Origin of the sequence: Pseudobdellovibrio exovorus JSS (assembly GCF_000348725.1) — a bacterium.
GTDB classification, from domain to species: Bacteria; Bdellovibrionota; Bdellovibrionia; order Bdellovibrionales; family Bdellovibrionaceae; genus Pseudobdellovibrio; species Pseudobdellovibrio exovorus.
In genome coordinates this window covers 1,840,858-1,897,024 of the sequence record NC_020813.1, presented here as the reverse complement: position 1 = coordinate 1,897,024, position 56,167 = coordinate 1,840,858, and the positions used below count along the sequence as shown (strand labels likewise).

The window sequence follows — 56,167 nt, the reverse complement described above, 5'->3', positions numbered from 1 at the left end:
AAAAAAACCAACAGGGCGACGACTGTGACCACCGGAGTGTAAATACGAGAAAAGCGATCGACGAAAACCTGTGAAGGAGCTTTTTGCGCTTGAGCCTCTTCGATAAGGCGAATGACCTGAGCAATTTTAGTATCTTGAAACTCGTGGGAAACCTCTATCACTAATGAACCTGACTCATTGATCGTCCCTGCTAAAACAAGGTCTCCTTTTTTGCGAACGATAGGCTGAGATTCTCCGGTTAAAGGAGCCTGATTCACATAGGATTCTCCTTCAACAACTCGTCCATCCAGAGGAATGTTGTCTCCGGCACGGACTAAAATCAAACTGCCCACTTTAACTTGTTCGATAGGTACGGCAGAGGTCTGTTCGCCGTTTTTCACCAACGCAGTTTTCGGAGTAATTGATAATACTTCACGAATGGCTTTGCGCGCACGCGATACGCTGAAAGCTTCGAGCATTTCTGCTAAAGAAAATAAGAATACGACAGTGGCTCCTTCGGAGTACTCTTGAATTAAGAATGCACCTACAGTGGCAATGGTCATCAGCACATTCATATCGAAGTTTTTATTTCTTAAGGACCGCCATGCTTTTGGGAATACCAAAGCACCACCGCTGAGTGTGGCTAATAAAAATAAGGTAAAGACAATGGGCTCGCTCAAATTTAAGATCAAATTCGCGATAAGCCCTATGCTGACAAATAATCCAGAGACAGTGACTAAAGTAAGGCGCATTTTATTTTCTTGAAAGAAACTGCGAGTTAGTTGAGAGCTGCTGACAACGCGTACACCGGCTTTTTCAATTAATCCCTTAAGATCAGCGGTATTCATTTCAGGTGAATGAGTGATGCTGACTTCTGACGTCATCAAGTTCGCACTGACACCTGATACCAGCGGATGATTTAATGATTTTTGAATTGCGGAAATTTCATCGGCACAATCCATTCCACTGACAGAAAATTTACTGGTCTGTGAACTTGTCAAATTGCGATCATATTGGAAGGAGCTTTCCGTTTTTGGGGAATCAGTGTGGTCATGGTCGTGGTGACTCTGATCGTGGCTGTGATCATGACCATGTTGATGGCTGTGTTGATCGGATGTAGGTGAAGACTTTTTGTGGGAAGAGCAGCAATTGTTGTCGTCGTCGTGTTTCATGGGGTCTCCAAATGTCTACCTCTATTTTAATAGTGGTAGAGCGTATATGCAAGACCCCTGAGGTCCTATCACACCTTACATAGGGTGTGATAGGAGGGAGATGGTATGAAATAGAACGTATTATGGAAGCGGGCGGTTTTGGCGAACTAACGAGCTATTATAGCGAGCGTTCGGATTCGAAGATTCTAACAACACGATTTTATAGCCGTTTCTATAAAGCTCACGTAGAAGCTGTGGCATAACTTCCGCAGTTTTTCTTTGAATATCGTGGAATAAAAGAACACCGCGCCCACGAGCGTTCAATCTTTGCATTGTATTACGCACCAGAGTTTCGTTGCTTTGAGCTTTCCAGTCTTCAGTGTCTACAGCCCAGAAAAATTCAGCAACTTGATTCTGACGTAAAAAGCTTTTCAAAGCCGGAGTCGCTGAGCCATAAGGAAAGCGGAAGAAAGGATCAACCCAACCTAAAGTATCATAAATGGCTTGATGGCCTCCTCTGATCTCGGCAAGGGCACTTTCGTGGCTCACTTTACCACAGCCCATGCACGGGTGATTCACACTGTGTGATCCAATAGCGTGACCATCGGCGGCTACTTTTTTAAGGATGTTGGGATTAGCTCGAACCGCTTTTCCCAATGCGAAGAAAATAGCTTTCGCTTCAACTTCGCGCAAAGCACTTAAAATAGTCTCAGTATAAGCTCCAGATGGACCGTCATCAAAAGTCAAAATAACTTCTTTCGGACCGACATCCGCAGTTACTGCATAGTAGCCGTTAGAAAGATCTCGCTTTAGAACTGTGGGTTCAAAGCGGAAGTTATTTGTACCAGCTCCTGAACGTTGGCTAGTGTAGTAGTTCTCTAGATTATTTTGTAGAAGCTCCTGACACTCAGCTAAAAGGTCCCGATTTTCGGGGTTGGCAATTTCATGCTCGAAAACCGTTAAAGATTGCCCATCTAGCTGAGGTAAATGTTCACAGATCTCATCAGCTATTTTTTCTTTTTGGGCAGCGCCTTCAGCGGCCTCGGCTCTCCAGTTACTAAAGACATTTTCAGGGTGGGCTTCTGATGTTTCCCACGCCATTAAGTTGCTGGCCATCTGATTGGCTTTAACAGAGTTCTTAAGGTCTTGGCTGACTTTGTTATTACCGCAGCCGACAAGCCCTAGAAGTAAGGCGGACATCAAACCTATTTTTAAACCATAGGTCACAACGACACTGTGTTTATTGTTGTGTTTTTTACTGTGTTTGCTCTTTATATTCATGAACGTACCTCTTTATCTACGCTGGCTCATGTATCAGAAGTCGTGCCAAAAGCAGCTCTATTTAAGGGGAGGCTCATATCCAAGAAACTGACAAAGAGTTAAACAGAGGGCTGCAATAAGTCACTATCTGAGGTCTGATGAATATCAAAATTTCAAATGTTTGTTAGTTTTGTGTGAGTATATAGAAAATAATCGATTTAAAATGTAAAGTGAAAGGCGTAAGACAATTAGTATTAATAGGTGTTTCGATAATATGAACTCGATTCTAAAAAACAAGCAGCCAATAGCACTTGTGACCCAATGGGTTTTGCTATGGCTATTTTTAGGAGCCATCCATAGCTATCTTTTGAAACCCTTGTGGGGGTTGGATGGTACAAACTATCTGACGACATTGTACTACATACTGAGTGCGGCATTAGTTCTTTGCCTATATCGCGTGAAGTCTTTGCTGCCTCACCATGAAGATGGATTGCGCCAATTAGTTTATATGGGGTTATTCACGGCCGTGGTTATTTTTTTGGGGCATATAGCGAACGAACTGAGACCGATTAGTATTGAGCAGGCTAACTATATTAAAAGTGAGTTATTTTCTTTTCCTTTATTTAAGCTCAACACATGGGCTGTGAAATGGTCAGATGTGGCCTATCAACAGGTGATGTTGTTGGTCATTTTGTATCGTCTTAGCAGTCTTGAAATTTCAAAAAAAGAGATGGTTTGGTTGACCAGCATTGGATTCGCGCTCTTACATTTTCCACTTTTGATGTTGTTCGGTTGGAAAGGATTTTATTTTATTATTCCCAGTATATTTGCAGGATTTATTTTTACATATTTCATTTTGTATATGAAGCGTGGACTATTTTACTCTTACGCCGTGCATATCTCATTCTATTTGATTCTAGGAATGTGGATCCGAGAAGCGTGGACTGTATAGGTGAATTAGCTCTTTTTTATCTTTTGGCGAAAGGACACAGGGGTTTGTCCTGTGGCCTTCTTAAAAAATCTAGAAAAATAATTTGGATCTTCAAAGCCCAGTGCATAGCTGATCTGATTGATGGACTTATTGGAATATCCAAGAAGTCTTTTGGCCTCTAAAAGACAGCGGTTTTGAATAATGGTTCTGGCTGGTAAATTTAACGAGCGACTTAGACGCATAGATAATGCTTTCGCCGTGACTCCCAGTTTTTGAGCATAAAACTCAATCTGATGATGTGAAGTGAAGTTGTCTTCTACAAGTCTTAAAAACTGTTGAGCGTAGTCATCTTGTTTGAAACGTTGTCGAATAGTTTTTGGAATTCTACGATAAATCAAAAAAAGCAACTCAGCGACTTTAAAACAAGCCAGAGCTTCGTAGCCTTCTTCCTGTTTGTGAAGCTCTAGACGAGCACTTTCTACGAGAGTGAGTAGTTCTTTCCAATCGTCGTAACGATAGCGAAGATGATCAGGCAGGGTGAGCAAAATATTTTCTAAAACATTGAACTGTTGTAAAGAGTTCTGAATGGCTGGAAGTTCAAACTCGACAACATAACCTGTCGTATTGGGGTCTAAAGTCCACGAATGGATTTGCCCTGGTTTTAGAATAAAAATGGTGTGGGGTAAAACAGGATATTTTGTAAAGTCGACTTCGTGTGATCCTTTGCCTTTAGTGATAATGAGAATGTGATAGAAGTCATGTTTATGCGGAAAAGGAACTTTCGGTGTGAGGCGATGTTCAAGCTGATTCACACGAATTTTTTCAATATGTCCCAGCAGATTGCCAAAGGCCTGCATAGGATAGCGAATGTCAGATGATTTTGGCTTATTATGAGTTTTCTGTGCCATTAGGATTACTACTATGGGCACGCTCTACAGTTTTGGCAACGTCTCCTGTGATGCCAACCCATTCCGGAAAGAAAATCATTAAAACAATATAGGCGATAGTGGAAAAGAACATGAGTCCACCCACTAGAAACGCGACGATGACTTCCATATTTTCCATGCGGCCTCCTGAATCTAGCTTCTAAATCTAGTATATCAAAAAGAGCAAATGAAGACAGAGCTAAAGGTCCCAAAAGATAGCACAAACTCCACAGAAATGACATTTTGCTGATAGGTGGTTATTTGAAAGGGTTCTTAGAAAAAGAAATGGTGATACCGGAAGGATTCGAACCTTCGACCTATTGCTTAGAAGGTCTCTGCGTTATCCACCCGAACCAATTTCTAGTGTAATTTCGATGGATTGTCAATGCGGAAATGGTCCAGACGAAGGGACCGCATAGAAAATTGTGGCTGAGGCTTTGGGCTATTTTTGAAAGTCCAACAGTTGGGAGGAGTGGCCGAATTGTCCGAGTCAGTGGAGAATTAGAGGGGTATGTCGTGCACCTTAGTCGTCACCCCAAACGAACCCAAAGAAACCACCTTGAAGCGGTGGACGGAAATCTATGACCTTGTTCTTCGAGAAAAAGAACTGACGCAAAAACGCCGAGGGCTTCGGGGTTTTCAAAAACAGACGAAGGAAAATGTAAGGGGCGAAATCAAAAACGCCCGCAGTGGCGAGAGCGATGTTTTGATGATGGCTCGGCGGAAGAAATACACGGCGCTTGACCGCTTCCTTGTGTATCTCACCGACAAATGGGAAATGAGTTTTGAGACGTATCAGGTGATGGAGTTTATTTTCAGGGCTTCACTTCAAAGCCATGAACGAAACCTTTTTGATTACGGCGATAAGAATTACGCCGACGCCTTAAAGAAAGTAAAAGGAACTCCGCAAAGCAGATACGCAGAGATTTTGGAATTGACCCGACAGTTTTCGAAAAAATCCTTCTTCGGACTTGAAGACATCAGGCCGACAAAATTGGACCGGGTGAATGAGATAAACAAAAAACTCACCGCCCAAGTCTCACAAATCCAGTCGATACGGGAGCAACTGAGCGGCATCAACGGCGAGATTTCACTTCACCAGTTGAAAACGGCGTTAGAAAAGACGGCGAAGGATTTAGAGTCATGGGCGATGAAAAGTATTTTGGGCGAAGAGCAGAACTGGAAATTTCTTTCGTTTCAAAACGGGCAACTGGTGATGAATCACAGGGGCTTTTTGTATTTTAAGATTTATATTTTGGCTTTCATGGGAACTTACGGCGAGTATATCCAACGAAATTTTCGGGGACGAGGAACACGGATTTATCAACTGGCCGAAAAGAAATTGAACTTTGAATCTAAAAGACATTTTGATTTTCCAATCACGTCGGGCTTTCTTGACGGACGTGAACGCAGAGCCAACGACGACCGAGCGATGATGGAGTCCATTCCTCTTGATAAAGGATTTATGGACGACGCTTTGATGGACTATATAGTGGAACGCAATAGCGAAATGATTTCGGCGGGAGAACTGCCTTTTTATCTTTTAGGTCCTTCTAAAAGAAAAACGACGGCTTAAAACGGTCCGTCTTTCTTTTATTTCTCGTAAACAATTCAGCGATTTAAGTAAGAACTCGGACAGTTGGGGAAGCCCCCCAACTGTTGGCGTTTTTTAGACTGGTGCCCTCCTGATTTAGTCTCAAAATCAAGGAGGCGATATGAAATTATCAGCCAAGGGCAAACGCCCCGTCAGCAAAAAGACGCTAAAAGCCGTCAGTGGAACGAACTCTGCAAAGTTAAAAGTGGTCCTTTCCAAAACCGCTTATTCACCCCTCATCACCACGGCGGTGTTAAAGGCGGTCTCAAAAACCGTCTCCGCTATTGATAGGGCGTTCCTCAATGAAAGACGGATTGCCGTGAACCTTGGGGGCTTACTTGCGAAACTGCAAGGTGAGATAATTTCTCATCTGACGGTTTCAGGTCAGGCAAGTTCTTATCAAGCGAAAACGGCTTTCCGCCAATTCGTTCAAGTCCGGTTCAAGTGCGGGGAAACCTACACCAATGAATTGATTAGACTTGCGGAACGGCAAGACCTGCATCGTTTGGGCTTGCCTACTACGGTGCTGATTGAGTTGTCCCGTTTGGATGCCGTGAGCTTGAAAAAGTTCATGACCAAGCACCCAACGGCGGCACTTAAAAAGTTGCCGTTCAAGGAAATCAAGAAACTTGTTCGGGCAGACAACCCGAATAAGCGGGTTAAGATTTCCAAGTCAGATTCAAGTGATTCAACAGTGAATGTTAAGGTGATTGCCGAAAAAATTAAATCCAACTTTGATAAAGTTCGGGTTGAGTTTGACGGTGATTCGTCCTTGGACAAGAGCCTTGATTCGGTCCTTGGTGAAATATCCAAATGGTATTTAGATAAAAAAGTGGCCTAATCTTTGGCCCTTTTGAGCCCCCTGAGTCATCTCAGGGGGTTTATTTTTTCTTATGACGACTTTTTGAAAAAGTCCTCGTCCACATCATCAAGATTTTTGTAAATGTTGATGACCTTTTCGGGTTGGTCTTCGTAGTTGGAATACGAAGCCGATTTCCCTTCACGGGTGAACTTGATTTCACTCTTTTTGGCCACAGTGATTTTGTAGAGAAAATACTGAGTCAAAAAGATTTTTAGAACTCCAACGACCGAAATCAAAATGGCTGAGTGCCAGATGACGTCGGACAATTTTCCGACAATAAATTGATAGTCCATAACTTTAAGCTCCTTCCCATGTGTATTCGCCATTCGTGAAAATGGTGAGCACATGAAGTTTTGTTTGCCGTCTAACCTTCGAGTAAAAGAAATACTGCGATTTGATTGTTCGTTTCATAACCACCTCCAAAAAAAGGGCGGGGGCCCTTTTAGGCTCCCCGCTTTTGGTATTTACGACTGATGACGGCGTCCAAGAATTTTTTCGAGAACATCATCACCGTTTTTTGATTCAGGAAAACCATGACGGTATTCCCTTTCTTCGAGAGACGCACTTTCATCGGTTCAATGATGATAAGTTCGTCTTTGTATTGACCCGCTTGGGGTTGAGTTGCCTTCTTTTTCATAAAAACCTCCTCTGGTTTTCGTTTGTTGAGCCACTACGTTCACAAGCCCCTTGTGTAGTGGCGATAATTAAAACGCCCTGATGTCTGGAAATAAAAAAAATCAAACGAACGACGGTGGACAAAACCATGCCAAAAAATTTTTGGTCATGAGTTTTCGTAGAGCCGGAAGAACAAAATATTTCAAGAACAGAAGGGGTATTCAGGAGGATTTTTAAAAATAAGAAGGCGGTCCCCATTTAAGGAGGCATGAAAAAGAAGAACACAAAATCAAAGGCCCGAATGGAAATGACTCACGCTGATTGGATTACCGTCTATGGTTCGGGTTCGGAAAAACGGGGTGCGGAACTTTTAAAAATTCTCAGAGATAAAATCGGAGTGAAGCAAAACGAAAAGACCTACGCTGGTTTTGGTGGTGGTTGGTTCTTTGAACAATTCATTGACCGAGGATTCAGGCTTTCAACGAACGACGAGGGGTCGGCAAAGGTTGAACTGCAAGGGCTTTACTGGACGGGAGCGGTGGCAAAGCCTTTTGATGAATTTTTAAGAATAGCGGAAAAAATCAGGACGATTGAGGGCATGAGTTGGAAGCTCACACGGGTTGATGTGGCGGTTGATATTTTCGGCCTTGGATTATCTGACGCCTTCCCGAATCCGAAATCAAAACGCTATAAATGGGGTTTTGCCTTCAATTACCACGAACACCAAACGAAAGACCGCAACGGTGAAATGCTTTTCACGGGCTACACGATCCACCGCCAACGGTGGAGCCTGACGGTCTACGACAAACGGGTGGAAATCACGGACGGCAATCCCCACCCCATTAAGCAATCTTATTTTGAAACGCTGGCAAACGATGCCGAACCCATCACACGGGTTGAGCTTCGGGTGAAGAGTGCCGAAGCCCTGGTTGCCGTTCAAGGAGCCTTACAGACCGTCTGTAAGGAATCCGAGTTCTGCGAGGCCATTCTCAAGCACTGGGGCGATTATCACCGTATAAAGACCAAGAGCGGTCAAGACGAGTCCCGTTTCAAGAGGCTGTTCCGTGATTTTGACCCCCAGACCTTTGACCGAGTGAAGAAAGAAAAAATTGAGCGTCTTTACGACGATTTCAAGGAAGTCAAAATCAGGGACATGGTTCGTGATTTTATCAGATACGGAATCAATGAAAACAAAACCGCCGACGGCATTGCTCAGATATTCCAAGAACAAATGGAATGGTTGAAAGAAAACGGGGAAATCCCCGAAAGCCAAACCCTGCCCCCAAGCCAGAAGCCCAAGGCCGGCCCGTAAGGGCAAGGCCGCAGGGCTTCTGGCGGTGGTCGCACCTGTTCTATCAGGTGCGAGTGCGTAGCACGGGGGGCTCATCTTTTTTTTCAATAACCCGTCTCCCATTTATTTTTGTGACTCAATGGTGAGTCCAAAAAAATGCCAAAGGAGGCAGTTATGAAAATGTTCATGTTAGTTGAGGTGATTCTCTCTAAAAAATCAGTGAACCCAGAGAGCGGAAAGGTTGTTTACCAATCCTTTTTTAACAACGCTAAAAAAGTGATGGGTGAAGATGGGAAGGAAGGATTTTTGCCCGACACAGGCAAGGTGAAGTTCGACCATCCCTTGTCAAAAGGGTGGCACTTGTTGATGGTGAAGATTTCAACCTATCAGGGACAAGTGTTCTACACGGGTCTTAAAGAAATCAAAGATTCAAAAATCATTCAAGCATTGAGCGAGGGGGAATAAATGAAACGCCTTCGTCCAATGTTCAAAAAGTTGGAGGGGATTTTCTTAAAAGAAATCCCAGCCGCTGATGTTCAAGAAATCAGATACATGACCGAATATCAGGTCAATTACTACGAAAAGGTCGTGATTGAAAGACGTTGGCCTCTTTCAATTAGAGAGGCCCTTGATTGTGTGGACTTCGTGGTTCTTCACGAGCGAGACCCACGCTGTTATGAATACTGGCCCCGTATGGCTGAACTCTGTAAGCGAGCGATGGATTTTCTCAAAGCCAACACGGGAATTTGGGAAGACCCGATTTACGGTCGGGGATATTACGAAAAAGAAAAAACAGAATCCCGCTATGAATTCAAACACCGAATCCTGCGTCGGCACGCCGAGAGTTTAGGATTTGTAGTCGTTTAACTTTATCAGCCGAGGTTGAAGCCAATGGCCCATGTTTGTCGTAAAGACATTCATGGGCTTTGGTGTTTTAAATAGAAGATGTTTACTTTTCTTTAACAATCGAGCCATCGACAGGATTAAAGTAAATCTCAACTTTTTTGCCGTCTTTGTTTGTCCCGTAGATTTCGTAACAGGTGCCAGGTTGTTTGAATTTTGTAATTTTGTATCCTTCAGCCTCCACCTTTTTCTTAAATTCGGCCTCCTGCATCCACTTTTCTTTAGGTTCGTTTGTGCAGTCTTTTTTAGCGTAGGCCGAAGACGCTACGCCCAAGAGAGCCAGTCCAATTACGAGTTGTTTCATTTCGTTCTCCTTTTCAGTGGGGTCATTCCCATTGACTGACCCCAGTATCTTCATTTCTCTTCATTTTGGAAATAGGCCAAATGCCCTAAATATTTGAATTTGCTCCGGATAGACTGTTTGTCCAATGGACGAAACCCTCAATCCGAGTGAACTTTAAAGTATATGGGAGGCTGAAATGAAATCGAGTTTAGTTTATGACGTACCTACAAGACTTTTTCACTGGCTCTTCGCCGGACTGTTCCTATTTTCTTTTGTCGTTGCAAAAACGGTGGACGACGAATCGTTGATCTTCACCTATCACATGCTCTCGGGACTATTATTGGGATTCATCGTGTTATGGCGCATATTGTGGGGAATCATCGGGTCAAAATACGCACGGTTTTCAAACTTCAGTCTTAGGCCATCGGAACTTAAAGATTACTTTCTTGGGATTTTGTCGAATTCAAAAAAACGTTGGACGGGTCATAACCCGGCCTCAAGTTGGGCCGCATTATTCATGTTTGCACTGGGATTGGGTTTGGCTGTAACTGGATATTTAATGACAACAGGACACAAAGAGACCTATGAGGACCTGCATGAATTTTTGGCCAATGCTTTTTTGGTTGTGGCTATTCTCCATGTCGCTGGGGTCGTTCTTCATTCTGTTCGGCATCATGATTGGATTGCGCTCAGCATGGTGAACGGAAGGAAGTTAACTCTTGAAGGCATGGAAACCATAACCTCTTCTCGCCGCTTGGCGGGTTTGGTTTCAGCTATACTCGTATTGTCAGTAACATTGTTTCTCTATAATCGTTTTGATACGCAAAGCAGGACTCTTCTGTTGTTCGGTCAAAAACTCCAGCTTGGTGAGAGCGAAAAAGGGAGAAGCGAAGGAAATGACTTCGGCCTCCATAGCCAAAGTGGAAAATTAATCGAGATGAAGCACGATGACGATGATGACGATTAATTTTATGTGGTGTATTCTCGAAACGTGAGTAGAAAAGAGCGTTCAGTTATCATTGTGATTCTGGCCCTGGTGGCTTTGATGGTCGCTGCGGATATAATTACGGACACCAAAGAAGGGGTCGCAATTTGGCATGTCTTAGTTGAAGGCGGGACTGGCCTTGCGGCTTTATTTGGAATCTTCTATTTTCTCAAAGGGTCTTACGATCTTCGGCACAAACTTTCAGACTCAATCAGCGAAAATATCAAACTCAAAAAAGAGTCCGAGGATTGGAAAAGAGAAAGTGAAAAATACATTGAAGGACTATCTAAGTCCATTGACCTGCAACTTACAAAATGGGCCTTATCGGAAGCGGAAAAGGAAGTCGCACTTCTTTTATTGAAAGGTCTTTCGCTGAAAGAAATTGCAGAGGTGAGGCATACGTCTGAAAAGACCGCAAGAGTTCAGGCGGCTTCAATTTATTCTAAATCGGGTCTGGCTGGTAGGTCTGAACTTGCCGCATTTTTTCTCGAAGATTTATTACAACCTCAGAGCTTTGAATCTTCAAAGCCCCATGTGTAATACGTCGTTTGCAGACCGCTGACATTCGTTCACGCCAATTATAACTTCGTAAGTTCTTTTGCCCAATGAGCGATGTTTCGAGCCACTTTCAAAGAGGCTTCGATCTCTTCTTTCGTGAGCGGAATGTCCCCTTCTTGATAACGGCGAACCGTGGCGAACGGATTTAATTCCATGAGTTCAAAGCCTTCTGCGGGCATCTTATCGTCTGGCAAAAGGGCGACTAAAACGCCTAAGTCGTGAAGGAGAGGGAACGCAATTTGAAGATGAACCAACACCGACTTGATGTATTTTTCGACGGCCTGTTGAGCGATGAAAACAATGTTTTCAGGCCGTCCCGTGGTGACCTTAGAAAGTGCCAACGCTGAAGCCAAATCCCCTTCGGCAATTCTCAAAAGTTCTTGGGCGTATTCTTTGGGGAAAAGTTGTTTTTTTAGATTTTTCGTCATCGCAATTTCATTCCATTATGAAAAGCAACGAAGCAAACACCGCCAAAGTTTTTTCGTTCATCGAACGACTCTTTGGTTTTAAAAATCCAATCAATCGCAATGTCGGTGAAGCGAGCGGTGTAGACTTCCTTTTGAAGTTGTTTGATAGAGGCTTGGTCTTTGGTGACGATAATAAAATCCAAATCAGAATCGGCGGTGAAATTGCCGTAAACAGCGGAGCCGAACAGATAAGCCTCTAAAATCAAATCTTGAGAAGGGATGGAGTTCAAAACTTCCACGGCTTTTTGTTGAGCCCACTTGTTCATCTCTGGGTCGTGGAGCATTTTTAGTAAACCCATTTTGTCCACCTTTTCCTTTTCTTACAGACGGTCTGTAAGAAAAAAACTGGTGACCCCGCCAGGGCTCGAACCTGGGACCCTGGTCTTAGAAGGACCATGCTCTAATCCAACTGAGCTACGGGGCCACAAAAAGAGCAATAATATAACCTGAAATGGCAAGCGATAGAACTGCCTCGGCAAGAGTAGCATCTGGACGCCTCAGAAGTCACGCTAAATTGGCGTGACCACTCAAAAAAATGAAATCAAAGCAGATTGATGACGCTCCTTAGTCATCCAAGTCGGCCAACAATGGCGACAGGTTGCGGTCGTCTTGGTCGTATTTCATCGTCATTTGGTGCGTGGTGTGACCAGCCGCCCGTTGGACATCCTTCCAGTGGTGACTGCGGTGAGCCTCAGTGATGAAAGTTCTACGGAAGTCATGGGAGGAATGGCCAAACTTCGCCAGCACTTTGTTGACCTTCTTGGTTAGCGTGTTTGGGTGCATGGGAATAATCTGTTTGACCAGCGTCCACGCATCAACGGCGGTCATATTCCAGTAAGGGACCATGCGTTCGTTCGTCTTCACTTTCTTGCGCACGATTTGACCGCCCTTGACGCCTTTGCCCTGTTCATCGACCAAGACCGCATCCTTCAAAAATTTTGGTTTATCAAAACCCAGAGATTCACTGATACGAAGTCCAAAAGCCTTGCAGAGTTTCACGTTTGGGAGGACTTCGGGTTCCTCTTCTTCAAAGGCTTTTACGATTTTTTTGTAAGTCTCGGGTTGAATATATTTGGACTCGTCGTCTTCGCCTTTTTTCTTTCGGAGATAATTTATTTCTGCGTATTTCGCTCGTCCGATGGGTTCCAATTTTCGGGCGTTCGGCATTTCCGGATAAATTTTTTGATTCAAAAATTTCGTAAAGCGATTTGTTGTTGAGACAATACGCTTGAGAAGAGCCACCGACAAATCTTGTTCGAGAAGCCATTCACCCCAGTCATCCTCTTTGATATGCCATTTTGCGGGGTCGGGAATACCTTGCTTGATAATGAAATATTCCAGTGAATAACGTTGGAGCATCGACATCGGATTGCTGACCGAAGAATCTACGGTCGTTTGTTTTTTAAGGTATTTTTCAAAGGCAGTAAGAGACCTAACATTCACATAAGCATGGTCAAAGTTGTAGCGTTCTTCCGCCAGTTTTTTCTCAGTTTCAAAAGTCGCATTCAGTCGTCGCAGGAGTGCCGTCAATTCTTCGGGACTCATGTGTTTATAATGTTTTGCGGGGTAGCGGTTCCATGTGGTTTTGCCGTTCACCTTGCGGCTTCTTTTGATAGATGGATGACCACCTTCCTGAACAAGATACCATCGTGACCATTCGCTGACTTTTTGCGGTTCCGCCACTGGTGCGGGTTTGACGAGTTTCAATTCTCCCATCCTTCCATCGTAAAAGCCCTCAGACGGAAGATGGAGGCCAGTTGGATATTTGTTATCCAACTTTGGCCTTTGGTTTTATCCAGCCAAAAGAGCTAACTATTTGATTTTATGATGGATTGACAGGACTAAAGTCGGGAAAATTCAGACTTAGAAGGCAATTGCTCTATCCAACTGAGCTACGGTACCACGGATTGAAATCAAAACTTAAACTAACAAAACTCGGCCTGACAGTTAAGAACTTTTTTGTGCACTGTATCCGTAAACAGGGCCTGGCACCCTAACGGAAGACCTTTTGCTGCAAAAAGGCGCAGAAAGCAACTCCGGTCAGGACTACATACCAGACTGTCAGGAGCCAGATCAGGAAGATGGGGAACGAGGCCAAGGAGCCGTAGATCGTATTGTTCTTGAAGACTTTGACAGAAATCCAAAGAAACGAGCTTTGCACCAAGGCCAGCATAATACCAGCTAGGGCGGCCGAAATTAAGGCCGGCCACGTGTGAACTTTGGTGTCGGGCATAATTTTATACAGAGCAAACAGCAGAAGGCAGATCCAAAATAAAAACAAAAACTGATGATCCCAGTTCTGAGGAGCTTGGCTAAAGAAACTAGTGGATTTTAAACCAGTAAAAATCGCCAGTGTCAGTGGAGCCGCCAGAAGGACCATCCAATGAAGCCACATGCGCTTGTAAACAGGTTTATTAATTTTCAGTTTCCAAAGCTTGTTGAAGGCAAAGTCCATATTACGGATGAGCCCTAAAGAGGCGAACATTAAAAACAATCCCCCAGAAATCCCCAGCGTTGAAGGCTTCACATTTTGTAGAGATTTTCTGATAAAGCGAGTGACAGTTGGGCCTGTTGCTTCTTTCATATAATTCAGAAGCACACCTTCCATCTTAGGATAAAGCTGATCTAAACCACCCACATATTGAAAGACCGCAAGCACGATGACCATAAAGGGGATGATCGATAGCAGGGTAGAAAAGGCCAAGCTCGAAGCCGCAAAACGGATATCATTCATTTCGTCATGCAAGCGAGCTAAAAACTTGAAGATCAAAGAATAAACCTTTCCTTCACTTGGTATTCAGGGCTGTCCGCTTTCTTTTCAACACTGGCTAGATCACAGTAAGGGTCGTGTTCGAAGTACAAATAACTAGTTTTCGTATCCGTCATTTGCAAGACTTTGGCTTTTTCTTCTATCAGAACAAGAGGGTTGATGTCGTACCCCATAATCCATGCAGAGCGCACGTGTGTGCTCGTTGGAATGACATCACCACAGTAGATCAGTTGTGTTTGCTCATCTTCTATTACGACAACTTGTTGTCCAACAGTGTGGCCATCTGACACAACCAATGAAATATTCGGAAGATAGTTTTTTTGCGAGCCTTCAACCAGCCTAAGAACTCCAGCTTCCATTAGTGGGACGAAGTTAGGTTTAAGGTAGCTGGCTTTTTCACGAACATTGGGTTTCAGCGCATTTTCATAATTACTTTTTTGTACGTGATAAGTGGCTTTGGGAAAGGTCGGGACGATTTTGCCATCAGTTTTTCCGTCTTTGGCACAGGTGGCTCCGCCCGCGTGATCAAAGTGTAAATGGGTGAGGATGACATCCGTGATATCATCCGGTGTTAATCCCAAAGCGTTCAGTGAAGAGAGTAAAGAAACTCCATCGCCTTGCACTCCGTACATTTCACCGAATTTAGTTCCCATTTTTTCGCCGTACTTAGCAATAAAATCAGAGCCATTGCCCGTATCAATGAGAATATTGCGACCATTAGATTTTAACAGCAGCGCGCGCGCTTCCATCGCAATACGATTTTCACTATCGGCAGGATTTGTTTTTTGCCACAAAACTTTAGGGACAGTCCCGAACATAGCGCCTCCATCTAAGGCGAACAGGCCTGTAGGAACGGCTCCCACAGCATAGGGACCAATTTGAAGTTTCAATTTCGTTAAGGCTTCAGTTGTTTTCATCTTCACCTTCCAGATCCTGTAAGGTTACTGGCGCTTCGGCCACTTCATTTTCTTCCGTCATATCGTCTGGTAAAACAGACGGGTCAATGGTGCGAACCCACGAGATATAACTTTTGTAAATTTGCTCAATCGGTCCCGGCTGATGAACGGGGCCGATATGAATGGTCAACTTACCCGGTTTTGCAAAGATCGCCCCTTTAGGCCACAACCGAGAATTTCCTTCGATGAATAAAAACAAAATTGGCGTATTCGTTTTTTCGGCGAAAATACTGATACCGCGTTTGAATTCTTGTAGCTTTCCATCTTTGGTGCGCGTCCCTTCAGGAAAGATAATTAACCACATACGCTCGAGTTGTGTTAGCAATGTTAGAATCAACTGAACGGCTTCGCCTTTTCTATCTTTGCGATCTATGGGAATGGCTCCCAAACAGTGCTGCGAGAAAAAAGTAAAAAGCGCATTTGAAAAAAAGTAATCCTTCGCCGCAGCCATATAGAGGTCCATCCAGCGATTACGTGGAATCGAAGCTGCAATGGATGTGGCATCTAAGTGGGACGCGTGGTTCGAGATAATGATTAACTTTTTGTGCTTTTGGTAAAGCTCTTGGAAGTCTCCACCTTTTACATCTAAGCGAATATAAAAAGTATAGAACCAATTTTTAAGAACCAAAGACCACAAGAAGCGGATAACGCGGCTACTGAGGTCATAGTGGTGTGTGAACAGAGGTAAATGCTTCAGGTAACCGGGAAGCTTAGTCCACTGTTCGTTTTGGTAATTCCACTCTCGCATTAGTTAAGTCCTAACATAATGAAGTAGTAGATTGGAGCAACGAAGATCAGGCGATCCATACGCTGTAAGAAGTCTCCACGGCCAAGGATGAAACCACTGACGATTTTAACTCCGGCATCACGGCGAACCACATTCATGACCATGTCGCCAATCACACCACCGAAAGAGGCGATCAGACCAGCCGCCAGCCAATACTTATCACTGCTGTTCGGAAGAAGATGGCGCATACCATAGGCAAGTAGGATCGTTAGCATGATGGAAACAATCGTACTGAGCCATGTTCTTTTCGCACTGATAGCACTGATGATTTTAGGGCCTTTGAAGTAACGACCGATAGCTAAATTGGTATTGTCGCAGAACTCAGTCAGAATAACTAAGTACATGACCTGATAGATTCCGTTTTCAAAATTTAAGATCAGTCCTAGATGCATAAACGACCAACCTAGGAAGATAAACCCAAGTAGTGTTAGTGAAATATACTGAATCATATTGCGGTAATCGCGTTTCGCTAGTGGAACAAGACACGATAAACCCAATACGCCCATTGGCAGCGCATTGTAGACAGCGAGATTGTTGAACTGACTGAAAATTCCTAAACCAAAAATCCCAGCATAACAGATGTAAACGAAATAGCTTTGGTGAAACATCCCTAAGATTTGAAAGTAAACTTTTGCACCATAGATGGCGAGCAACGTCAGAAATAGAATAGGAATAGGAGCATTCAATCCCAACATCCCAAACATCAATGGCGCCCAGATCAGCCAGCTTTTGACTGATGCCCATGCCATCGTGAAGTAAGAAGTTCTTTTTTTAAGTAAAAAACTGATAGCGGCTCCAACGAAAATTGTCAGTAGCACGATCAGAACAGTTTGGCGGTAGATTGGACTTTCCCAAGCCGCCGGTTTTGTAAAGGCGTTCATCCAGTTATTCATAATTGATATCCAGTTCCTTAATCTTTTTGTAAAGACTTGATCTGGATATTTTAAGAAGATCACAGCATTTATCAATATCTTTAGTTTGAGATAGGCAATAATCTATGAACTTCTTTTCTTGGGCCTTTAAAAAGGCATCTAGACTCTGATCTAATTGCATGCGTGTAGTCGAAGCTGAATAAGAATCGCGCAGTAACAGTTTTTGTACATCGCTATCACGGATAACTGGCAATGGAGACGTCAAAATCAGCTGCTCACAGACGCGCTTTAACTCACGTACATTTCCGGGCCATGTATAACTTTGCAGCTCTTTTAGCGCGGACTCATCAAATGATTTATTTCGCTTAGGTCTTTCTGCTTGCAAAAATGCCTGAGCAATATCGGGGATGTCTTGCGGTCGTTGATTCAGTGGTAAGATTTCGATTCTGTGGGCAGCAAGACGAAAATAAAGGTCCTCACGGAATTTTTTCTCAGCAAGTAATTGGGACAATGGAATATTACTGGCGGCGATCACACGAACGTCGACGTGCTGAACATCTTTGGCTCCGACTTTGCGAATCTCACCTGATTCTAAGAACCGCAAAAGCTTCGCCTGTTGTGTAAGTGGCAGAGCTTCGATTTCGTCTAGAAATAAATCTCCGCCGTGAGCAGCTTCGGCGAAACCAATTTTATTACTGTCGGCTCCGGTGAACGAGCCTTTTAGATGTCCGAAAAACTCACTTTCGAAAAGATTTTCAGTCAGAGCTGAACAATTGACAGAGATATAGGGGCGAGATCCCTCTTGTTGATTTAACAGGCGCGAGACCACGTCTTTACCTGTACCGGTTTCACCTTCAATCAACACATGGGCCTTTTCACCCTTAAGCTCAGCTACTTTTTTGCGAAGAGCTTCAGACGCCGTAGACGAACCAATCAACTGAGCACGTGATAGGTTATTTTCGTACGTAGCGAAACGCAGCCACCAGTAGGCTTCGATTTTTTCAAGGACGGCATTGAGTTCGTCGGCAGAAAGAGGCTTGGCTAAAAAGCGTTGGGCTCCAGATTGGATGGCTTTTTCCATCAAGGCGCGGTCCAAGTTTCCGGACATGGCGACAACTTCCACCTGCGGGTTTTTCTTCACCAGTTTTTGTACAACACTAAGTCCATCTGCTGGGGTAGGAGGCTCCACCTCTAAATGCATATCCACTAAAGCGGCATGAAAGAAGACATGGTCTGGAATCAGGTGCGGAGATTTGGCCACATAGACCTTGTAGGAATCTGGAGCAACAAGGCGTAATGAGCTAGCTAAATGAGGATCATCTTCGACAATCAAAAGGTTGAGTTTCTGAGGTTCTGACATGATTCAATATCGTAAACATTTTTTGGATTAAAAGGCACTTAATATCTTGTCGGTTTTGGACTAACATTGATACTATATATTGCGATGCGCATATTACTTGCTGAAAATATTCATAGTGTAGCTAAAGAAAAACTGATTGAAGAAGGGTTCAAAGTTGATCTGTTGACCCATGCTCCATCGGAAGACGAGTACAATCAAATTTTGCAGAATTACGATGTTCTGGGAATTCGTTCAAAGTCAGATATCAATGAACGCATTTTACAAAATAATCAGCATCTGCTGGCGATAGGTGCTTTTTGTATTGGTACAAATCAAATCGATTTGACCTGTGCAAATAATTTTGGAATTCCGGTCTTTAATGCTCCTCATAGTAACACACGCTCTGTGGCTGAATTGGTCATGGCTGAAATGATCGCGCTATCGCGTCAACTCGGTGATAGAAACACATTGGCTCATCAAGGTGAGTGGGTGAAATCGGCTGAAGGTTCACGTGAAGTGCGTGGCAAGACTTTAGGAATTGTGGGTTACGGACATATTGGAAGTCAGGTCAGTATTTTGGCGGAAGCTTTTGGTATGAAAGTTATTTTCTACGATATCGTGAAGAAACTTCCTTTAGGTAATGCGCGTGCCACAACACATTTACATGAGCTTTTGAAAGAAGCTGATTTTATCAGTTTACATGTACCTGAAACTCCCGAGACGATGAATATGATCAGCTCTGCAGAGCTAACGACGATGAAAAAAGGAAGCTACGTGATCAATGCGTCCCGCGGTACAGTGATTGTGATCGAGGATTTAGTGAATGCACTGAAATCGAATCATATTGCAGGCTGTGCCTTAGACGTGTTTCCGCAAGAGCCCGCGTCGAATAAAGAAAAATTCAAATCTCCGCTACAAGGGTTGAAGAATGTTATTTTGACTCCTCATATCGGGGGCAGTACGGAAGAAGCGCAGTACGCGATTGGTCTTGAAGTGGCTGAAAGTTTCCGTAAATTTATTCGCTATGGAACGACAGCGGGGGCTGTAAATTTTCCGAACGTAGACTTAGGGGCCAAAGACAAAGTCACTCGTATTATGAACGTGCATCGTAACGAGCCGGGTGTCTTGGGTGAACTCAACGGGTTTATCTCGGAAGCGAAAGCCAATATCCAAGGACAATATCTTTCTACAGATCAAAAAATCGGTTACTTAGTCACAGATCTCGAGCTGGATTGGGCGACGACAACAGCCGAGCAATTGGCTGCTAAATTTGAATCTTCAAAACGTAATATTAAAACTCGAATTGTATTTTAGGTGTTAGGCCGTATTATCGGCCTAGATCACTTTTCCTGGATTCATGATGTTATCAGGATCGAAAACTTTTTTGATCCCTTTCATAATTTCGATTTCTTCTGGTGAACGCGTGTAGGTTAAGAATGAACGTTTCGTAACGCCGACGCCGTGTTCTGCTGAAATACTACCAGCTTGTTTCTGCACAGCTTTGAAAACCATTTCATCCACTTTACGGCATTCGGCGACGAATTGTTCTTTCGTCATGCCTTCAGGTCTCAGAATGTTGATATGCAAGTTGCCATCACCAATGTGTCCGAACCAAACCACTTCCCAGTTCGGATAAGCTTGCGACAGCACTAAGTCCAAATCGACGATGAAGTCAGGAACTTTTGAAATAGCAACAGCTACGTCGTTTTTATAAGGGGAGTGAACGGAAAGAGCTTCGCTGATATCTTCACGATAGCGCCAGAAAGTTTTCGCTTGCACCTCTGACTGCGAGATCACTCCGTCCAATAACCAACCATTCTCTAGGCAGCCTTCAAAGACAGACATGATATTTTCTTCGGCCTTTTCTGAAGCGCATTCCACTTCGCAAACAACGTAGAAATCGGCCACAGTCTCAAGTGGGCGAGGTAAACCTGTCGAGTGTAAAACGTGTTTCAAAGCTTTTTCAGAAAACATTTCGTAGGCTTGTAGGGCACAGCGATTTTTAAATTCCGAGTAAACTTTCATAACACTTGAAAGTTGGTCTAAGGCAAAGACTAAAACTTTTAGTTCAGGAGGCTTTGGCGCTAACTTGATTGTCGCTTGGGTGATAAAACCTAAGATACCTTCACTGCCGACAAATAGATGGCGAAGATCTAAGCCCGTGGCATTTTTAATAAGACCATTATTCAAGTTTAAAACTTCTCCGCTGCCAGTGACCACCTCTAGGCCTACAACCCAATCACGCGTTAGACCATAGCGAACAACCTTAATACCACCAGCGTTTGTGGCGATATTACCACCTAGCTGTGATGAGCCGCGAGCGGCAAAATCAACGGGGTAGTAAAGGTTTTTAGAGCGAGCAAACTCTTGCAGACTTTCTGTGATAACTCCGGGTTCAATTTGAACAGTAGAGTCCGTTTCATTGAAGCTTAAAATGCGATGCATTTTTTCAAATGAAACCACCACTTCTCCGTTAAGAGCGCAAGCGGCTCCACTTAATCCTGTGCGTCCACCAGAGGGAACTAAGGCGATCTTGTTGGCACGAGCCCACTTTACAATGTTGACGACATCTTCTGTGGATTCAGGAAAGACGATGGCTGAGGCTTTAATGTCAAAGTAAGTTGTCCAGTCTTTACCGTAGTACTTCAAAGAGTCGGTATCGGTTTTGATCTGCTCGGCTTTAAGTGGTAACGATGACAGCTCCTGCATCGGGATGTCCTTTCGGATTACTTCAGAGTTCTGATTTTAAAAAATGCGTACAGAGGACATAAGCCCCATGCTGACGTCAGCAAGAGGTAAAGCCCAACAGGCCAAAACCACATAGGTCCACCAGCGATGGCATAACTGAGTAGTCCTACCGCTAGAAGAAATCGAATGGCACGGTCCCATAGGGCTGTATTGCAAAGCATGGCTTAATTAGTTTTTAAGAAGGCTTTGTAATTCGCCGGCTTGGTACATTTCCATCATAATGTCGCTGCCACCGATAAGTTTTTTATCAATGTACAATTGTGGAATTGTGGGCCAGTTGCCGTAGTCTTTAATGCCTTGGCGAATTTCTTCGTCATCCAAAACATTAACATCTTTAAACTCAACGCCCATATCTTGTAAGATAGCCGTTGCACGTGCAGAGAATCCACACATTGGAAATTGTTGAGTGCCTTTCATGAAAAGGACAACTTTGTTGCTGTTAAGTAGCGCTTCGATTTTTGTTTTAGCATCTGACATGTAGAACTCCTTAAAATATTTTTTAAAACTTAAAATTTATTGTTTAATTGCGGTTCTGATCGATAACGCATGAACTTCGCCTGTTTTTAATTCAGCGGCGAAAGCTTTCATGACATGCTGGTGTTGTTCGATACGAGTCAGACCTTGGAAGGCCGAACTCTTCACGCTGACTTCCCAGTGGTCAGCAGTACCAGTCAAATCAATGACTTCAATTTCAGTGTTAGCATCAGCATCGGGGTAAGCCTGAATAAGGCGTTGTTTCATTTCTTCAATTTTCATACTAATGTAGTAGCAAAAATTAACTTTTTGAGCAACTCTTGTAAGGTCAACTATGTGGTTTTTAGCGTACTTTATACTTCATTTAATCGTTTATAGCGTGGTTCGCCTTGAGTTCCTGATATGGAATTGGGCGTCTTTAAAGACTTTAAGCCTATCTGAAATTCTATGGGCCTTTTTAAATGGCATTCGATTTGACCTGTCAGTACTGGCTATTTCCGTGGGACTTTGTTTTTTAGGCCTATTGGTTTTACCGCGTATTTTGCGTTCCGTCTGGATATGGTTCTTTATTCTTTTAAACGCTACGTTTTACTTATTGAATCTTGCCGATGCTGAGCTCTTCAATTTCACAGCGAAACGCTTTTCGGCCTCTTCCTTTTTCTTAGTGGGTGAGGGCAGTGTGGGAAATTTAATATTCCCTTATATTCCACTGGCGACTTTTTCTATCTTGATTGTTGCCGTCTACATTTACCTCGCTTACCGCATCAGTTCACGTTTTACCTATGGATGGGACTGGAAACGCCGTGGAATAGGAATTTTTGGTGTGTTGGTTTGCGGGGTGTTGTTTTCACGCGGAGGACTTCAGCACAAGCCACTGACCTTTGTGGACGCGAAGCTTTTTAATAGTTCCTATGCGAATAATCTGGTGTTGAATTCCACTTTTACTGTGGTGAAAAGTTTGGGTAAAAAATCGTTAGTGCAAGAGCGCTTTTATGAACAGGATGAAATGCTGGCACTATTAAATCCTCAAAACTTAAAGCCAAGCCCGATTAAAACAGAGCGATTAAATGTTGTATTAGTTATACTCGAGAGCTTTTCCAAAGAATATCTGGCGTTAAAAGATCCAGAGGTGGCGCCGTATTTCAATCAGCTCCGTTCGCAGTCGGTGGATTTCCCTAGAGCCTACGCGAATGGGCGTCGTTCGATAGAGGGCATGGCTGCAATCCTGTCAGGAATTCCGGCGCTAATGGAAGAGCCCTTTATTAACTCTGAATTTTCGGCGAATGAAATTATTGGTTTGGGCACTCTTTTAGGCGCGCAGGGATATCATACCAGTTTCTTTCATGGTGCAGCCAATGGCAGTATGCATTTTGATCGGTTTTCCAAAAGTGTCGGTATTGAAAACTACTTTGGTAAGAACGAGTACCCTCATCAACAAGATAATGATGGAACATGGGGAATTTATGATGAGCCATTTTTGCAATGGACCTGTGGGAAGTTAACTGAGTTCTCTGCACCATTTTTTACGACGATCTTCACCCTATCATCACATCAGCCCTATAACTTGCCAGAGGCTTATCGTGGCGTTTATCAGGATGACCGCCATCCGATACTTAAAACAATTCGTTACACGGATACAGCCCTACAGAAATTTATGGCGTGTGCGGCTCAGCAGCCATGGTATCAAAATACGCTCTTTGTCTTTACAGCCGACCATACGGGGCCAGAGTTAGGATCCAACCCATCATTTTCAGATCGTTACTCAGTGCCATTGGTTTTCTTTAGCCCTGCGGATTTGAATTTGAAGTCCATAAACACAGATCAGTGGGCTCAACACATTGATATTTTGCCAAGCCTTTTAGAGATTCTGAATGTCCCTTATAAAAATAAAAACTATTTGGCTCGTAGTTTAGTGCAGAGTGGTTCTAAGTTCATTGCTCTCTACTCGGATGGTCACTATGAACTGTTGGGGGATGTAAAAGATTCCGAGCAGCAGCTAAAAGCCGTGAAGCAATACTTCAGCGAGGGACTTTACGACAATCGACTTTACTATCCTGCTAAATAGGATTACATAGCATCTATGTCGGATATCTATTTTGCTCCAGCCAGTGAAGCACATAAAAAGAAAGAAAAGGCCAAGGCGCGTGAGTTGCGCCAAGGAAGCTGGTGGAAGCAGGTTTTAGGAAAAGGTATCTGCTATCACTGCGAACAAAAGTTTAAGCCTGATGAGCTAACCATGGATCACCTGATTCCGATTGCTCGTGGTGGAAAGTCAGATAAAAAAAATTGTGTTCCTAGTTGCAAAGACTGCAACACGAAAAAGGGCTATAAAACCCGCGCTGAAATGGCCATGGAAGAGTTGGCTTCTCAGCAAAATACGGACGACGATTTTGAATCCTAATTAATTTGTATGACGGCGTGAAAGCTGAATCCCAATAGAGGACGCAGTTAAAACAATGGCTCCAGCAATTTGAATCGGCAAAAGGGCTTTGCCTAAGAAAATCCAGTTAATCATCACAGCACTTAAAGGAAAGAACATTTCCGCAATCGCACTGATATGAGCTGGTAAACGGCTTAATCCACGATAGTAAAGCGACATTCCCAAAAGCCCTGAAAGTAAAACCATTGCCGCAACCTTAAGATAAACATCATAAGAAATCTCTGTTGTCGGAAGACTAGATTGGCTGAGGCAGAACACTAGTAAAAATAGAAACCCTAAGCTGAAACGGCCAGCCATGATTTCATTTTCGTTAAAGCCCTCTGTTGAAAGTTTTTTCCCGAACACAGTCGAGGCTCCCCAGCCAATAACAGCCAGCAAAGTTAAGCCGTATCCCAGCAGAGCGTGCGAGCCCGTTTGAAAGATGGGGGAGTTTGTCGTCATCCACAGCGGTGATATATCAGGATAAGAAATAAGGAATACGCCTATAAGGGCCAGTGCGCTCAGAGCAAAAAAACGTCGACTGAACTTTTCCTTTAAAATAAACACCGACAATAAAATAACGACGATAGGTTGCAGTTTTTGTAAAAGGATAACGAGCGAAGGGTTGATAAGAGCAAAGGCCTGAGTAAAAGCCAGTGTGCTGACGGCAGAACCCATGACACCGATAACAAGGAACGAGGTCAAGTGGCGTACATTCATCTGACGGAAGAATGACTTTGTTTTAAAAAGCAGAGGTACAAAAATAATGGTCAGTAGCGCATGTTCTAGAAACACCATGGTGTCTGGTCGTAATGAGGCCAGCAGGGGATAGCGAATCAGTGTGTCGAAGGACCACATTAATGTTCCCAAAATAATAAAGATAAAACCCATGGCACTGAACTCCGTTAGTGGCCTGTCACTGTACTGGTGGGGTTTTGTATTGCAAGGTGGAGTTTTTAAAAAGCGAATATTTTTGGCTAGAAATAAAACTCTTTGGTTTAATATTTCTTAAAATCTGTGCATTTCAGGTGGTTAACGCGGCGCAAATACCCTGAGGGCTTGATTTTAAGGGGATGTTGCCCCTTGAATGAAATGTAATTAACTGAATTAGACCTCAAAACATCCATGCTCTTTTGTTGTAAAACAGGGGAAAAACAGCGTTTTTTGAGGCTCTTTTTGACCTAAAAAGGGGTTCAAGTGAGCAAAATCACCAAAAGTAGTACAGCTGAGTATTTTGCAAAAAACCTGCAACAAGTAGGATTTTCTTCGCCGTTGAAGGCGGTACTCACGACTTTAAAGGAAGCGGTAGATAACTCTTTAGATGCCTGTGAACAACATGCAATTTTACCTGAGTTACAAATTGAAGTGACTAAAGTGGGAACGGGTTCCACTAAGAATACAGATCTTATTAGAATCGTTGTTGAAGATAATGGTCCGGGTATCGAAGCGGACGATTTAACAAAAGTATTCGGTGAATACTTAGCTTCTTCTAAATTTGGTCGTGGACAGTGTTCCCGTGGACAACAAGGTATTGGTATTTCTGCAGCAACAACATGGGCGCAGATGACGAATGCTAAAGGTGTTCAAGTTATTTCTAAAACTAAAAATATGCGCAAAGCCATTTCGGCTCAGATCGATGTCGATATTAAAACAAATACAGGCATCATGCGTAATAAAGAAACTTTAGACTGGAAGAAAAACAACGGAACTCGCGTTGAGTTTTTAATGGATGGACGTATCCAGCTAAATGGTGATGGCGGTCTTTTGACTTATATCGAAGGAACTGTCCTATTGAATCCTCACGTTTCTGTAGAATATAAACTTGGGGATGGTGATTGGATTAAGACAGAGCGAGTCAGCACACAGACTCCAGATATTCCACAGGCCACCTTGCCACATCCTCATACGTTTAAACTAGGTGAGTTTATCACTCACTCTCATCTGTATGGAAAAATCACATTATCGAAGTTCTTACGCACGGGGTTTTCTCGTATTTCGGACCAAGCGTTAACTGATTTTGTCAAAGCGGGTATGCCGAAGTCTCTATTAGAAAAACCGCTGACATCTTTAAGTGAAGAAGACTTTAAGAAGGTTTTCCAAGCGGTTCAGGCAACCAATTTGATGGCTCCTTCAACTAAATCTGTTTTGACTGTGGGTGAAGAGGCGCTATCAAAGTCTATCAATCGCTTAGGACAAGTGGACTTTTTCTCGGTGGTGACTCGTAAGCCAACGATCTGTGACTTTAAGCCAGTGGTTGTTGAAGTTTCATTAGCTCGCTTTATTAATCGTGGTTCTGATGACCAACCGGTTCAATTATTGCGTTTCGCGAACCGTGTTCCCTTACAGTTTGATAAATCTGGCTGTGCGATCACATGGGCTATTGAAAGCGTAAACTGGAAATCTTACGGCTTAGCACAACCAAAAGAGTCATTGCCATTGGGTCCGTATGTATTTGCGGTGTCGGTGGTGTCTCCGTTTATTAAGTTTAAGAATGCGTCTAAAGAGACGATTGATGCTTCGGATGAGTTGGTAGAAGAAATTCGTCGTGCGTTGATGCAAGCGGGACAAAAACTTTCCCGTCACATCAAACACGAAATGAAAGAAGCGGATCTGGAAAGAAAATTAGCTCATATCGAGCAATTTGGTCCGATCTTAGTTGAAAAGTTAGTGGCGATTGCGGGAGCTAATGAATCTCGTCGTAAACGTGCGGAAGAGGGCTTGAAGAAAATCTTAGGCCGTGATTCAGATGCGGCGATGAGTGATTTAGAACAAGCGCAGAGCAAGCTGGAAGAGCAAAAACGTAAAGAAGCTAAAAAGTTGGGAACAGAAGAAGATTTGGAAGCTTTAGAAGATGTTCAACCGAAAAAATCCACTAAGAAGAATAAAAAGTAGGTAGCAATGGCTTTACTAAAAGTACGTGATTTAAATTTAAATATTCCAAAAGAAGCGAAGAACCTAGCTGAAAAAATGTTGAAGGACTTGGAAAGCTCAAAACGTCCTTACCTAGAAGCTGTAAAAACATCGCTAGATAATTCTAACTACAACGCTAAAGTGGGGTTCTTAACTCCGGGTGAGAAAGTTGTTCGAACCGAGTTGAATGTATCTTCAGTACAAAAATTAGCCCGTGTGGTTTTCATGCTCGAGATTTTGTTGCGCAATTTAGATATTGGCGCAGTCAATACGAAGCGTGAATTGTACTATATCTGTAAAGGTCTCATCAAAGGCGACTCTCGTTACAAGCCTTTGGACTTTGATGACCAAGGTGAATCAGACAGCATCATCGACTTTATCGGTGATATGTTAGAAGTTTATCGTGAAGAACTAAACTGTTTCGCCAATGATCGTGGTGGTCAAACATACTCGCAACAACTTATAGTAACAGAAGCTCTGCCAGACGGAGATAAAGCTGTTGTGGATCTATCGACATTGGGAACGTCACCGTTCCAGCCGAAAAATAAACCTCAGTCTTTAAAGCTTAAGGCGAAAAAGAAAATTGATTTTTGCCTTGTGGTTGAATCAGAAGGTACGGCGGGTACTTTGCAAGCGATGGGGTTCACAAAACGTAATAATTGTATCTTGATGGGTGCTCAAGGGGTTCCATCTAATGGTGTGCGTGGCTGGTGTAAGTTGATTGAAAATCAATTAGATGTACCGATGTACTTTTTCGGCGATCTGGATGCGTACACATTGCAAAATATCTTCCGTACATTAAAAGCCGGCTCTGCCGCTTCATTGATTCGTAATAGTGATTTCAGTGCGCCGAATGTACGTTTCTTGGGTGTATTGCCTGGGGATGTGAAGAAATACGATTTACCTCACTACAAAGTGAAAGAATCTGATCCAGCAGAAGCGCGAGCTTTGAAAAAAGCGAAAGATGCTTTAGAAAACGATCCGTTCTTCCGTGACAAAAAGAATAGAGAATTGGCGGATATTTTAAAATGGTTAATCAAAGAGAAAGTCCGTTGCGAGCAACAAAGTTACTTCTCGGTTGACCCAAAAGATCCGATCAAAACAGAAAAGATCATCTTAGAGAAAATCAGAAAAGGCGATTACGTCTAAAAGATCTGGGGCTGCAAAAGCCCCATTTTTTATGTACTCTAGCTACAATTCGGAAGCGAGTGCCTGCATTTGCTTCTGGAACTCTTCAATCACAGGTAGCTGAGAAATATTCTTTCTAGAAATCAGTTTGATATGACGACGAATATTGGGACTTAGAATTAAGATATTCTTTTTCGGCATTTGCATTGTTTGGGCAATACCCAAGGGAACCAGTCCATGACCGAATCCTTCCCTAACCATTTGCACGATAGCCGCGAACGATTCTACATGCAGCAATTCATAGTTTTTTAATTTGGGATGCTTTAGGATTTTCTCTTCGAGGTCACGCCAAGAGCCTGAGTTTTTTTCAATAGTAATAAGCTTTGGCTTTTCCAATTCTGTGTCGTGTGGACTAGTTAGAAGCACTAGCGGCTCTTCTAGGATAGTGGTCGAGACCATCTGAGGATCGTGAGAGGTGGTGATACAAAGACCCAGATGATATTTTCCAAGCTTGACGTTTTCTTCAACCAGCGTGCTGCGGTGAACGTGAATTTCAAATTCGGCATTTTTGAGTTTTCGCGCAGCTAGGCGAATGAGCTTTGGCCCCCAAGAAGCCGCTACTGAGTCCGAAACCCCAATCGAGAACTTGCGGCTTTCGTTATCTGTTTCGAGCTGTTTCAGGTTTTTGAGTTCTGACATCAACCAACGGGCTTTATTCAAAAAGGAAAGTCCTTTGGAGGTCAGCTTCACACGGCGACCATGGGGTTCAATCAGTTTAAACTTCAGCTCATTTTCTAAGGATTGGATGCGCTTACTGACAGCAGATTGGGTCAAGCGCAGTTGGGCTGCAGCTTCGCTGATTGTTCCCGTTCTTTCTAAGGCTAATAGGGCTTCTATTCCATCTAACACGACAAAGGTCCTTTAATATATTCCTTATAATACTACATTATATTCCTATTATTCAATTTTTTCTGGAATAAATATAGCCGATTCTACCTGCGTAATTGAAAACTAAATAAGAAAGCAGGCACATGGCAAAAATCGAAACTAGTCCAGAAATGGTTAAAAAAGTCTACGAAACAACTCGCGCGAAAACAGAGGTGATCCGCAAGCGTTTAGGCCGCTCATTAACTTTAGCGGAAAAAATCATTTATGGTCACTTAGATGACCCGCAAAACCAAGATTTAGAGCGTGGAAAAAGTTTCTTGTTGTTAAGACCAGATCGCGTGGCGATGCAGGATGCGACAGCTCAAATGGCGATTTTGCAGTTCATGTTAGCTGGAAAATCTGAAGCGGCTGTTCCTTCAACTGTTCACTGTGATCACTTGATTCAAGCTTATCAAGGTAAAGAAAAAGATATGGCGGCCTCGAATATGTCGAACAAAGAAGTATTTAACTTCTTAGCGACAGCTTCATCTAAGTACAATATCGGCTTCTGGAAACCAGGCGCAGGGATCATTCACCAAGTTATCTTAGAAAACTACGCTTTCCCAGGTGGTTTGATGATTGGTACAGATTCTCATACACCGAATGCCGGTGGTTTGGGTATGTGCGCTGTGGGTGTTGGTGGTTCTGATGCCAGCGACGTTATGGTGGGATTACCTTGGGAAGTTAAAAATCCGAAACTGATCGGTGTTCACTTAAAAGGTAAATTAAATGGCTGGACGGCCGCAAAAGATGTGATTTTGAAACTTTGCGGAATGTTAACGGTTAAAGGTGGAACAGATAAAATCGTAGAGTACTTCGGTGAAGGGGCAAACTCATTGTCATGTACTGGTAAAGCGACCATCACTAATATGGGCGCTGAATTAGGTGCGACGTGTTCGGTATTCCCATATGATGCGAAGATGGCAGCGTACTTGGCGTCTACAGGACGTAAAGAGTTAGCAGCTATCGCAGATCAAAATACAGATATCTTAACTGCGGATGCAGATGTTGTAGCGAATCCAGCAAAATACTTCGACGAAGTTTACGAAATCGATTTATCAGCTTTAGAACCACACTTAGTTGGTCCTCATACTCCGGATTTAGCTCGCCCAATTTCGAAAATTGCAGAAGAGGCAAAAGCTAATGGTTGGACATTGAATCTTTCAAGTGCCTTGATCGGTTCATGTACGAATTCATCATACGAAGACATTGGTCGTTCAGCGATGATTGCAGAGCAAGCGATGGAAATCGGTGTGAAAATGAATCAACCATTCCTAGTTTCCCCAGGATCGACTCAAATCCAAAACACGATCACTCGTGATGGCCAGATGAAAACATTCGAAGCTGTAGGAGCTACCGTTTTAGCGAATGCCTGTGGACCTTGCATTGGACAATGGAAACGTGATGACGTGAAACATGGTGAAAAGAACACGATTGTGACGTCATTCAATCGTAACTTCCGTGGTCGTAATGATGCAAATATGGAAACACTGGCTTTCATTGGTTCACCTGAAATGGTGATGGCATTGGGCTTAGCCGGTCGCTTAGACTTCAACCCGATCACTGACGAGTTAGAAGGTCCAAAAGGCAAAATCAAATTGAAAGCACCTCAAGCTCCAGAGCTTCCTGAAAAAGGTTTCGTGCCTGATACAGAAGGTTATCAAAAACCTGAAGGGGCTTCTGCTGTTGTGGATGTAAATCCAACATCAGACCGCTTGCAGTTGTTGTCTCCGTTTTCTAAATGGGATGGCGGTGACTTTGTAGATCATTTAGTTTTAGCGAAAGCTAAAGGTAAATGTACAACAGATCATATCAGCCCAGGTGGTAAATGGTTAAACTACCGTGGTCACTTAGACAATATCTCGAACAACATGCTATTGGGTGCAGACAATGCCTTTATCGCAGGTGAAATCGGTAAAGGTGTAAATCAATTAACTGGCGAGAAAAAAGAATTCGCACAAGTTGCTCGTGAATATCAAAAAGCGGGTAAACCTTGGATGATCATCGGTGATGAAAACTATGGTGAAGGTTCTTCACGTGAGCATGCTGCTATGTCGCCAAGATTCTTAGGTTGTACTGCGGTGATTACAAAATCATTTGCGCGTATCCATGAAACGAATTTGAAAAAACAAGGCGTATTGGCTCTGACTTTCGTAGACGTTAAAGACTACGATAAAATCCAAGAACAAGATCTTTTAACAATTCGTGGATTAAACGACCTTGCACCAGGTAAAAATCTGGTCTTGGAGGCAAAACACGCGGATGGTACAGTTGACCAGATTCCGGTTAAACACACTTACAATGCTGAGCAGATCAAATGGTTCAAGGCCGGATCAGCTCTGAATTTGATCCGCGGGGCATAAGCAAAAGGAAAGATATGAAATCTTTTATCGCTCTTATGGTTTTGTTTTCAAGTTTGGTGACGTTTGCTGATAGCGATCGTCATCTTATCATGGTGAATGGTTCTGCAGAAAAAACTGTAGAGCCCAACATGGTGATTGTTCGTATTGAGTCTTGGGCTAAAGCGAGTACAGCGAAGAAAGCACAAGATCAGCAGGCAACTCAGTACACTCAGTTTAAGAACTCTTTAGATCGTTATAAGATCAAAAAAGAAGATGTGAAAACTGAAGGTTACTCTGTAAATCCTGAGTACACTTACGATCAAAAAACACAAACCAACCGCATTACAGGATATCGTGTTAGCCATAATGTCTCTGTGATCTATCGTAAAACAGATGATGTGGGTCAGTTCCTTGATGCAGTGGTTGTGAGTAAAAATGAAAGCAGCGGTATTGGAATTCAAAGCGTGGCTTGGGATTACGATAAGAAGGCAGAAGTTGAAAGTTCAGCGTTAGGGGATGCGGTAAAAAATGCGCGTTCAAAAGCGGAAGAGCTAGCAAAGGCAGCCGGAGTCAAAATAAAAGCAGTGCATAAAATCCAGCATACGTCTTACGCACCGCCGACACCTCAGCCTATGTTTGAAAAGGCCATGATGATGCGTGCAGCATCAGATTCAGCGGTTTCAACTGAATTGTCGTCAGGTCAAATTAAAGTAAGAGTCGATGTTCAAATGGAGTTCGAAATCTAGTTTTCAGGTTGAGTCGAGGTTGTGTCATTTAACATAACTAAGGCTTAACCGAATCTTAACCAGAGTTCCTCTAGACAGTTTTCTAACGTAGTGGCATGTTTTTTAGCGGGCATTTCGCCCATAACAAAGGAAAAAACATGTCACTGACTAAATCAGTTATTACAAAAACACTAACATTAATCACCGCTATCACTTTGAATGCAGTTGTTGCTCACGCAGCGGTTGTGCCTCATACAGATGCGGCAAAACACTACGGTCAAAAAGTAACAATCGAAGGAACTGTTGTGGCGACGTCTTGCGATGGTAAACGTTGTTACATCAATTTTCATGAGGACTTCCGTAAAGCTGTATCGGCTATTATTGAAACGGCTGATATTGCTAAGTTCTCTAAAGCGGCTGAAGCAACAGCTCAGCAAGCAGATTTAGATAAAGCTTACAAAGGTAAAAAAGTTCACTTAACGGGAACTGTGACTGAGTACAAAAGTAAAGATGCAAGTAAGCCAAGCCGCCCACAAATGAGCTTGACGTCTCCGGCTGATATCAAAGTTGTTAAATAATTAGATCATGTTCATTCTAAGGCTGAATCTATTCTGGTGGATTTAGCCTTTTTATTTCTAATGCACTGGCCAGATGTAGGTTGTCTGCATCGATTTCTTATCAAAGATTTCGTAGATCTCAATCACCGAAGATTTCTTCTGCAAGCGATGTTCTTTTATATAGTCTTCAGCTTTTGGATAAACTTTTAGTGGACCGATACCTGCCGCACCAGAAAAAATAGCCACAACGGCTTTTGTCTGTGGGATCTCATCGGCTTGAAAGCCTTCTGGTAAATTCGTTTTTAATTTTTCAAAGGTTACGTTTTCTTCTTCGACTAATGGATCAATCAAGCAACCACCACGAGAGTTCAAGCGACCTTCCTCTACGATAGAGGGATCATCAAAATATTCCCCAAAGCTCAGGCGACATTTAAGACCATTTTCTTGCGCCCATTTTTCAACTTCTTGAATGTTCGCGACAATTTTATGATAGGGACCTACATGGGATTTATAAATAATGGTGTAGGGACCGCGTTCATCTTGTTGAATGGTGACTGACTTAAAAGCACCTGTGTATTGCATCAGATAAAGTAAAAATAATGCGACCCCTAATCCGACAGCATAGAAGATATGTTTTAACATAGACTATTTAACCCACTTGATAGAACAGCCCATAGATGGAGTCTGTGGGCGAGAGATTGGTTTTTCTTGAGCCAGCTCTAAAACCGCTTCGTAAAGCTCGCGGGTTTTAACTTGCGATGCATCTTTCCATGAGTCATCTAGGCGTCCGCGATAAGCGAGCTTTGCATTGTTATCATAAACAAAGTAGTCCGGAGTGCAAACCGCTCCAAATGTCTTAGCTACTTCTTGAGTTTCATCGTGTAGATAAACAAAAGGATAGGCTTTTTCTTCAGCGCGTTTTTTTAGATTTTCAAAACTATCATCTGGATAGCTAATCGCATCGTTTGCACAAATCGCGACAACATGGATATCTAATTTTTTCAGATCATGTCCTAAAGTAATCAGGCGATCTTCAATAGCTTGTACGTAGGGGCAGTGGTTACAGATAAACATCACCACCAATGGTTTTCCATTTATAAACTGAGATTGCGAATAAGTCTTTCCATCCGTTGCTGGTAAAGAGAAGTTAGGAATATCTTGGCCAAACTCATTTACTTCCGGTGTGTAGATAGGCATGAAAGCTCCTTATTATAACTCCATCCAAGAGATCTGTTTTGATGGGGTACTTAAGTTTCCATTCTGATCTAAGGCTGTGTACTGTTCTTTTAAAAGAGGGTGTTTATTGAGGGCGTGTAGCAGCGCTTGCGTGCTAGTACTATTCATCGCTTCATGTGCCAGCTGTAAAGAAAATGACATCTCGAAAACAAGTCTTTCTAAGAATGCAATCCAGTCTTCAGCGAGTAAAGGTACCGATTCTGGCAGCTCGTGAACTAATGAAGTTGCAGTAGAGACATTCTCAGGTGAAGAAATCACATTAAGCCCAAGTCCCACAAGTAATCGGTGGTCTGACCCTTGAGAAAGGCTTTCTAAAAGCAAGCCAGCTACTTTTTTGTTGCCGATATATAAATCATTCGGAGCTTTTAAATTCCATTCTAAGAAGGGCCATGTCGCCACAGCCGCGCGATACAGAGCCAGTCCCATCATTGGAGCCGCTGTCGGATGTAGAGCTTGCTCTAACATAAACGACCATGTGGAAAGAAGTTGTGATCCGCTTCCGGCATCACTCCATGTATTCTGTCCACGCCCGCGTCCTGCGGTTTGGTGATCAGTTACATACAGAATTAAATGTTCATTAAAAGCTTCTTCCGAGAAAGCTTCTGTTTTAGCTTTTAAATTCGTACTGTCAATTTTAGGAAAGTACTGTGACGAAATTTTTTGAGCTTTAGCCCATTGAGCGGTAACTTGACCGATACGGATATCACTTAAAGGTGAGTCTTGCATTATGTTCCCCAGTCAAAGAGCAGGCTGACATCCGCAGTTGGAGCCGAGTGAGTCAATGCGCCAACCGAGATAAAATCCACACCTAATTGCGCCACAGATTTGACTCGAGTTAAGGACATATTGCCACTGGCCTCTGTGCGAATTGTTTTAGGAATAAGTTCTAAGGCCATAGTTAAAGTGGCATTGTCCATATTGTCTAATAAAATACGCTCGACATTTAATGAAACACATTCACGTACCTGTTCAAGGTTAGACGCTTCTACCTCTAAAGGGAGCTTGCTGTATTGACGAATACGCTCAACAGCTTTTGAAATTCCGCCCATTAAGGTGATGTGGTTGTCTTTGACTAGAATAGCATCGGACAAATTAAAGCGATGATTTAAACCACCACCATGTTGAACGGCACGTTTTTCTAGTTCACGTAGTAGCGGAGTTGTCTTGCGAGTATCTAAAATTTTAGTTTGTGTGCCTTCAACTTCTTTTACAAATTTTCGAGTCAAAGTGGCGATACCAGATAGGCGGCCCAAGAAGTTCAAAGCCACACGTTCCGCTTTCAGCACTTGTAAAAGATCACCTTCGATAGAGCAGATGTTTTGTCCTTTGTAGACAAGGTCACCCTCATTGAATTGCCACTTAACGCGGGCTTGGGGCTCCATAAATAGAATGGTCTCTTCAAAAGCATTGGCTCCCGAAAGAACTAGGTCTTCCTTGGCTTTAAGAAGGGCTTCCCCCATCTTCGGTTTCATTGCTAAAGATTCGGTCGTGACATCACCTGAGGGCATGTCCTCTTTCAACGCGGCTTTAATAAGATCTAAAGTTGTCATGTGTTCTTTTCAATTCCCTGCATAAGCTTGGCTAGTTCTTCACGGACTATTTTTTCCGTGATTTCAGGAATAACCTGCCAGCAGATTCTTTCGGCGATATGGCGAATTTCTTCGCGCATTAATTGTTCGTCAAAACTAGAGTGGTTTTTTTGCTGTAATGTACTTTGGGCTTTATGACTGGCAACAGGGGAGTCTTGTAAATAAGTGCGCACCTGATCATTCAGCTTTTGCTGTAAATCCGTAGAGTCATCACCTTTTGAGTTGATCACTTTAACTTCTTCAAAGTCTCCGAAGTTTTCAGTCTCGATGACGAATTGATTTGTCGGAGCCGCACTCCACTCATCCGTTTCAGGGACTGGCTTCACTGGATTTAGATTCACTTTAGCAAACTGATCGGCATCGTCCACATCAGTATTTGTAGTGGTACCATCAATTTGATAAGTGGGAGTTTTACTAACCTCTGCACTTTCTGCGAAACTTGTTCTTTGGCGTACAAAAGTATCGGACTCTTCAAAATCAGGAAGATTGGGGTGATTTAAAAAACCCTTTAAAGGGAAAGTTTGAAGCTTAGGAACTAATCGCTCAACCAAGTTACGGATTGTTTCGGCTTCGAATGGCTTTTCGATAGAGCCATCAGCTTCGGACTTCGCATATTGATTGGGATCCAGTTGCATGAAACTGCTCCACATCAAAATCACAGGGATATCTTTAGTCTCATTGTGCTTTTTGATTTCGGCGCAGACTTCGTAACCATTCTTTTTGTTTAAAAGGATGTCGGCTAAGATAATGTCCGGTTGAAAGGTCTGGGTGACAGACAACACATCGATTCCAGTAGGAACCGATTTCACCTCGACGCCATAGTCAGACAACACCATTTGGATCGCCTTTTTAATGGTCGAGCTTTCATCTGCCAGTAAGACACGCAAAGCCATACTTAAGTACATATCACAATAGCAAATGAGTCAAGATCAAGGCATGATAAATCGATGTTTGCTCGAATTGATCGTTATCTTCTAGGAATCTTTTGGTCAGCCTTTATGGCGGCCCTTTTGATCTTTTTAACCTTATTCTTAGCGACCGATGCGATGACGACGCTGGTGAAGTACAAAGAGATCAACACGGCAGTTATTCTGCAATACTACGCTGTTTATGCTCCCGAGATCATTTACAGGATGCTTCCTATTGCCTGTGTGGTAGGCACGGTTATGACGATTTCATCGCTGAACAAGGGCAGTGAGTTGGTGGCCTTATTCGCGTCGGGGATGAGTTTGTTCCGTATCTCGCGCGTGATCTTTCTTTCAATTTTTGTATTGAGCATCTTTTCATATTATTTAAGTGATCAACTGATGCCGGCGTTCAGTCGTCAGAAAAATTTCATTTATTACAATGACATGGAGCGAACTCCGGGCCGCTTCCAAACGATTAAGACGAATAAAATTTGGTATCGATCAAAGAACTCTATTTTCAACATTAAAACACTCAATACAGATGGAAATAAAGCGCAAGGTCTGACGCTTTATTTCTTCAATGACAAGTGGGATTTAGTGCAAATGCTCACGGCAGATTCGGTTTTAATGAATGGACGCCAATGGATTTTAAAGCATGGAACAGTGACCGTTTTTGATCAGTCTTCGAGCTTCCCTTTAAATGATCGCTTTGTCGAAAAAACGATTGTGATGACGGAAGATGCTCAGGATTTGCGAAGCACAGGACAGACTTCAGATCTACTCACGCAAGCAGAACTGTCACGTTTTATTGCAAAAAATAAGGAAGCGGGTTTGGACACCATTCGTTATGAGGTGGACTTCCATACCAAGTTCAGTTTTGCCCTTGCGGGTCTGGTGATGAGTCTTCTAGCACTTCCATTCTGTGTAGGGCAGGCGCGCGGTGGTGGCGGCATGGTGAAGAATGTCGGTATCAGTATTGGCCTTGTGGTGGTGTATTGGATTACCTACAGTACATCGCAGACGATGGGACAACATGGGCAATTAGCTCCTGTGCTTGCTGCATGGATGCCCAATGTGGCTATGATGGCTTTAGGGATATTCTTGTTGTTGCGCTCAAATCGTTAATCGTCTAAAAATAAGCTATGAAATTAGAGATTTTGACCTACCCCAATCCCATACTGCGCGAGGTTTCTCAGCCTGTTACTGAATTTGGCCCTAAACTTAAAAAGTTAGTGGAAGATATGTTGGAAACAATGTACGACGCTAGCGGTATTGGTTTAGCTGCACCTCAAGTGGGGGAATTACTTCAGGTATTGGTCATCGATACACGTCCGCGTGATCCCGAAAGTTCACGTTATGAAAATGACGATCAAACAGAACTAGAAAAGAAAATCAAACAGCCCTTGATTCTGATTAATCCAGAGATCATCAAAGGTGAAGGTAAGACTACTTTTGATGAAGGCTGTCTTTCTGTCCCCAGTTTTTATGAAACAGTAGAACGCTACGAAAAAATCGAAGTGAAAGCTTACGATGTTGATGGCAAAGAGTTTCACTTGGTGACCGATGGTCTATTGGCCATTTGTATTCAACACGAAATGGATCATTTAGCGGGAACGCTTTTTATTGATCACATCAGCTTTACAAAAAGTAATCGTATTAAAAATCAAATCAAAAAGAGCGGCTATCCAACACGTGAAGAGCTAGCGGCTAAAAGATCTGAGCGAAAGAAAGATCCTGTTAAGGCATGAGCCCCGTTCGCGTCTGTTTTTTAGGGACACCTGACTTTGCGGCGACACATTTAAAAGCGTTGCTAGCTGATAAAAATTATCACGTTGTTGGTGTGGTGACTCAACCGGATCGTCCTGCTGGACGAAAAATGCAACTCACACCATCTGCGGTGAAAGTGCTGGCGACAGAGCATCAATTGCCTGTATTAACTCCAGAAAATTTACGTAAAGAGCCTGAGGTTTTCGAGCAGATCAAAGCATGGAAGGCTGATGTTGCCGTCGTTGTGGCTTTTGGACAGATTTTATCACAGGAGTTTTTAGATAGTTTCCCCCATGGCGCCGTGAATGTTCATGGAAGCTTATTGCCGTTATGGCGTGGGGCGGCTCCCATTCAAAGATCTATCGAGGCCGGAGATACAGAAACAGGTGTCTGCTTGCAGAAAATGGTGAAGAAGTTAGATGCGGGAGCTGTCATTGGTGAACGCAAAGTCGATCTAGATGACGCCATCACCGCGACACAGTTGTATGACCGCTTAGCCATTTTAGGGTGCGAGTTATTAGCTGAAGACTTAATTCGCTATGTGCGCGGGGAAATTGCCTTGACGGAACAAGATGAGTCCAAAGTGACTTATGCTGCCAAAATTGAAAAAGAAGAAAGTTTATTAAGCTGGAATCTAGCGGCAAAGACAATCCATGACCGCGTCCGTGCCTTCACTATGGGGCCGGGGACTTATATCATGTTTCAAGGTAAAAGGCTGAAAATTCATCGCACTCGTGTAGTGGATTTGAATACGACAGGAGTTGCAGGCCATATCGTGAATTTATTAGACCATGAAGTCCATATACAAACCGCTTCGGGAGTCTTAGCACTGCTCGAAGTACAGCCGGAATCGAAATCACGCTTGGCTGTTTCGGATTTTTTAAAAGCGAACACTCTTAAAAAGGGGGACATGTTTGTCTAACGATACAAGCGTGCGCTCAAATGTTAAAATAGCTCCGAGCCTTTTATCTTCTGACTTTGCCGATTTAAAAAATGAAATTGAAAAGGTCACTCACGCCGGTGCTGATTGGTTACATGTAGATGTGATGGACGGCAACTTTGTGCCTAACTTGACGTTGGGAATGCCAATTGTCAAAGCGATGAAGCCCCATGCGAAAATTCCATTGGATGTTCATTTGATGATTGAAAAACCAGAGCGTTACATCGAGCAATTTATTGCGGCTGGTAGTGACTATCTGACTTTACATGTAGAATCTACGGATGTTTTGGAAGAGTCTTTGAAAAAAATCAAAAGTCTTGGAGCCAAGGCCGGAATTACATTAAGACCTAAAACCTCTTTAGAAAGTATTAAGCCTTACTTGCACTTAGTGGATCTTGTCTTAGTGATGACAGTCGAGCCGGGTTTTGGCGGGCAGAGCTTTATGTCAGAGCAAGTGCAAAAAATTAAAGACCTTAAAAACTGGCGCGAAGAAAATTCGGCAAATTACCTCATTGAAGTCGATGGCGGTATAGCTGCAGGAACAGCGCAAACATGTATTGCTGCTGGAGCCGATGTGCTGGTTGCGGGTAGCGCTGTTTTTAAAGGCGAAAAGACAGTCGAAAACTATCGTCAAAATATTCAAGCGTTGAAATAGGAGTGATCATTATATGAAAAAATTTATCTTAGACGGACATTCGATCACCATCGATTCTTTATATGAAATGACTTACGAAGAAGGAAAATTCGAACTAGCCAGCGATGCGAAAACTCGCATCAAGGCTTCCCGTGATTACATCGAAGGCCGCATTCAAAATGGCGATGTGATGTATGGTGTGAACACTGGTTTTGGTGCCTTTTCTTCTGTTCGCATTTCTGATTCTGAAATTGAGCAATTACAGCGTAATTTAATCCGGTCTCACTCTATGGGGATCGGCGAGCCATTCACAAAATTGCAATCGAAAGCGATGATGATCTTACGCGCGAATACCTTAGCTAGAGGTCATAGCGGCGTTCGCATCGACGTGATTGAAAAAATTTTAGAATTTTTAAATCACGATGTGATTCCTGTTATTCCTCAACAGGGCAGTGTGGGGGCTAGTGGTGACTTAGCTCCATTGTCTCATTTAGCTTTGGCTTTAATTGGCGAAGGAGAAGTCTGGGGCGAGAGTTTAAAAGGTGTTAAACCTTTAGAGTTAAAGGCTAAAGAGGGATTGTCTTTGATCAATGGATGTCAGGTGATGACAGCGGTTGGTCTTTTAGCATTGTATGAAGCCCGTGACCTTGTGAAGTTGGCAGATATCGCCGGAGCTACATCGCTCGAAGGACTGCGCGGCTCAAGAGGTCCCTTTGATCCATTGATTTCAGCAGCACGTCCCCATGCTGGAGAGGCTCCTACAGCTCGCAATTTAATGAAAGTGATGGATGTTAAAAGCGAAATTTCAGAAAGCCACGCGGTGAATGATCCACGTGTACAAGATGCCTATTCTTTGCGTTGTATGCCTGCGGTTCATGGCGCGACCAAGATGGCATTATCTTATGCTATTAAAGTTTTAGAAACAGAGGCCAATTCGAGCACAGATAATCCATTGGTTTTTTCTGAAGCAAAAAAGATCTTATCCTGTGGTAATTTCCATGGAATGCCAGTAGCCCATGCTCTTGATTTTGCGGCTATTGCGGTATCGTCCTTAGCTAGTATTTCCCATGAGCGTATTTCAAAATTTATTTCGACTCAGATGAGTGAGCTTCCTCCATTTTTAGCTCCGAATGGCGGCTTGAATTCAGGACACATGATTGTGCAAGTGGCGAGTGCCAGCTTGGTCAGTGAAAATAAAGTATTAGCTCACCCTGCCAGCGTGGACTCTATGCCGACATCGGCAGAAAAAGAAGATCACGTTTCAATGGGAACAATTGCTTCACGTAAATTTTCACAAATTGTTAAAAATGCACAGAATGTTGTGGCGATGGAGTTTCTATCCGCGACACAGGCTTTAGATATGTTAGCTCCTTTAAAGCCGACTGCAGGAGTTTTTGCGGCCTATGAAAGTGTTCGTAAAGAAGTTCCATTTGCCAAAGAAGATCGTATTTTTGCAAAAGACGTCGAAAAAATTCGTCAATTGATTCAGAACCGCACTCTATTATTAGCAGTAGAAAAAGCGGTAGGACCTTTAGAATTCTAAAAATTATCCCAGAATTTTTCTAACATCCTCTTGCGTATTTAAAACGCGCAAGAGGCCTTTGTGTTCAGCACGGATAAATCCCTCATTATGAGAATGCTCAAGATACTGAAGCAAATGATCGTAGAATCCAAACTCATTTAAAAGATAAATTGGTTTCGAGTGTAACTTAAGCTGTGACCATGTGAGGATTTCGAACATCTCGTCCAGAGTACCCATTCCACCCGGTAGAACTAAAAAAGCATCAGATAAATCATACATCATGCGTTTACGATCATGCATAGTTTCCACGATGTGAAGCTTGCTGACTTTGTAATGGGCTCTTTCTTTTTCAAGTAGGCAATTGGGAATAATACCAATGACCTCTTGGTTTTTTTCAAGGACAGCATTGGCAATTTCACCCATAACACCCACTGTAGCGCCGCCATAGACAAGGCCGACACCATGTTCAGCAATCAAGCGTCCCACAGATTGGGCTTGTTGAAGATATCGGGGAGAATTGCCATTTGCTGAACCGCAAAATACACAGAGTCGTTTTATTGGGGTATTTGTCATAGGTTAATTCTAGCCTTAAACGCCTCTTCTTGCTATGGTTTTTGGGTTACAAAAAATGCTCATTTTTTAAAAAGAGAGGTTCTATGTCTCAGCCATCATCGCCATCAGCATCTACATCACAGAAACGCGTGATTAAAGCTCCTACAGGCACACAGCTTAATTGCAAAGGCTGGTTGCAAGAGGCGGCCTATCGTATGATTCAGAATAACCTTGATCCGGCTGTTGCTGAAAACCCAGATCAATTAGTTGTGTATGGTGGCATTGGAAAAGCAGCTCGTAACTGGGAATGTTATGACAAGATTTTAGAGTCATTAAAACAATTAGAAAATGATGAAACTCTTTTGGTGCAATCAGGAAAACCTATCGGCGTTTTAAAAACCCATGCTGATGCTCCACGTGTTTTGCTAGCCAACTCGAATCTTGTTCCTAAGTGGGCGACGTGGGAACACTTTCACGAACTCGATCAAAAAGGTCTTATGATGTATGGTCAGATGACTGCGGGCTCATGGATTTACATTGGAACACAGGGGATCATTCAAGGAACTTACGAAACGTTTGCTGAAATCGGACGCCAGCACTTCGGCGGTAGCTTAGAAGGAAAAATCATCTTAACTGCTGGTTTGGGCGGAATGGGTGGAGCTCAGCCCCTGGCGGGAGTCTTTGCTGGAGCCACAGTTTTAGCGGTAGAAGTTGATCCTGCCAGTATTGAAAAGCGTTTAAAAACAAAATATGTCGATGAGTCGGTAACGAGCATTGATGAAGCCATTGCTAAAGTTAGACAGTATGCGGACAATAAAGAGGCGAAATCAGTGGCCTTACTAGGTAACATGGCCACGGTGATTCATGAATTGATTGCTAAAGGATTTACTCCGGACATTTTAACAGATCAGACTTCAGCCCATGATCCATTAGTAGGCTACATTCCAGAAGGTTATACAGTAGAAACGGCGGCAGAGTTTAGAGCGCGCGATCAAAAAGCATATCTGGATGCAGCTTATAAAGCCATGGCAAAACACGTTGAAGGTATGTTGGCGATGAAAGCTAAAGGGGCCATCACGTTTGATTATGGAAACAATTTGCGTGCTCGTGCGTTTGATTACGGCGTGAAAAATGCTTTTGATTATCCGGGATTTGTTCCGGCATACATTCGCCCACTTTTTTGTAAAGGCAGTGGGCCATTCCGCTGGGTAGCGCTTTCTGGTGATCCGAATGATATCAAAGTCACGGATGAGGCGATCAAAGAATTATTCCCACACAAAAAAGATTTAATTCGCTGGATGAATATGGCTGCCGAGCGTATTCAGTTCCAAGGGCTTCCAGCGCGTATTTGTTGGTTAGAATACGGTGAGCGTGAAAAAGCGGGCTTGTTACTAAATCAATTAGTGAAAGAGGGGAAAGTGAAAGCTCCAATCGTTATTGGTCGTGATCACTTAGACTGTGGTTCTGTTGCGAGTCCTAATCGTGAAACCGAAGCGATGAAAGATGGATCTGATGCGGTCAGTGACTGGCCGATGCTCAGCGCGATGGCGTTAGTGGCCTCGGGATCTACTTGGGTTTCCTTACATCATGGCGGAGGCGTCGGGATGGGATATTCTCAGCACTCAGGACAAGTGATTGTGGCTGATGGAACTGACGCCGCCGCAGCTCGTTTGAAACGTGTATTAACCACGGATCCGGCAATGGGAGTCTTCCGTCATCTAGACGCAGGATACGAGTTAGCCCGTGAAGTGGCTAACTCGCGTGAAGTCAAAAGCTGTTGGTTGTAATTAATTAGGACTGAGAATTTAAAATTGCATCAGTCCATGTTTTAGCTTCAGCAAAACATGTTTCAAATGCAGGGTTTGCCCAGTTGTCCTGATTGACGAAATAGATTTTATCGTCAACAGGTTGACTGATTCTTTCTGGTAAACCACGTGCGATCCACGACTTCTGCGACAGAGGAACCGAGTGTCCCCAGCGAGTTAAGCGGATGCCCGCAACATTGCTATTGTTCAAACCAAGACTTGGTAACAAGTGAGCCACATCATCTAAAACTTGCTTGCGATGTTTATCGTGCGCTACTGGATTAAATAAGAACTGGCGAGCTCCATCGAATGGAAGCGGGCGATAGATCGTCAAAATCGACGAATCACCTTCATCATGGGCAGCCCAGTCAGCAAAGATCATATCAATCGCTGTGCGATCCCAAGGTTGAAGTGGGCGTGGCGCTTCAGGCACAGTGCCTTTTAAGTTAAATAGATCGTAACCTGGTGACGAGATTTTCGTGTTCAATAAGATGTTAGCCACGATATAGCCACGATGAGTAACATCAGACATCGCTTTTAATTGATCTTCTGGGAGTCCTTCTGTCACACGTTTGGATACGTATTTCGGACAAGCTTGGATACATTTATCACAAGTCACTTGCACCAATTGACCTTCCGCATTTTCGTAAAGCACGGAAACTTTGCCGTTATCTAAAACTTTCACTCGCATTACAAATGCGCCAGATTGAATTTGTGAGTTCGCATTAGTTTGTAATTTACTGTAAATCGTCGATGTGATTTTACTATTTCCACCTGGTAGAGCCAAGATTCCTGTTAACTCACTGGCGATGAAATTCAAGAACTGCGCAGCTGAGATTTCTTCCATACTGCCAGAGAACGACGACCATGCATACAGTTGGAAGAACTCTTTAATATGAGGATGAACTTGGGGACCTAGATTTTCATTTAACCACTGCTCAAACGAGATACTATCTAAAGCATTCAACTCATCACGAGTCATCTGTGAGTCTTCTGTCGCTGGAATATCAGGGTATTTGTTCTCTAGAATATCGGTTAAGATTTCATTGAGCTTTTCAAATTGTGCTTTGGCAGCAGGATCAGTAGATGAATCCCAGAAGCCATTCACAACTTTATTTTTAAAGAAGACGGCCACTTCCGAAGCTTCTTCATGGCGGAATTGCTCAGTGAGGCCTGTTTCGTTAAAGAAAGTTTCGATGTCATCGCCCTCGTCTGGCACTACGACATAGGCGGCTCCGACAGAATAGGCTTTATTCTGGTAAACCTCACCACGAGAGTTACCGCCCAGAACGTTGTCTTGTTCAAGTAGAAGGGACTCTTGTTCTTTTGTTAAAAAGTATTGGCTTAATAGACCCGACATCCCACCGCCAACAACGATGTTGCGATAGTGTGCCGATATGGCGGGAAGACCGCCTTTTTTCGCAATATAACCATCAATATTCCACAGAATATCATGTGGGCGATCAATATTATCGCCATTAAAATCGCGACTTGAAAAATCAAAGCTGCTGAGACCACTTAAAACCTGCAATGGATCTGCAGATTGAAAGTCTGATTTTTTTAGAGTTAAAGGGTTAAGTAAAGGAAAGCCAAGACTTGTTAAAGGAGCTACCGCCCATAGGCTCGCACCCATTTTAATAAATGATCTTCTTTTCATGGCAGCAGTTGTACAACGAGCCGTAAAAATACTCTAATTGAATGTGTAAACAGGGGTTTGAGAGGGGTACCTGAGGTAAAAATTTCACAGGTACCCTAGACAGATTAAAATATCAGGCCGTTTAATTAGCCTTGGCGTTGGCGTTTATCTACGGCTAAAGCCGCTTCGCGAATCACTTCCGTCATCGTTGGATGAGAATGGAAGCTGCGAGCAAGATCTTCACTCGATCCACCGAACTCCATGGCTACGACGATTTCGCCAAGTAGTTCTGAAGCTCCTGCCCCTACGATATGTCCACCGATAATGCGGTCTGTGCGCTTATCAGCTACGATTTTAACGAATCCGTCAGTAGCACCACGAGCTTTTGCACGTCCGTTAGCTGCGAATGGGAATTTACCCACATTCACTTCAATACCAGCCTTTTTTGCATCTGCTTCTGTCATACCCACAGAGGCCACTTCGGGATGAGTGTAAATAACTGAAGGAACTGTATTGTAGTTCACGTGGCCGTGTCCAGTCGCGATAATTTCGGCTACAGCTACACCTTCTTCTTCTGCTTTGTGAGCTAACATAGGACCGAATGTAACGTCGCCTACAGCGTAGATATTCGGTGTTGCTGTTCTGTAGTTCTTATCGATTTTCACACGACCACGTTCGTCTTTTTCAACCTGAACACTTTCAAGACCTAACCCATCTGTGAAAGGTTTGCGTCCAGTAGAGACCAGAACCACATCGCCTTGAATTGAGCTTTTGCTATTATCCTTTAGTGATTCGTAATCCAGTTCTACACGTCCACCAATCGAACGAGATGCTGTCACTTTTGCAGAGGTAATAAAGTTAACACCTAATTTCTTAAGTGAACGAGTTAACACCGTGATGCAATCTTGATCCATCATGCTGCAAACCTGTTCTGAGTATTCGATAACAGTAACTTTTGAACCTAAGCGAGCCCATACAGAGCCCATTTCTAATCCAATTACACCGCCACCAATCACAAGCATTTCTTTGGGAATATAATCCAAAGCTAAAGCGCCAGTAGAAGACAAGATCGTTTTTTCGTCGAATTTCAGGAATGGTAACTCTACAGGAACAGAGCCTGTTGCGATCATAATGTTTTTAGTTTGAATTTGTTTTTTACCACCATCTTTATCGGTTACTTCGATAGTGTTAGCGTTTAAAATCTTACCGGTACCTTTGATGCCTGTGATCTTATTCTTTTTGAACAAAAATTCGATACCATTCGTCAGGTCGCCAACGATTTTGTTTTTACGCGCCATCATTTTAGCTAAATCAAGTTTCACCGAATCAATGACAATCCCGTGATTAGAAAAATCGTGTTGAGCTTCGTGATAGAACTCTGAACTCTGTAAGAGGGCCTTTGACGGAATACAGCCGACGTTCAAACAAGTTCCACCATAAGTAGCGTCTTTTTCGATAACAGCTGTTTTAAGTCCTAATTGAGCTGCACGGATGGCCCCTGTGTAACCACCGGGACCTGCACCAATAATTACAAGATCAAAGTTTTCTTCTACGTTTCCCATGTTGTGTGCCTCCACTTAGCCAGATTTGCCAAACTTCGCCAAAATCAGATTTGCCAAAGTATCTCGATATATAAAAATTAAACTTCTAGTAACAGTCTTTCTGGATCTTCAACGCCTTCTTTGATCTTAACTAAGAAGCCTACAGCTTCTTTACCATCAATAATACGATGGTCATAAGATAAAGCGACGTACATCATTGGACGAATTTCCACTTTGCCGTTGATCGCAACAGGGCGGTCTTCGATTTTATGTAATCCTAAGATCGCACTTTGTGGAGGATTCAAGATCGGTGTTGAAAGAAGTGAACCGAACACGCCACCATTAGTGATCGAGAAAGTTCCACCGCTTAAATCATCCGGAGTGATTTTGCCATCACGGCCCTTAGTCGCTAAGTTACGAATAGCTAACTCGATGCCGGAAATAGTGTATTGATCCGCATCTTTGATGTTAGGAACCATAAGACCACGCTCAGTCGATACCGCGATTCCGATGTTGTAATAGTTGTGGTATTCGATCTCTTGTCCGTCAATCCAAGCATTCACTGCAGGGAAAGCTTTTAAGGCCTCAATAACGGCTTTAACAAAGAAACCATTAAAACCTAAGTTAACACCATATTTTTCTTTGAATTGATCTTTGTACTTACCACGAAGATCGATCACTTTGCTCATGTCGATTTCGTTGAAAGTTGTTAAGATAGCAGCGTTGTGTTGAGCTTGAACTAATCTTTCCGCGATACGTTTACGGATGTTCGTCATCGGAACGCGTTTGATATCACCTTGTTTCGATGGGCCTTGAAGAATCGGAGCTGCCGGAGCTTTTGCCGCTGCTGGTTTTGCTGCCGCCGCAGGAGCTTCCGCTTTAGCTGGAGCTGCACTTGCGCCAGCCACATCCGCTTTTGTTAAGCGTCCGCCAAGACCTGTTCCCGTTACGGAAGAAGGATCAATACCTTTTTCATTTACAATTCTTTGAACAGCAGGGGATTGATGAGCTTGTAATTCGGGATGAGTTTTACGATCGCCACCAGCGTCCGAAGCTGGAGCTGCCTGCGCGCTTTCAGTTTTAGCTGCAGGAGCTGCGTCTGTTTTGGCCGCAGCAGGTTGAGCCGCCGGCTGAGCATCAGTATCGATATAACCAACTGTCGCGCCGATTTGTACGGTATCACCTGCGTTTGCTGTTGTCGTCAGGACTCCATCCTTTTCAGCGACAACTTCAACAGAGGCTTTATCCGTATCTAAAAGCAAAATGACATCATTCATTTTTACAAATTCACCAGTTTTCTTTTCCCAGCTTCCGATAACGGCTTCAGTAACAGATTCACCAACGGCAGGAACTTTAACTTCTAATTTCATTTTCGACAGTCCTTCTTTATTAATTAAACTTTAAAAACATCTTCGATGATTTGTTGTTGTTCTACTTTATGACGATAAATTGAACCCGTAGCCGGAGACGATCTTTCGCCGCGTCCAACATAAGTGATATTCAATTTAGAGTTCAGCTTTTCAAGTACTTCAACAAATTTGAAGTAAACAAATTGGAACGAGCCCATGTTGCGTGGCTCTTCCTGTGCCCACACTAATTTCTTAGCATTTGGATATAGACCCAAAACTTCAGCTACTTTGTCCGCAGGGAATGGAGCAATTTGTTCCAGACGAACAAGTGCAGTTTTCTGATCACGACTCTTTTCGCGCTCTTCTAAAAGTTCGTAATAGAGCTTACCTGAAACAAAAACGACTTTTTCGATCTTCTTAGCATCTGATACAAAAGTATCGGCGATCACTTCTTGGAATGAGCCTTTGGCCATTTCATCAATCATACTTGTCGCGCGTGGGTGGCGAAGTAATGATTTCGGAGACATCACAATAAGTGGTTTTCTGAAATCACGTTTCGTTTGGCGACGTAATGCATGGAAGATCTGCGCTGGAGTCGTCAAGTTAGCCACTTGGATATTGTTTTGCGCTGCCAATTGCAGGAAGCGTTCTAGACGAGCCGACGAGTGCTCAGGGCCCTGTCCTTCGTAGCCATGAGGCAATAACAGAACTAAACCGCTCATTTGTTGCCATTTAGATTCACCAGCGGCAATGAACTGGTCAATCATGATTTGGGCTCCGTTGCCGAAGTCGCCAAACTGAGCTTCCCACATAGTTAAGAAGCTTGGGTCCCAAATAGAATTTCCGTATTCAAAACCCATAACGGCATATTCAGAAAGAATAGAGTCGTAAACGCAGAAGTTAGTTTTTTCTGAGTTCAATTGTTTTAGTGGGAAGTACACTTCGCCTGTTTTCGTATCATAGAAGCCTGAGTGACGATGAACGAACGTTCCACGCACACAGTCTTGTCCCGTCAAGCGAACGGAAGTGCCTTCGTTGATCAAAGAACCATAAGCTAAAAGTTCCGCCATACCCCAATCTACAGCTTCAGTTCCGTTAGCCATCGCTTTGCGGTTTTCAACAAGCTTATTGAGTTTTGGATGTAGGTTGAAATTTTCTGGAACAGAAGCGATCAATTGACCGACTTTTTTCAAAGCGGCAAGGTCTACAGATGTGTCGACAGGTTTAACCATGTCAGCCGCGTTCCCTTTTTTAAGACCTTTCCATGCTCCTTCAAATTTAAATGTTTTAAGTTTCGGAGGATTAGCCTTAGCTGTTTCGTAAATTTGTTGAAGTTCATTCATTCTGTTGCTCAGGAGACTGTCGGCAAAAGCTTGGTCGCAGGCTCCAGATTGAATCAACTGTTTTGAATAGATCTCGCGTAACGTTGGATGTTTGCGGATGATGTCGTACATCAATGGTTGCGTGTAAGCTGGCTCGTCACCTTCGTTATGACCAAAGCGGCGGTAGCAGATCATGTTGATGACGATGTCGCGTTTCCACTCTTGACGATAGCGAATGGCAATATCTACGGCGCGAATACAAGATTCGACATCATCACCATTACAGTGAATAACCGGAATTGCTAAAACTTTTGCTACGTCGGAAGAGTAGTGAGCTGAACGACCATTTTCTGGATTAGTGGTAAAGCCGACTTGATTGTCGATCACGATGTGAACAGTTCCACCCACATTGTATCCACGGACATGGGCCATTTGGAAAACTTCCATCACGATGCCTTGGCCAGCAAAAGCGGCGTCACCGTGAATAAGAACAGGCACGACGCGATTACGATCTTTAGTGTCTTTGCGACGGCGTTGTGAAGCGCGAGCCATACCTAGAACAACTGGGTTAACAGCCTCTAAGTGTGAAGGATTGAAAGCTAGGTGAGCTTCAACGTCTCCGGCTTTAGTTTTTTTAACTTTGCTGTAGCCTAAATGGTATTTTACGTCGCCATCGAAATCTTCGATCGGAGCTTCGACTTCTGTTGGGCCATTGAAGTCAGCAAACATCTGCGCCACATCTTTTTGCATGTAGTTCGCTAAAACGTTTACGCGTCCACGGTGAGCCATACCTAAAATAACTTCTTCAACTTTAAGTTCAGCGCCTTTTGATGTTAAGCGATCTAACATAGGCAGGACAGCGTCAGCTCCTTCTACAGAAAAGCGCTTAGTTCCCACATAGCGAGTGTGAATAAATTTTTCTAAAGATTCCGCTTGAGTCACTGAAGTAAGGATTTCTTTCTTCTCTTCATTCGTCAGCTTGAAGTTTGTTGGATTTTGTTCGAACTCACGGATAAACCAGTCGCGCACATCTGGAAGAGCTTCTGCGCATTGAACTGTAAGCTTGCCGCAATATACAGACTTCAAGTGAGCGATGATTTCTTTCAGAGTTGCATTTGGTTTTCCAATAATAGAAGCAATTTGAAATTGAGTGTTAAGATCAGATTCAGTTAGGTTGAAAGTTTTTAAACTCAAAAGTTCACTTGGAGCCACCGAGTTTGTTAAAGGATCAAGGTCGGCTTCGTAGTGACCATAGTTGCGATAGGCGCTGATCAGATGATAGACGTTGAGTTCTTTTTCCGAGAACCCAAGAGAACCATCTTTGGCAAATTCAACGCCTTCAAAAAAACGTTTCCATTCCAGCTCGACAGAATCTGGAGATGTTTTGAATTGGTTATAAAGTGACTCTAGATATTCAAGATTCATGTGATTCATTGTGCTTTGACCTCTAATGTTTTTAGCCCCATAATTCTCTCATAAAAATGGTGCGAGATAAAACAAAAAGAAGCCTTTGAAAGTCTTCTGAAAAACCGCACTAACGTAGGAGTTTTAGAGTGTACACACTAGTGGTTGTTCGTCATGGCGAGTCTGTTTGGAACAAAGAAAATCGTTTTACTGGATGGAAGGATGTGGATTTGTCTGAAAAGGGTGTTTTGGAAGCCCAAAAAGCAGGCAAAGCTTTAAAGGAAAAGGGGTTTGAGTTTAATATGGCTTACACCAGCCGTCTGACTCGAGCCATCAAAACTCTGAATTACATCTTAGAAGAAATGAAACTGCACTGGCTTCCGGTTTCAAAAGAATGGCGCTTAAATGAACGTCATTATGGCGGGCTACAAGGTTTAAATAAAGCCGAGACTGCTGAAAAACATGGTGAAGAGCAGGTTAAAATTTGGCGTCGAAGTTTTGATACTCCTCCGCCAGCGATGGAGGTTTCAAATCCTGAACATCCTTCACATGATCCTCGTTACCAAGATGTAAAACCCAATGAACTTCCAAGCGGGGAATCCTTAAAAGAGACTGTGGCGCGATTTTTACCTCTGTGGAATGATAAAATTTCTGCTGATATCAAGTCAGGCAAAAAAATTCTAATTGCGGCCCACGGCAATTCGTTGCGCGCTCTTGTTATGCACTTAGAAGGGCTGTCTCAAGCTGAAATTATGGAAGTGAATATGCCAACAGGGATTCCGTTGGTTTATCAATTAGATAAAGACTTCAAAGTTATAGGAAAAGAGTTCTTAGGCAGCGCCGAAGAAGTAGCCGCAGCTATGGCTCATGTCGCCGCACAGGGAAAAAAGAAAGATTAAAAAGCTCAGATGTCAGCGCTTACACTCTTCAGAAATTTTAGATTAGCTCATTCTGATTTTACTGATCAGCAGAACAAGATGGCGATGTTGGTCCAGCAGGGGAAAATTATCTGGATAGGCCCACAAGGAAAACTGCGCGGGCAGCTAGGCAAAAAAACAACAGTGAAAGCGGAACACGATTTGAAAAACCAATTGGTTTTTCCGTCGTTTATTGAATGTCATACCCACACTATTTTTGCTGGTTCCCGCGCCGCTGAATTTGAAATGCGTAATCAAGGAGTGAGCTACCTCGAGATCGCTCAAAAAGGCGGGGGGATTCTGTCGACGATGAAAGCGACGCGCAAATCCACCGCGTCCGATTTGCTGAAAAGCACTCAAAAAAGAGTCGACACTTTTCTAAAGCAGGGTGTTTCTACTCTTGAAATAAAGTCTGGCTATGCTTTAGATCTGAAAAATGAAATCAAGGTTTTAGAGGTCCTCCCAAAACTAAAAGGTCCTCGTATTGTGGGCACATTCTTAGGGGCCCATGCTCGTCCACCAGAGTTTGAAACTAATTTGCAGTACATTGAATATGTCTGTGAAAAAGTTTTGCCGAAAATTCGTAAGAAAAACCTAGCTCAGCGTGTGGATATCTTTATAGAGAATAAATTTTTCGAAAAAGAAGAATCACAGATCTATTTAAAGAAAGCTCAAGACCTTGGTTTTCAAATCACGGTTCATGCGAATCAACTGTCATTATCGGCCGGAGCTGATCTGGCTTTAGATTTTCAAGCGCTCTCTGCGGATCATGTGATTCACTTGGATGATCGATTGATTCGTAAGTTTGCTGCTTCTAAGACGACGGCGGTTCTTTTACCAATGGCTGATCTTTACATGAAGTGTCCCTATCCTCCTGCGCGCAAGTTGATTGAGGCCGGAGCGCAGGTCGCTTTAGCCACGGATTATAACCCTGGAAGCTGTCCTTCGCAGGATTTAGCTTTGGTGGGTTTGTTAGCGCGACTGGAAATGAAGATGAGCCTACCGGAAGTGTTTCAGGCCTACACGCACGGAGCCGCCTGCGCGTTGGGTATCGAGCATGAAGAGGGACGTTTAGAAGTCGGCAAATATGCTAACTTTATTTGCACTGAGGCTGATTTGTCGGATTTCTTTTACTCGGCGGGGATGACTCCTGATCATCAGATGTTCATTCGTGGAAAATGCTTGAAGATCTAATAGTTACGACTGTTTTGATGCGATGCGCAGGAAAATTTAAGATTCTTAAATTTTTACTTGTGAAACAGGTGAAAGCTTTTCTAGGCTAAGGGCAACAAGGATGTAACACAACATGGCAGCAACGTATTCCTCATTTATGACAACAAGATTTTACAGCCCCGTTTTCAATACTGCACTGTTCGATGGCCCTCTTCGTATTTACTTCTCTCAAAGTTATGAATCTGCAGCACTTAAAGTGTATCACTTGATGCAGACTCAGCATTTAGATTTGTGGAATGAACTCAAAGCAACTTCAGCAAAATCTAAAGAGCATGTTTTCTTAATGATGTACCCAGAGAAAAAAGATCTTCAGATGGTTTTCTCTGAAAAAGCAGCTTCAATTCACGCTCAGGATTGGGAAGAAGGGTTGGCGATTGGATTCTGCCAGCCTCAAACTGAAACTGAATTTGGTGCACAAATGGATCACATTGTAAAAGCTATTTCGGCTTGGGTTGGAAAAGCTAAAACACATGAAGCCTCTTTATAAAAATAAAAAAGGTCAGATTCTAGTTGAATACTTACTCTTGCTTACAATAGCAGTGGGGTGTGCAACACTCATGACGAAAACTTTGGTTTCGCGTAGTGAAGAAAGTCCCGGAATTATTATCAAAGCATGGGACAGTCTTTTAAAGTCATTAGCGAATGACCTTCCTGACTGCGCAGAACAGGAAAGCTTTTCTACAGCCAACTGTCCTGAATAGATAAATAAACTTTAAAATTTTCACATAAAATCAAAAGAAGCCGCTGCCACGATTTTTAATTTCGCGGTTTATCTTCTTCTGCATATCTTCCTGAATTTCACTTGAGATATCATGACAGAGTTCGCGGTCCGTGACTTTTTCGGCATCGAAAGGCAATTGCACTGGTTTCAAAAAAACAATCTTCCACTTAGCAGGCAAAGGGATAACATTCAGGGGTAGTGGCAAGACTAAGCCGCGTAAAAACTTAGTGAATTTTAATTGCTGTAAGTTGATATGTGTTTCTTCAGCCCCCAAAACAATAGTGGGAACTATTTTGGCATTTGTCGTCATTGCCATACGGACAAAGCCGCGTTTGAATTCTTGCAGTTGATAGCGTTTACTTGTGGGCTTGAAGTTTCCGTGCTCACCTTCGGGGAATAGCACGATAAGATTGTTTCTTTTTAAAAGTGAAACTCCATTTTCATACGTCGCTTCGATAAAACCCATTTTCTGTGCGGGTAGAGCCGTAGTTTTAGTTAAAAACCAAAGGTGATGAGTCAAAACACGGGGGATACGTTTTGTATTCTGTTGTAAGATATAAGAAAGCACCATGGCATCAAAACCAGAAAATCCTGAGTGATTAGGTGCGATGATAACAGGCCCTTTCTCAGGGATGTTTTCTAGTCCTTCGATTTCAAGACGAAAGTACTTTTTCATGATTTCCATAACAAGACGTGGAAATACTTTGTAAAGTAGTGCATCAGAGCTGAGCTCTTTTAAGTTGAAAACTTTTTCGTTGGGTTTTTTTAAAAAGTTGATCATGATGTTGTTTAAAAGCTTAACACTAATCTTAGAGTTAAATCATCTAGACCATCAAAGAGAATGGAACAAATATGACTAAAAATTCTAAAAAATTCATTATGTCGATAGATCAAGGGACTACAGGGTCTACAGTTATTCTGGTTGATCAAGTCGGAAGTCTTGTTGCGAAGGCAACAATTGATTATCGTCAAATTTATCCACATGCAGGATGGGTTGAGCACAATCCAGAAGATATCTGGCAATCGGTTGAAAATGCAGCCTTTGCTTGTATGAAGCAGGCGCAAGCTTCTGCGGATGAAATCCTAACTATTGGAATTACCAACCAACGTGAAACAGTGGTGGCCTTTCGTAAATCAACGGGTGAGCCTCTGTACAATGCTATCGTATGGCAGTGTCGTCGTACGTCTAAAATGTGTGATCAGCTCCGTAAGAAGTGGTCTGCAAAAATTAAAAATAAAACAGGTTTGGTTTTAGATCCTTATTTTTCGGCGACCAAGATGCGTTGGTTAATTGAAAATGTGCCAGCGGTAAGACAGGCCCAAAAAGAAGGGGATTTGGCTTTTGGTAATATCGACACGTATTTGATGTGGAAATTATCAGACAAAAAAATCTTTGCGACCGATGTCAGTAATGCCTCGCGTACGATGTTAATGAATTTGAAAACGACATCCTGGGATGCTGAGTTGATGAAATTATTTAAAGTTTCTGTCGATTGCTTACCCGAGATCAAATCGTCTTCGGGGCTTTTTGGTTATACGGCAAAACAGAAGTTTATCAAAGAGGGGACACCGATTACAGGTGTTGCTGGCGATCAGCAGGCCGCACTTTTTGGACAGACGTGTTTTTCTGAAGGTGAAAGCAAATGCACGTTTGGAACGGGAAGTTTTATTTTAATGAATACAGGCCATAAAGCCCTGAAGTCGAAAGCTGGCTGTCTGACGACGGTGGCATGGCGTTTAGGCAATGGTAAAACTCAGTACGCTCTAGAGGGTGGCGCCTTTATTTGTGGTGCTGCCGTTGGATGGTTGCGTGATGGTTTAGGCCTAATCGAAAAAAGCTCGGATGTGGAAGTGCTCGCACAGCAGGTCGAGAGCGCAGATGGAGTCGAATTTGTACCGGCTTTAACAGGCTTGGGTGCGCCTTATTGGAACGCAGAAGCACGTGGTGAGATCACAGGTCTTACGCGCGGAAGCACGCGCGCTCACATCGCAAGGGCGACTTTAGAGGCTATGGCTCTGCAAAACGCTGATATCTTGCTAGCTATGCAGAAAGATCTGAAAAAGAAAATGAAGCGCCTACGTGTGGACGGAGGAGCCTCTATGAATAATCTTTTGATGCAGCTTCAGTCCGATTACATCCAAACCGCTGTTGATCGTCCTGTACAAGTCGAGACCACAGCCATTGGGGCTGCGTACTTAGCGGGGTTAGGTATTGGGCATTGGAAAAATTTAGACGAGATCCGCAAGATCTGGAAAAAGGATTCAGAGTTCCGTCCGCAACAGAATGCACGGATGGTGGCGAAAAGACGAGTCTCATGGACGAAAGCGATTA

General features: G+C 43.1%; 59 protein-coding genes and 1 tRNA gene (2 of these 60 running past the window's edge). 27 read left to right on the top strand and 33 right to left on the bottom strand.

Features of this window, described 5'->3' with window-relative positions; translation table 11 throughout:
- Both A11Q_RS09385 and A11Q_RS09380 read right to left on the bottom strand, forming a co-directional pair.
- Nucleotides 1-1,151 carry the start of a heavy metal translocating P-type ATPase gene (locus tag A11Q_RS09385; protein WP_015470572.1) on the bottom strand. The gene continues 1,168 nt to the left of window position 1, outside the view, so 1,151 of the gene's 2,319 nt are visible here — the first part of the coding sequence; the start codon lies at nt 1,149-1,151; its stop codon lies off the left edge, out of view.
- Between the two features lie 120 nt (nt 1,152-1,271).
- Nucleotides 1,272-2,411 (bottom strand): polysaccharide deacetylase family protein, encoded by a 1,140-nt coding sequence (locus tag A11Q_RS09380; RefSeq protein WP_015470571.1) that lies wholly within the window; start codon nt 2,409-2,411, stop codon nt 1,272-1,274.
- Nucleotides 2,412-2,664: 253 nt separating this feature from the next.
- Here A11Q_RS09380 and A11Q_RS09375 point away from each other — a divergent pair, with 253 nt between their 5' ends.
- Entirely contained in the window at nt 2,665-3,342 is a 678-nt protein-coding gene (locus A11Q_RS09375) for a hypothetical protein (RefSeq protein ID WP_015470570.1), read from the top strand.
- A gap of 5 nt (nt 3,343-3,347) precedes the next feature.
- Here A11Q_RS09375 and A11Q_RS09370 read toward each other — a convergent pair whose 3' ends face one another.
- Nucleotides 3,348-4,229, bottom strand: coding sequence for a helix-turn-helix domain-containing protein (locus A11Q_RS09370; RefSeq protein WP_015470569.1), 882 nt, complete (start codon nt 4,227-4,229; stop codon nt 3,348-3,350).
- Entirely contained in the window at nt 4,210-4,386 is a 177-nt protein-coding gene (locus tag A11Q_RS13885; protein WP_015470568.1) for a hypothetical protein, read from the bottom strand. The genes A11Q_RS09370 and A11Q_RS13885 overlap by 20 nt, the downstream gene beginning before the upstream one ends.
- A 372-nt stretch (nt 4,387-4,758) precedes the next feature.
- On the opposite strand from A11Q_RS13885, the gene A11Q_RS09365 reads away from it, so the two are divergent.
- Both A11Q_RS09365 and A11Q_RS09360 read left to right on the top strand, forming a co-directional pair.
- Nucleotides 4,759-5,823, top strand: coding sequence for a hypothetical protein (locus A11Q_RS09365; RefSeq protein WP_015470567.1), 1,065 nt, complete (start codon nt 4,759-4,761; stop codon nt 5,821-5,823).
- A gap of 139 nt (nt 5,824-5,962) precedes the next feature.
- Nucleotides 5,963-6,682, top strand: coding sequence for a hypothetical protein (locus tag A11Q_RS09360; protein WP_015470566.1), 720 nt, complete (start codon nt 5,963-5,965; stop codon nt 6,680-6,682).
- A 50-nt stretch (nt 6,683-6,732) separates the two neighbouring features.
- Here the strand turns inward: A11Q_RS09360 and A11Q_RS09355 are convergent, their stop codons facing one another.
- Both A11Q_RS09355 and A11Q_RS09350 read right to left on the bottom strand, forming a co-directional pair.
- A complete protein-coding gene (locus A11Q_RS09355; protein WP_015470565.1) occupies nt 6,733-6,996 on the bottom strand; it encodes a hypothetical protein in 264 nt (87 codons plus the stop codon).
- 149 nt (nt 6,997-7,145) lie between these two features.
- Nucleotides 7,146-7,340 (bottom strand): hypothetical protein, encoded by a 195-nt coding sequence (locus A11Q_RS09350; protein WP_015470564.1) that lies wholly within the window; start codon nt 7,338-7,340, stop codon nt 7,146-7,148.
- Between the two features lie 246 nt (nt 7,341-7,586).
- Between A11Q_RS09350 and A11Q_RS09345 the strand changes: the two genes are divergently transcribed.
- From A11Q_RS09345 to A11Q_RS09335, 3 genes are all read left to right on the top strand, one after another.
- Nucleotides 7,587-8,630, top strand: a complete 1,044-nt coding sequence (locus A11Q_RS09345) for a hypothetical protein (RefSeq protein ID WP_041575216.1) — start codon at nt 7,587-7,589, stop codon at nt 8,628-8,630.
- Nucleotides 8,631-8,783: 153 nt separating this feature from the next.
- Entirely contained in the window at nt 8,784-9,074 is a 291-nt protein-coding gene (locus A11Q_RS09340; protein WP_015470562.1) for a hypothetical protein, read from the top strand.
- On the top strand, nt 9,075-9,476 hold the full coding sequence (locus tag A11Q_RS09335; RefSeq protein ID WP_015470561.1) for a hypothetical protein: 402 nt from the start codon (nt 9,075-9,077) through the stop codon (nt 9,474-9,476).
- A gap of 82 nt (nt 9,477-9,558) precedes the next feature.
- On the opposite strand, the gene A11Q_RS09330 is transcribed toward A11Q_RS09335, so the two are convergent.
- Nucleotides 9,559-9,816 (bottom strand): PepSY domain-containing protein, encoded by a 258-nt coding sequence (locus tag A11Q_RS09330; protein ID WP_015470560.1) that lies wholly within the window; start codon nt 9,814-9,816, stop codon nt 9,559-9,561.
- 175 nt (nt 9,817-9,991) lie between these two features.
- On the opposite strand from A11Q_RS09330, the gene A11Q_RS09325 reads away from it, so the two are divergent.
- Together A11Q_RS09325 and A11Q_RS09320 are read left to right on the top strand one after the other, a co-directional pair.
- Nucleotides 9,992-10,762, top strand: a complete 771-nt coding sequence (locus A11Q_RS09325; protein WP_015470559.1) for a cytochrome b/b6 domain-containing protein — start codon at nt 9,992-9,994, stop codon at nt 10,760-10,762.
- Between the two features lie 24 nt (nt 10,763-10,786).
- The gene (locus tag A11Q_RS09320) at nt 10,787-11,320 is read left to right on the top strand and encodes a helix-turn-helix transcriptional regulator (protein ID WP_015470558.1); all 534 of its coding nucleotides are present in this window, start codon (nt 10,787-10,789) and stop codon (nt 11,318-11,320) included.
- 38 nt (nt 11,321-11,358) lie between these two features.
- Here the strand turns inward: A11Q_RS09320 and A11Q_RS09315 are convergent, their stop codons facing one another.
- The 9 genes from A11Q_RS09315 to A11Q_RS09275 form a co-directional block, all read right to left on the bottom strand.
- Nucleotides 11,359-11,766, bottom strand: coding sequence for a HEPN domain-containing protein (locus A11Q_RS09315; RefSeq protein ID WP_015470557.1), 408 nt, complete (start codon nt 11,764-11,766; stop codon nt 11,359-11,361).
- Nucleotides 11,763-12,104 (bottom strand): nucleotidyltransferase domain-containing protein, encoded by a 342-nt coding sequence (locus tag A11Q_RS09310; protein ID WP_015470556.1) that lies wholly within the window; start codon nt 12,102-12,104, stop codon nt 11,763-11,765. Before A11Q_RS09310 ends, A11Q_RS09315 begins: the two co-directional genes overlap by 4 nt.
- Before the next feature lie 47 nt (nt 12,105-12,151).
- Nucleotides 12,152-12,229 (bottom strand) — tRNA-Arg (locus A11Q_RS09305).
- 140 nt (nt 12,230-12,369) lie between these two features.
- Nucleotides 12,370-13,512 carry a site-specific integrase gene (locus A11Q_RS09300; RefSeq protein ID WP_158320368.1) on the bottom strand — a complete coding sequence of 381 codons (1,143 nt, stop codon included), beginning with the start codon at nt 13,510-13,512 and terminating at the stop codon, nt 12,370-12,372.
- Nucleotides 13,513-13,798: 286 nt separating this feature from the next.
- Nucleotides 13,799-14,575, bottom strand: coding sequence for a YihY/virulence factor BrkB family protein (locus A11Q_RS09295; RefSeq protein ID WP_015470554.1), 777 nt, complete (start codon nt 14,573-14,575; stop codon nt 13,799-13,801).
- A complete protein-coding gene (locus A11Q_RS09290) occupies nt 14,572-15,492 on the bottom strand; it encodes an MBL fold metallo-hydrolase (RefSeq protein ID WP_015470553.1) in 921 nt (306 codons plus the stop codon). Before A11Q_RS09290 ends, A11Q_RS09295 begins: the two co-directional genes overlap by 4 nt.
- Nucleotides 15,479-16,279, bottom strand: a complete 801-nt coding sequence (locus A11Q_RS09285) for a lysophospholipid acyltransferase family protein (RefSeq protein WP_015470552.1) — start codon at nt 16,277-16,279, stop codon at nt 15,479-15,481. The genes A11Q_RS09290 and A11Q_RS09285 overlap by 14 nt, the downstream gene beginning before the upstream one ends.
- Complete coding sequence (locus tag A11Q_RS09280; protein WP_015470551.1) at nt 16,279-17,211, bottom strand: phosphatidate cytidylyltransferase; 933 nt, start codon at nt 17,209-17,211, stop codon at nt 16,279-16,281. Before A11Q_RS09280 ends, A11Q_RS09285 begins: the two co-directional genes overlap by 1 nt.
- Nucleotides 17,204-18,550 carry a sigma-54-dependent transcriptional regulator gene (locus A11Q_RS09275; RefSeq protein ID WP_015470550.1) on the bottom strand — a complete coding sequence of 449 codons (1,347 nt, stop codon included), beginning with the start codon at nt 18,548-18,550 and terminating at the stop codon, nt 17,204-17,206. Before A11Q_RS09275 ends, A11Q_RS09280 begins: the two co-directional genes overlap by 8 nt.
- An 84-nt stretch (nt 18,551-18,634) precedes the next feature.
- On the opposite strand from A11Q_RS09275, the gene serA reads away from it, so the two are divergent.
- The gene (gene serA / locus A11Q_RS09270) at nt 18,635-19,843 is read left to right on the top strand and encodes a phosphoglycerate dehydrogenase (RefSeq protein ID WP_015470549.1); all 1,209 of its coding nucleotides are present in this window, start codon (nt 18,635-18,637) and stop codon (nt 19,841-19,843) included.
- A gap of 21 nt (nt 19,844-19,864) precedes the next feature.
- On the opposite strand, the gene A11Q_RS09265 is transcribed toward serA, so the two are convergent.
- From A11Q_RS09265 to A11Q_RS09255, 4 genes are read right to left on the bottom strand one after another with little or no spacing between them, the layout of a single operon-like run.
- Nucleotides 19,865-21,238: an FAD-binding oxidoreductase gene (locus A11Q_RS09265; RefSeq protein WP_015470548.1), complete on the bottom strand. Its 1,374-nt coding sequence runs from the start codon at nt 21,236-21,238 to the stop codon at nt 19,865-19,867.
- Nucleotides 21,239-21,255: 17 nt separating this feature from the next.
- Nucleotides 21,256-21,438, bottom strand: a complete 183-nt coding sequence (locus A11Q_RS13705; RefSeq protein ID WP_083860511.1) for a YgaP family membrane protein — start codon at nt 21,436-21,438, stop codon at nt 21,256-21,258.
- Between the two features lie 7 nt (nt 21,439-21,445).
- Nucleotides 21,446-21,754, bottom strand: a complete 309-nt coding sequence (grxD, locus tag A11Q_RS09260) for a Grx4 family monothiol glutaredoxin (protein WP_015470547.1) — start codon at nt 21,752-21,754, stop codon at nt 21,446-21,448.
- Between the two features lie 36 nt (nt 21,755-21,790).
- The gene (locus A11Q_RS09255; RefSeq protein ID WP_235044599.1) at nt 21,791-22,018 is read right to left on the bottom strand and encodes a BolA/IbaG family iron-sulfur metabolism protein; all 228 of its coding nucleotides are present in this window, start codon (nt 22,016-22,018) and stop codon (nt 21,791-21,793) included.
- Nucleotides 22,019-22,085: 67 nt separating this feature from the next.
- Between A11Q_RS09255 and A11Q_RS09250 the strand changes: the two genes are divergently transcribed.
- Together A11Q_RS09250 and A11Q_RS09245 are read left to right on the top strand one after the other, a co-directional pair.
- Nucleotides 22,086-23,816, top strand: coding sequence for an LTA synthase family protein (locus A11Q_RS09250; RefSeq protein WP_015470545.1), 1,731 nt, complete (start codon nt 22,086-22,088; stop codon nt 23,814-23,816).
- 15 nt (nt 23,817-23,831) lie between these two features.
- Nucleotides 23,832-24,152: an HNH endonuclease gene (locus A11Q_RS09245; RefSeq protein ID WP_015470544.1), complete on the top strand. Its 321-nt coding sequence runs from the start codon at nt 23,832-23,834 to the stop codon at nt 24,150-24,152.
- Here the strand turns inward: A11Q_RS09245 and A11Q_RS09240 are convergent, their stop codons facing one another.
- Entirely contained in the window at nt 24,153-25,061 is a 909-nt protein-coding gene (locus A11Q_RS09240; protein ID WP_015470543.1) for a DMT family transporter, read from the bottom strand. It abuts the gene before it with no gap.
- A gap of 306 nt (nt 25,062-25,367) precedes the next feature.
- Between A11Q_RS09240 and A11Q_RS09235 the strand changes: the two genes are divergently transcribed.
- Nucleotides 25,368-27,062, top strand: a complete 1,695-nt coding sequence (locus tag A11Q_RS09235; RefSeq protein ID WP_015470542.1) for a DNA topoisomerase VI subunit B — start codon at nt 25,368-25,370, stop codon at nt 27,060-27,062.
- A gap of 6 nt (nt 27,063-27,068) precedes the next feature.
- Complete coding sequence (locus tag A11Q_RS09230; protein ID WP_015470541.1) at nt 27,069-28,229, top strand: DNA topoisomerase VI subunit A; 1,161 nt, start codon at nt 27,069-27,071, stop codon at nt 28,227-28,229.
- Nucleotides 28,230-28,271: 42 nt separating this feature from the next.
- Here the strand turns inward: A11Q_RS09230 and A11Q_RS09225 are convergent, their stop codons facing one another.
- Nucleotides 28,272-29,117 carry a LysR family transcriptional regulator gene (locus A11Q_RS09225; protein ID WP_015470540.1) on the bottom strand — a complete coding sequence of 282 codons (846 nt, stop codon included), beginning with the start codon at nt 29,115-29,117 and terminating at the stop codon, nt 28,272-28,274.
- Nucleotides 29,118-29,239: 122 nt separating this feature from the next.
- Between A11Q_RS09225 and A11Q_RS09220 the strand changes: the two genes are divergently transcribed.
- From A11Q_RS09220 to A11Q_RS09210, 3 genes are all read left to right on the top strand, one after another.
- The gene (locus tag A11Q_RS09220) at nt 29,240-31,498 is read left to right on the top strand and encodes an aconitate hydratase (protein ID WP_015470539.1); all 2,259 of its coding nucleotides are present in this window, start codon (nt 29,240-29,242) and stop codon (nt 31,496-31,498) included.
- Between the two features lie 14 nt (nt 31,499-31,512).
- Complete coding sequence (locus tag A11Q_RS09215; protein ID WP_015470538.1) at nt 31,513-32,223, top strand: SIMPL domain-containing protein; 711 nt, start codon at nt 31,513-31,515, stop codon at nt 32,221-32,223.
- Nucleotides 32,224-32,360: 137 nt separating this feature from the next.
- Nucleotides 32,361-32,780, top strand: a complete 420-nt coding sequence (locus tag A11Q_RS09210) for a hypothetical protein (protein ID WP_015470537.1) — start codon at nt 32,361-32,363, stop codon at nt 32,778-32,780.
- A gap of 57 nt (nt 32,781-32,837) precedes the next feature.
- Here the strand turns inward: A11Q_RS09210 and A11Q_RS09205 are convergent, their stop codons facing one another.
- Genes A11Q_RS09205 through A11Q_RS09185 form a run of 5 tightly spaced genes read right to left on the bottom strand, consistent with a single transcriptional unit; the run spans nt 32,838 to nt 36,489 of the window.
- A complete protein-coding gene (locus tag A11Q_RS09205; RefSeq protein WP_015470536.1) occupies nt 32,838-33,401 on the bottom strand; it encodes a GyrI-like domain-containing protein in 564 nt (187 codons plus the stop codon).
- A gap of 3 nt (nt 33,402-33,404) precedes the next feature.
- Nucleotides 33,405-33,956 carry a thioredoxin family protein gene (locus A11Q_RS09200; RefSeq protein ID WP_015470535.1) on the bottom strand — a complete coding sequence of 184 codons (552 nt, stop codon included), beginning with the start codon at nt 33,954-33,956 and terminating at the stop codon, nt 33,405-33,407.
- 12 nt (nt 33,957-33,968) lie between these two features.
- Nucleotides 33,969-34,721 (bottom strand): biotin--[acetyl-CoA-carboxylase] ligase, encoded by a 753-nt coding sequence (locus tag A11Q_RS09195; RefSeq protein WP_015470534.1) that lies wholly within the window; start codon nt 34,719-34,721, stop codon nt 33,969-33,971.
- On the bottom strand, nt 34,721-35,545 hold the full coding sequence (nadC, locus tag A11Q_RS09190; RefSeq protein WP_015470533.1) for a carboxylating nicotinate-nucleotide diphosphorylase: 825 nt from the start codon (nt 35,543-35,545) through the stop codon (nt 34,721-34,723). The genes A11Q_RS09195 and nadC overlap by 1 nt, the downstream gene beginning before the upstream one ends.
- On the bottom strand, nt 35,542-36,489 hold the full coding sequence (locus A11Q_RS09185) for a response regulator (protein WP_015470532.1): 948 nt from the start codon (nt 36,487-36,489) through the stop codon (nt 35,542-35,544). Before A11Q_RS09185 ends, nadC begins: the two co-directional genes overlap by 4 nt.
- Nucleotides 36,490-36,531: 42 nt before the next feature.
- Here A11Q_RS09185 and lptG point away from each other — a divergent pair, with 42 nt between their 5' ends.
- Genes lptG through hutH form a run of 5 tightly spaced genes read left to right on the top strand, consistent with a single transcriptional unit; the run spans nt 36,532 to nt 41,376 of the window.
- Nucleotides 36,532-37,617 carry an LPS export ABC transporter permease LptG gene (gene lptG, locus A11Q_RS09180; RefSeq protein WP_015470531.1) on the top strand — a complete coding sequence of 362 codons (1,086 nt, stop codon included), beginning with the start codon at nt 36,532-36,534 and terminating at the stop codon, nt 37,615-37,617.
- Between the two features lie 17 nt (nt 37,618-37,634).
- Nucleotides 37,635-38,240, top strand: a complete 606-nt coding sequence (def, locus tag A11Q_RS09175) for a peptide deformylase (protein WP_015470530.1) — start codon at nt 37,635-37,637, stop codon at nt 38,238-38,240.
- Entirely contained in the window at nt 38,237-39,181 is a 945-nt protein-coding gene (fmt, locus tag A11Q_RS09170; RefSeq protein ID WP_015470529.1) for a methionyl-tRNA formyltransferase, read from the top strand. The genes def and fmt overlap by 4 nt, the downstream gene beginning before the upstream one ends.
- The gene (rpe, locus tag A11Q_RS09165; RefSeq protein ID WP_015470528.1) at nt 39,174-39,854 is read left to right on the top strand and encodes a ribulose-phosphate 3-epimerase; all 681 of its coding nucleotides are present in this window, start codon (nt 39,174-39,176) and stop codon (nt 39,852-39,854) included. Before fmt ends, rpe begins: the two co-directional genes overlap by 8 nt.
- A gap of 13 nt (nt 39,855-39,867) precedes the next feature.
- Nucleotides 39,868-41,376, top strand: coding sequence for a histidine ammonia-lyase (gene hutH, locus A11Q_RS09160; protein WP_015470527.1), 1,509 nt, complete (start codon nt 39,868-39,870; stop codon nt 41,374-41,376).
- A 3-nt stretch (nt 41,377-41,379) separates the two neighbouring features.
- Here the strand turns inward: hutH and A11Q_RS09155 are convergent, their stop codons facing one another.
- Complete coding sequence (locus tag A11Q_RS09155) at nt 41,380-41,928, bottom strand: LOG family protein (RefSeq protein WP_015470526.1); 549 nt, start codon at nt 41,926-41,928, stop codon at nt 41,380-41,382.
- A gap of 83 nt (nt 41,929-42,011) precedes the next feature.
- Between A11Q_RS09155 and hutU the strand changes: the two genes are divergently transcribed.
- Complete coding sequence (gene hutU, locus A11Q_RS09150) at nt 42,012-43,694, top strand: urocanate hydratase (RefSeq protein ID WP_015470525.1); 1,683 nt, start codon at nt 42,012-42,014, stop codon at nt 43,692-43,694.
- 4 nt (nt 43,695-43,698) lie between these two features.
- Here hutU and A11Q_RS09145 read toward each other — a convergent pair whose 3' ends face one another.
- The 4 genes from A11Q_RS09145 to A11Q_RS09130 all read right to left on the bottom strand — a co-directional run bounded on the left by A11Q_RS09145 (nt 43,699) and on the right by A11Q_RS09130 (nt 51,012).
- On the bottom strand, nt 43,699-45,369 hold the full coding sequence (locus A11Q_RS09145) for an NAD(P)-binding protein (RefSeq protein ID WP_083860509.1): 1,671 nt from the start codon (nt 45,367-45,369) through the stop codon (nt 43,699-43,701).
- A 125-nt stretch (nt 45,370-45,494) separates the two neighbouring features.
- Nucleotides 45,495-46,910: a dihydrolipoyl dehydrogenase gene (gene lpdA, locus A11Q_RS09140; RefSeq protein ID WP_015470523.1), complete on the bottom strand. Its 1,416-nt coding sequence runs from the start codon at nt 46,908-46,910 to the stop codon at nt 45,495-45,497.
- Nucleotides 46,911-46,987: 77 nt separating this feature from the next.
- On the bottom strand, nt 46,988-48,259 hold the full coding sequence (gene odhB, locus A11Q_RS09135) for a 2-oxoglutarate dehydrogenase complex dihydrolipoyllysine-residue succinyltransferase (protein WP_015470522.1): 1,272 nt from the start codon (nt 48,257-48,259) through the stop codon (nt 46,988-46,990).
- A gap of 23 nt (nt 48,260-48,282) precedes the next feature.
- Complete coding sequence (locus tag A11Q_RS09130) at nt 48,283-51,012, bottom strand: 2-oxoglutarate dehydrogenase E1 component (protein WP_275401416.1); 2,730 nt, start codon at nt 51,010-51,012, stop codon at nt 48,283-48,285.
- A gap of 101 nt (nt 51,013-51,113) precedes the next feature.
- Between A11Q_RS09130 and gpmA the strand changes: the two genes are divergently transcribed.
- From gpmA to A11Q_RS13880, 4 genes are all read left to right on the top strand, one after another.
- Nucleotides 51,114-51,863, top strand: coding sequence for a 2,3-diphosphoglycerate-dependent phosphoglycerate mutase (gene gpmA / locus A11Q_RS09125; protein WP_015470520.1), 750 nt, complete (start codon nt 51,114-51,116; stop codon nt 51,861-51,863).
- A 9-nt stretch (nt 51,864-51,872) separates the two neighbouring features.
- Nucleotides 51,873-53,075, top strand: a complete 1,203-nt coding sequence (hutI, locus tag A11Q_RS09120; protein WP_148284977.1) for an imidazolonepropionase — start codon at nt 51,873-51,875, stop codon at nt 53,073-53,075.
- Between the two features lie 112 nt (nt 53,076-53,187).
- Complete coding sequence (locus tag A11Q_RS09115; protein WP_015470518.1) at nt 53,188-53,601, top strand: hypothetical protein; 414 nt, start codon at nt 53,188-53,190, stop codon at nt 53,599-53,601.
- A gap of 70 nt (nt 53,602-53,671) precedes the next feature.
- The gene (locus tag A11Q_RS13880; RefSeq protein WP_158320367.1) at nt 53,672-53,815 is read left to right on the top strand and encodes a hypothetical protein; all 144 of its coding nucleotides are present in this window, start codon (nt 53,672-53,674) and stop codon (nt 53,813-53,815) included.
- Between the two features lie 30 nt (nt 53,816-53,845).
- Here the strand turns inward: A11Q_RS13880 and A11Q_RS09105 are convergent, their stop codons facing one another.
- On the bottom strand, nt 53,846-54,616 hold the full coding sequence (locus A11Q_RS09105) for a lysophospholipid acyltransferase family protein (RefSeq protein ID WP_015470516.1): 771 nt from the start codon (nt 54,614-54,616) through the stop codon (nt 53,846-53,848).
- 71 nt (nt 54,617-54,687) lie between these two features.
- Here A11Q_RS09105 and glpK point away from each other — a divergent pair, with 71 nt between their 5' ends.
- Nucleotides 54,688-56,167 carry the 5' portion of a glycerol kinase GlpK gene (gene glpK / locus A11Q_RS09100; protein WP_015470515.1) on the top strand. Its footprint extends 23 nt past the window's final position, so the window shows 1,480 of its 1,503 coding nt (coding positions 1-1,480); it begins with the start codon at nt 54,688-54,690; its stop codon lies beyond the right edge, outside the window.

Excerpts from the sequence above, each read along its gene's own strand:
- A11Q_RS09380 (WP_015470571.1), bottom strand. The coding sequence starts at position 2,411 with ATGAATATAAAGAGCAAACACAGTAAAAAACACAACAATAAACACAGT.
- A11Q_RS09375 (WP_015470570.1), top strand. The coding sequence starts at position 2,665 with ATGAACTCGATTCTAAAAAACAAGCAGCCAATAGCACTTGTGACCCAA.
- A11Q_RS09370 (WP_015470569.1), bottom strand. The coding sequence starts at position 4,229 with ATGGCACAGAAAACTCATAATAAGCCAAAATCATCTGACATTCGCTAT.
- A11Q_RS13885 (WP_015470568.1), bottom strand. The coding sequence starts at position 4,386 with ATGGAAAATATGGAAGTCATCGTCGCGTTTCTAGTGGGTGGACTCATG.
- A11Q_RS09365 (WP_015470567.1), top strand. The coding sequence starts at position 4,759 with ATGTCGTGCACCTTAGTCGTCACCCCAAACGAACCCAAAGAAACCACC.
- A11Q_RS09360 (WP_015470566.1), top strand. The coding sequence starts at position 5,963 with ATGAAATTATCAGCCAAGGGCAAACGCCCCGTCAGCAAAAAGACGCTA.
- A11Q_RS09355 (WP_015470565.1), bottom strand. The coding sequence starts at position 6,996 with ATGGACTATCAATTTATTGTCGGAAAATTGTCCGACGTCATCTGGCAC.
- A11Q_RS09350 (WP_015470564.1), bottom strand. The coding sequence starts at position 7,340 with ATGAAAAAGAAGGCAACTCAACCCCAAGCGGGTCAATACAAAGACGAA.
- A11Q_RS09345 (WP_041575216.1), top strand. The coding sequence starts at position 7,587 with ATGAAAAAGAAGAACACAAAATCAAAGGCCCGAATGGAAATGACTCAC.
- A11Q_RS09340 (WP_015470562.1), top strand. The coding sequence starts at position 8,784 with ATGAAAATGTTCATGTTAGTTGAGGTGATTCTCTCTAAAAAATCAGTG.
- A11Q_RS09335 (WP_015470561.1), top strand. The coding sequence starts at position 9,075 with ATGAAACGCCTTCGTCCAATGTTCAAAAAGTTGGAGGGGATTTTCTTA.
- A11Q_RS09330 (WP_015470560.1), bottom strand. The coding sequence starts at position 9,816 with ATGAAACAACTCGTAATTGGACTGGCTCTCTTGGGCGTAGCGTCTTCG.
- A11Q_RS09325 (WP_015470559.1), top strand. The coding sequence starts at position 9,992 with ATGAAATCGAGTTTAGTTTATGACGTACCTACAAGACTTTTTCACTGG.
- A11Q_RS09315 (WP_015470557.1), bottom strand. The coding sequence starts at position 11,766 with ATGACGAAAAATCTAAAAAAACAACTTTTCCCCAAAGAATACGCCCAA.
- A11Q_RS09310 (WP_015470556.1), bottom strand. The coding sequence starts at position 12,104 with ATGGGTTTACTAAAAATGCTCCACGACCCAGAGATGAACAAGTGGGCT.
- A11Q_RS09290 (WP_015470553.1), bottom strand. The coding sequence starts at position 15,492 with ATGAAAACAACTGAAGCCTTAACGAAATTGAAACTTCAAATTGGTCCC.
- A11Q_RS09285 (WP_015470552.1), bottom strand. The coding sequence starts at position 16,279 with ATGCGAGAGTGGAATTACCAAAACGAACAGTGGACTAAGCTTCCCGGT.
- A11Q_RS09280 (WP_015470551.1), bottom strand. The coding sequence starts at position 17,211 with ATGAATAACTGGATGAACGCCTTTACAAAACCGGCGGCTTGGGAAAGT.
- A11Q_RS09275 (WP_015470550.1), bottom strand. The coding sequence starts at position 18,550 with ATGTCAGAACCTCAGAAACTCAACCTTTTGATTGTCGAAGATGATCCT.
- serA (WP_015470549.1), top strand. The coding sequence starts at position 18,635 with ATGCGCATATTACTTGCTGAAAATATTCATAGTGTAGCTAAAGAAAAA.
- A11Q_RS09265 (WP_015470548.1), bottom strand. The coding sequence starts at position 21,238 with ATGCAGGAGCTGTCATCGTTACCACTTAAAGCCGAGCAGATCAAAACC.
- A11Q_RS13705 (WP_083860511.1), bottom strand. The coding sequence starts at position 21,438 with ATGCTTTGCAATACAGCCCTATGGGACCGTGCCATTCGATTTCTTCTA.
- grxD (WP_015470547.1), bottom strand. The coding sequence starts at position 21,754 with ATGTCAGATGCTAAAACAAAAATCGAAGCGCTACTTAACAGCAACAAA.
- A11Q_RS09255 (WP_235044599.1), bottom strand. The coding sequence starts at position 22,018 with ATGAAACAACGCCTTATTCAGGCTTACCCCGATGCTGATGCTAACACT.
- A11Q_RS09250 (WP_015470545.1), top strand. The coding sequence starts at position 22,086 with ATGTGGTTTTTAGCGTACTTTATACTTCATTTAATCGTTTATAGCGTG.
- A11Q_RS09245 (WP_015470544.1), top strand. The coding sequence starts at position 23,832 with ATGTCGGATATCTATTTTGCTCCAGCCAGTGAAGCACATAAAAAGAAA.
- A11Q_RS09240 (WP_015470543.1), bottom strand. The coding sequence starts at position 25,061 with ATGGGTTTTATCTTTATTATTTTGGGAACATTAATGTGGTCCTTCGAC.
- A11Q_RS09230 (WP_015470541.1), top strand. The coding sequence starts at position 27,069 with ATGGCTTTACTAAAAGTACGTGATTTAAATTTAAATATTCCAAAAGAA.
- A11Q_RS09220 (WP_015470539.1), top strand. The coding sequence starts at position 29,240 with ATGGCAAAAATCGAAACTAGTCCAGAAATGGTTAAAAAAGTCTACGAA.
- A11Q_RS09215 (WP_015470538.1), top strand. The coding sequence starts at position 31,513 with ATGAAATCTTTTATCGCTCTTATGGTTTTGTTTTCAAGTTTGGTGACG.
- A11Q_RS09210 (WP_015470537.1), top strand. The coding sequence starts at position 32,361 with ATGTCACTGACTAAATCAGTTATTACAAAAACACTAACATTAATCACC.
- A11Q_RS09205 (WP_015470536.1), bottom strand. The coding sequence starts at position 33,401 with ATGTTAAAACATATCTTCTATGCTGTCGGATTAGGGGTCGCATTATTT.
- A11Q_RS09200 (WP_015470535.1), bottom strand. The coding sequence starts at position 33,956 with ATGCCTATCTACACACCGGAAGTAAATGAGTTTGGCCAAGATATTCCT.
- A11Q_RS09195 (WP_015470534.1), bottom strand. The coding sequence starts at position 34,721 with ATGCAAGACTCACCTTTAAGTGATATCCGTATCGGTCAAGTTACCGCT.
- nadC (WP_015470533.1), bottom strand. The coding sequence starts at position 35,545 with ATGACAACTTTAGATCTTATTAAAGCCGCGTTGAAAGAGGACATGCCC.
- A11Q_RS09185 (WP_015470532.1), bottom strand. The coding sequence starts at position 36,489 with ATGTACTTAAGTATGGCTTTGCGTGTCTTACTGGCAGATGAAAGCTCG.
- lptG (WP_015470531.1), top strand. The coding sequence starts at position 36,532 with ATGTTTGCTCGAATTGATCGTTATCTTCTAGGAATCTTTTGGTCAGCC.
- def (WP_015470530.1), top strand. The coding sequence starts at position 37,635 with ATGAAATTAGAGATTTTGACCTACCCCAATCCCATACTGCGCGAGGTT.
- fmt (WP_015470529.1), top strand. The coding sequence starts at position 38,237 with ATGAGCCCCGTTCGCGTCTGTTTTTTAGGGACACCTGACTTTGCGGCG.
- hutH (WP_015470527.1), top strand. The coding sequence starts at position 39,868 with ATGAAAAAATTTATCTTAGACGGACATTCGATCACCATCGATTCTTTA.
- A11Q_RS09155 (WP_015470526.1), bottom strand. The coding sequence starts at position 41,928 with ATGACAAATACCCCAATAAAACGACTCTGTGTATTTTGCGGTTCAGCA.
- hutU (WP_015470525.1), top strand. The coding sequence starts at position 42,012 with ATGTCTCAGCCATCATCGCCATCAGCATCTACATCACAGAAACGCGTG.
- A11Q_RS09145 (WP_083860509.1), bottom strand. The coding sequence starts at position 45,369 with ATGAAAAGAAGATCATTTATTAAAATGGGTGCGAGCCTATGGGCGGTA.
- lpdA (WP_015470523.1), bottom strand. The coding sequence starts at position 46,910 with ATGGGAAACGTAGAAGAAAACTTTGATCTTGTAATTATTGGTGCAGGT.
- odhB (WP_015470522.1), bottom strand. The coding sequence starts at position 48,259 with ATGAAATTAGAAGTTAAAGTTCCTGCCGTTGGTGAATCTGTTACTGAA.
- hutI (WP_148284977.1), top strand. The coding sequence starts at position 51,873 with ATGTCAGCGCTTACACTCTTCAGAAATTTTAGATTAGCTCATTCTGAT.
- A11Q_RS09115 (WP_015470518.1), top strand. The coding sequence starts at position 53,188 with ATGGCAGCAACGTATTCCTCATTTATGACAACAAGATTTTACAGCCCC.
- A11Q_RS13880 (WP_158320367.1), top strand. The coding sequence starts at position 53,672 with ATGACGAAAACTTTGGTTTCGCGTAGTGAAGAAAGTCCCGGAATTATT.
- A11Q_RS09105 (WP_015470516.1), bottom strand. The coding sequence starts at position 54,616 with ATGATCAACTTTTTAAAAAAACCCAACGAAAAAGTTTTCAACTTAAAA.